The 57,671-nt window shown below is 38.4% G+C and carries 49 protein-coding genes and 1 riboswitch; of the genes, 30 read left to right on the top strand and 19 right to left on the bottom strand.

Going from position 1 to position 57,671, the window contains the following annotated elements:
* The first annotated feature begins 3 nt into the window (after window positions 1-3).
* Window positions 4-972, top strand: a complete 969-nt coding sequence (locus QZ738_RS11990) for a YafY family protein (RefSeq protein WP_293787813.1) — start codon at window positions 4-6, stop codon at window positions 970-972.
* Between the two features lie 787 nt (window positions 973-1,759).
* Here the strand turns inward: QZ738_RS11990 and QZ738_RS11985 are convergent.
* The 3 genes from QZ738_RS11985 to QZ738_RS11975 form a co-directional block, all read right to left on the bottom strand.
* A complete protein-coding gene (locus QZ738_RS11985) occupies window positions 1,760-2,713 on the bottom strand; it encodes an MlaD family protein (RefSeq protein ID WP_293787811.1) in 954 nt (317 codons plus the stop codon).
* A gap of 166 nt (window positions 2,714-2,879) precedes the next feature.
* Window positions 2,880-3,656: an N-acetylmuramoyl-L-alanine amidase gene (locus QZ738_RS11980; RefSeq protein ID WP_293787809.1), complete on the bottom strand. Its 777-nt coding sequence runs from the start codon at window positions 3,654-3,656 to the stop codon at window positions 2,880-2,882.
* A gap of 12 nt (window positions 3,657-3,668) precedes the next feature.
* Window positions 3,669-4,532: an N-acetylmuramoyl-L-alanine amidase gene (locus QZ738_RS11975; protein ID WP_293787825.1), complete on the bottom strand. Its 864-nt coding sequence runs from the start codon at window positions 4,530-4,532 to the stop codon at window positions 3,669-3,671.
* Window positions 4,533-4,606: 74 nt separating this feature from the next.
* Here QZ738_RS11975 and QZ738_RS11970 point away from each other — a divergent pair, with 74 nt between their 5' ends.
* The 5 genes from QZ738_RS11970 (at window position 4,607) to trxA (ending at window position 11,078) form a co-directional block, all read left to right on the top strand.
* A complete protein-coding gene (locus tag QZ738_RS11970; protein ID WP_293787808.1) occupies window positions 4,607-7,267 on the top strand; it encodes a putative LPS assembly protein LptD in 2,661 nt (886 codons plus the stop codon).
* A 4-nt stretch (window positions 7,268-7,271) separates the two neighbouring features.
* Window positions 7,272-8,516 carry a competence/damage-inducible protein A gene (locus QZ738_RS11965; protein ID WP_293787806.1) on the top strand — a complete coding sequence of 415 codons (1,245 nt, stop codon included), beginning with the start codon at window positions 7,272-7,274 and terminating at the stop codon, window positions 8,514-8,516.
* Window positions 8,517-8,572: 56 nt separating this feature from the next.
* Window positions 8,573-9,931, top strand: coding sequence for a dihydrolipoamide acetyltransferase family protein (locus QZ738_RS11960; protein ID WP_293787804.1), 1,359 nt, complete (start codon window positions 8,573-8,575; stop codon window positions 9,929-9,931).
* Window positions 9,932-10,012: 81 nt separating this feature from the next.
* Entirely contained in the window at window positions 10,013-10,627 is a 615-nt protein-coding gene (locus QZ738_RS11955; RefSeq protein ID WP_293787802.1) for a hypothetical protein, read from the top strand.
* A gap of 154 nt (window positions 10,628-10,781) precedes the next feature.
* A complete protein-coding gene (trxA, locus tag QZ738_RS11950) occupies window positions 10,782-11,078 on the top strand; it encodes a thioredoxin (RefSeq protein WP_293787800.1) in 297 nt (98 codons plus the stop codon).
* Here trxA and pdeM read toward each other — a convergent pair.
* The 4 genes from pdeM to QZ738_RS11930 all read right to left on the bottom strand — a co-directional run bounded on the left by pdeM (window position 11,075) and on the right by QZ738_RS11930 (window position 17,127).
* Window positions 11,075-11,713 (bottom strand): ligase-associated DNA damage response endonuclease PdeM, encoded by a 639-nt coding sequence (gene pdeM / locus QZ738_RS11945; protein WP_293787798.1) that lies wholly within the window; start codon window positions 11,711-11,713, stop codon window positions 11,075-11,077. The two genes, trxA and pdeM, sit on opposite strands and share 4 nt — an antisense overlap.
* 71 nt (window positions 11,714-11,784) lie before the next feature.
* Entirely contained in the window at window positions 11,785-14,262 is a 2,478-nt protein-coding gene (locus tag QZ738_RS11940; RefSeq protein WP_293787796.1) for a ligase-associated DNA damage response DEXH box helicase, read from the bottom strand.
* A 244-nt stretch (window positions 14,263-14,506) separates the two neighbouring features.
* The gene (locus tag QZ738_RS11935) at window positions 14,507-16,096 is read right to left on the bottom strand and encodes an ATP-dependent DNA ligase (RefSeq protein WP_293787795.1); all 1,590 of its coding nucleotides are present in this window, start codon (window positions 16,094-16,096) and stop codon (window positions 14,507-14,509) included.
* Between the two features lie 2 nt (window positions 16,097-16,098).
* Window positions 16,099-17,127 carry a ligase-associated DNA damage response exonuclease gene (locus QZ738_RS11930; protein ID WP_293787794.1) on the bottom strand — a complete coding sequence of 343 codons (1,029 nt, stop codon included), beginning with the start codon at window positions 17,125-17,127 and terminating at the stop codon, window positions 16,099-16,101.
* A 154-nt stretch (window positions 17,128-17,281) separates the two neighbouring features.
* Between QZ738_RS11930 and QZ738_RS11925 the strand changes: the two genes are divergently transcribed.
* Window positions 17,282-17,893, top strand: coding sequence for a SatD family protein (locus tag QZ738_RS11925; protein ID WP_293787793.1), 612 nt, complete (start codon window positions 17,282-17,284; stop codon window positions 17,891-17,893).
* Window positions 17,893-18,603, top strand: a complete 711-nt coding sequence (locus tag QZ738_RS11920) for a DUF3307 domain-containing protein (RefSeq protein ID WP_293787792.1) — start codon at window positions 17,893-17,895, stop codon at window positions 18,601-18,603. Before QZ738_RS11925 ends, QZ738_RS11920 begins: the two co-directional genes overlap by 1 nt.
* Before the next feature lie 33 nt (window positions 18,604-18,636).
* Here QZ738_RS11920 and QZ738_RS11915 read toward each other — a convergent pair whose 3' ends face one another.
* From QZ738_RS11915 to QZ738_RS11890, 6 genes are all read right to left on the bottom strand, one after another.
* Entirely contained in the window at window positions 18,637-20,805 is a 2,169-nt protein-coding gene (locus tag QZ738_RS11915) for a S9 family peptidase (RefSeq protein WP_293787790.1), read from the bottom strand.
* A gap of 97 nt (window positions 20,806-20,902) precedes the next feature.
* The gene (locus QZ738_RS11910) at window positions 20,903-21,550 is read right to left on the bottom strand and encodes a DUF4412 domain-containing protein (RefSeq protein ID WP_293787788.1); all 648 of its coding nucleotides are present in this window, start codon (window positions 21,548-21,550) and stop codon (window positions 20,903-20,905) included.
* Between the two features lie 22 nt (window positions 21,551-21,572).
* Window positions 21,573-22,349: an enoyl-CoA hydratase/isomerase family protein gene (locus tag QZ738_RS11905; RefSeq protein ID WP_293787786.1), complete on the bottom strand. Its 777-nt coding sequence runs from the start codon at window positions 22,347-22,349 to the stop codon at window positions 21,573-21,575.
* Window position 22,350: 1 nt separating this feature from the next.
* Window positions 22,351-24,438: a ComEC/Rec2 family competence protein gene (locus QZ738_RS11900; protein WP_293787784.1), complete on the bottom strand. Its 2,088-nt coding sequence runs from the start codon at window positions 24,436-24,438 to the stop codon at window positions 22,351-22,353.
* A gap of 3 nt (window positions 24,439-24,441) precedes the next feature.
* Window positions 24,442-26,673 carry a helix-hairpin-helix domain-containing protein gene (locus QZ738_RS11895; RefSeq protein WP_293787782.1) on the bottom strand — a complete coding sequence of 744 codons (2,232 nt, stop codon included), beginning with the start codon at window positions 26,671-26,673 and terminating at the stop codon, window positions 24,442-24,444.
* Window positions 26,674-26,821: 148 nt separating this feature from the next.
* Complete coding sequence (locus QZ738_RS11890; RefSeq protein WP_293787781.1) at window positions 26,822-27,157, bottom strand: MerR family transcriptional regulator; 336 nt, start codon at window positions 27,155-27,157, stop codon at window positions 26,822-26,824.
* A gap of 116 nt (window positions 27,158-27,273) precedes the next feature.
* Between QZ738_RS11890 and alaS the strand changes: the two genes are divergently transcribed.
* Window positions 27,274-29,988 (top strand): alanine--tRNA ligase, encoded by a 2,715-nt coding sequence (gene alaS / locus QZ738_RS11885; protein WP_293787780.1) that lies wholly within the window; start codon window positions 27,274-27,276, stop codon window positions 29,986-29,988.
* A gap of 77 nt (window positions 29,989-30,065) precedes the next feature.
* On the opposite strand, the gene QZ738_RS11880 is transcribed toward alaS, so the two are convergent.
* Window positions 30,066-30,572, bottom strand: coding sequence for a hypothetical protein (locus QZ738_RS11880; protein ID WP_293787779.1), 507 nt, complete (start codon window positions 30,570-30,572; stop codon window positions 30,066-30,068).
* A gap of 438 nt (window positions 30,573-31,010) precedes the next feature.
* Here QZ738_RS11880 and QZ738_RS11875 point away from each other — a divergent pair, with 438 nt between their 5' ends.
* The 6 genes from QZ738_RS11875 to QZ738_RS11850 all read left to right on the top strand — a co-directional run bounded on the left by QZ738_RS11875 (window position 31,011) and on the right by QZ738_RS11850 (window position 38,461).
* The gene (locus tag QZ738_RS11875) at window positions 31,011-32,159 is read left to right on the top strand and encodes an ATP-binding protein (RefSeq protein ID WP_293787778.1); all 1,149 of its coding nucleotides are present in this window, start codon (window positions 31,011-31,013) and stop codon (window positions 32,157-32,159) included.
* A 110-nt stretch (window positions 32,160-32,269) separates the two neighbouring features.
* Entirely contained in the window at window positions 32,270-33,733 is a 1,464-nt protein-coding gene (gene gatB, locus QZ738_RS11870; protein ID WP_293787777.1) for an Asp-tRNA(Asn)/Glu-tRNA(Gln) amidotransferase subunit GatB, read from the top strand.
* A complete protein-coding gene (locus tag QZ738_RS11865) occupies window positions 33,733-34,845 on the top strand; it encodes a TlpA disulfide reductase family protein (protein WP_293787776.1) in 1,113 nt (370 codons plus the stop codon). Before gatB ends, QZ738_RS11865 begins: the two co-directional genes overlap by 1 nt.
* 104 nt (window positions 34,846-34,949) lie before the next feature.
* Window positions 34,950-35,639, top strand: a complete 690-nt coding sequence (locus tag QZ738_RS11860) for a response regulator transcription factor (protein WP_293787775.1) — start codon at window positions 34,950-34,952, stop codon at window positions 35,637-35,639.
* A gap of 233 nt (window positions 35,640-35,872) precedes the next feature.
* Window positions 35,873-36,595, top strand: a complete 723-nt coding sequence (locus tag QZ738_RS11855) for an RluA family pseudouridine synthase (protein WP_293787774.1) — start codon at window positions 35,873-35,875, stop codon at window positions 36,593-36,595.
* 75 nt (window positions 36,596-36,670) lie between these two features.
* Entirely contained in the window at window positions 36,671-38,461 is a 1,791-nt protein-coding gene (locus QZ738_RS11850) for a chloride channel protein (protein WP_293787773.1), read from the top strand.
* A 191-nt stretch (window positions 38,462-38,652) separates the two neighbouring features.
* Here the strand turns inward: QZ738_RS11850 and QZ738_RS11845 are convergent, their stop codons facing one another.
* Both QZ738_RS11845 and QZ738_RS11840 read right to left on the bottom strand, forming a co-directional pair.
* Window positions 38,653-40,056, bottom strand: a complete 1,404-nt coding sequence (locus tag QZ738_RS11845; protein ID WP_293787772.1) for a sigma-54 dependent transcriptional regulator — start codon at window positions 40,054-40,056, stop codon at window positions 38,653-38,655.
* A gap of 105 nt (window positions 40,057-40,161) precedes the next feature.
* A complete protein-coding gene (locus tag QZ738_RS11840) occupies window positions 40,162-41,319 on the bottom strand; it encodes a serine hydrolase (RefSeq protein WP_293787770.1) in 1,158 nt (385 codons plus the stop codon).
* 170 nt (window positions 41,320-41,489) lie between these two features.
* Window positions 41,490-41,686: riboswitch (cobalamin riboswitch) on the top strand.
* A 97-nt stretch (window positions 41,687-41,783) separates the two neighbouring features.
* On the opposite strand from QZ738_RS11840, the gene QZ738_RS11835 reads away from it, so the two are divergent.
* From QZ738_RS11835 to QZ738_RS11805, 7 genes are all read left to right on the top strand, one after another.
* Window positions 41,784-43,652: a TonB-dependent siderophore receptor gene (locus QZ738_RS11835; protein WP_293787768.1), complete on the top strand. Its 1,869-nt coding sequence runs from the start codon at window positions 41,784-41,786 to the stop codon at window positions 43,650-43,652.
* A 40-nt stretch (window positions 43,653-43,692) separates the two neighbouring features.
* The gene (locus tag QZ738_RS11830) at window positions 43,693-44,286 is read left to right on the top strand and encodes a DUF6580 family putative transport protein (RefSeq protein WP_293787766.1); all 594 of its coding nucleotides are present in this window, start codon (window positions 43,693-43,695) and stop codon (window positions 44,284-44,286) included.
* 123 nt (window positions 44,287-44,409) lie between these two features.
* Entirely contained in the window at window positions 44,410-45,351 is a 942-nt protein-coding gene (locus QZ738_RS11825) for an ABC transporter substrate-binding protein (RefSeq protein ID WP_293787764.1), read from the top strand.
* Window positions 45,352-45,373: 22 nt separating this feature from the next.
* Window positions 45,374-46,057, top strand: a complete 684-nt coding sequence (locus QZ738_RS11820) for a Sir2 family NAD-dependent protein deacetylase (RefSeq protein WP_293787762.1) — start codon at window positions 45,374-45,376, stop codon at window positions 46,055-46,057.
* Entirely contained in the window at window positions 46,050-46,772 is a 723-nt protein-coding gene (locus QZ738_RS11815; protein ID WP_293787760.1) for a diphthine--ammonia ligase, read from the top strand. Before QZ738_RS11820 ends, QZ738_RS11815 begins: the two co-directional genes overlap by 8 nt.
* 133 nt (window positions 46,773-46,905) lie before the next feature.
* Complete coding sequence (locus QZ738_RS11810; protein ID WP_293787758.1) at window positions 46,906-47,397, top strand: YMGG-like glycine zipper-containing protein; 492 nt, start codon at window positions 46,906-46,908, stop codon at window positions 47,395-47,397.
* Between the two features lie 98 nt (window positions 47,398-47,495).
* Window positions 47,496-47,834 carry a Dabb family protein gene (locus QZ738_RS11805; protein ID WP_293787756.1) on the top strand — a complete coding sequence of 113 codons (339 nt, stop codon included), beginning with the start codon at window positions 47,496-47,498 and terminating at the stop codon, window positions 47,832-47,834.
* Window positions 47,835-48,283: 449 nt separating this feature from the next.
* On the opposite strand, the gene QZ738_RS11800 is transcribed toward QZ738_RS11805, so the two are convergent.
* Together QZ738_RS11800 and QZ738_RS11795 are read right to left on the bottom strand one after the other, a co-directional pair.
* Complete coding sequence (locus QZ738_RS11800) at window positions 48,284-48,535, bottom strand: hypothetical protein (RefSeq protein ID WP_293787754.1); 252 nt, start codon at window positions 48,533-48,535, stop codon at window positions 48,284-48,286.
* A 12-nt stretch (window positions 48,536-48,547) separates the two neighbouring features.
* A complete protein-coding gene (locus QZ738_RS11795; protein ID WP_293787752.1) occupies window positions 48,548-49,237 on the bottom strand; it encodes a DUF3291 domain-containing protein in 690 nt (229 codons plus the stop codon).
* A gap of 128 nt (window positions 49,238-49,365) precedes the next feature.
* Here QZ738_RS11795 and QZ738_RS11790 point away from each other — a divergent pair, with 128 nt between their 5' ends.
* From QZ738_RS11790 to QZ738_RS11755, 8 genes are all read left to right on the top strand, one after another.
* Complete coding sequence (locus tag QZ738_RS11790) at window positions 49,366-49,845, top strand: GAF domain-containing protein (protein ID WP_293787750.1); 480 nt, start codon at window positions 49,366-49,368, stop codon at window positions 49,843-49,845.
* Between the two features lie 12 nt (window positions 49,846-49,857).
* Window positions 49,858-50,463: a DNA-3-methyladenine glycosylase gene (locus QZ738_RS11785; RefSeq protein WP_293787748.1), complete on the top strand. Its 606-nt coding sequence runs from the start codon at window positions 49,858-49,860 to the stop codon at window positions 50,461-50,463.
* Between the two features lie 53 nt (window positions 50,464-50,516).
* Window positions 50,517-51,005 carry a pyridoxamine 5'-phosphate oxidase family protein gene (locus tag QZ738_RS11780; RefSeq protein WP_293787746.1) on the top strand — a complete coding sequence of 163 codons (489 nt, stop codon included), beginning with the start codon at window positions 50,517-50,519 and terminating at the stop codon, window positions 51,003-51,005.
* 65 nt (window positions 51,006-51,070) lie between these two features.
* Window positions 51,071-52,360, top strand: coding sequence for a kynureninase (gene kynU, locus QZ738_RS11775; protein ID WP_293787744.1), 1,290 nt, complete (start codon window positions 51,071-51,073; stop codon window positions 52,358-52,360).
* Window positions 52,361-52,395: 35 nt separating this feature from the next.
* Complete coding sequence (locus QZ738_RS11770) at window positions 52,396-53,256, top strand: bestrophin family protein (protein WP_293787742.1); 861 nt, start codon at window positions 52,396-52,398, stop codon at window positions 53,254-53,256.
* Window positions 53,256-54,158 (top strand): histone deacetylase, encoded by a 903-nt coding sequence (locus QZ738_RS11765; RefSeq protein WP_293787740.1) that lies wholly within the window; start codon window positions 53,256-53,258, stop codon window positions 54,156-54,158. The genes QZ738_RS11770 and QZ738_RS11765 overlap by 1 nt, the downstream gene beginning before the upstream one ends.
* 41 nt (window positions 54,159-54,199) lie before the next feature.
* On the top strand, window positions 54,200-54,883 hold the full coding sequence (locus QZ738_RS11760) for a pseudouridine synthase (RefSeq protein WP_293787738.1): 684 nt from the start codon (window positions 54,200-54,202) through the stop codon (window positions 54,881-54,883).
* A gap of 38 nt (window positions 54,884-54,921) precedes the next feature.
* Window positions 54,922-55,656: a hypothetical protein gene (locus QZ738_RS11755; RefSeq protein ID WP_293787736.1), complete on the top strand. Its 735-nt coding sequence runs from the start codon at window positions 54,922-54,924 to the stop codon at window positions 55,654-55,656.
* 199 nt (window positions 55,657-55,855) lie between these two features.
* Here QZ738_RS11755 and QZ738_RS11750 read toward each other — a convergent pair whose 3' ends face one another.
* Window positions 55,856-57,208 carry an MATE family efflux transporter gene (locus QZ738_RS11750; RefSeq protein WP_293787734.1) on the bottom strand — a complete coding sequence of 451 codons (1,353 nt, stop codon included), beginning with the start codon at window positions 57,206-57,208 and terminating at the stop codon, window positions 55,856-55,858.
* Window positions 57,209-57,671 lie beyond the last annotated feature (463 nt).

The raw sequence follows: 57,671 nt of genomic DNA, 5'->3' as shown, positions 1-57,671 counted from the left end.
TGAATGGACATTACCAAAAGATTTGACCGGATATTACAGATTTTTTTTCTTTTGCAGTCTAAATCTGTTGTCACTGCCGAAGAACTGCAAAAGCGTTTCGAAATTAGTTTAAGGACAATTTACCGGGATTTAAAAGCCCTCGACATGGCGGGTATTCCGATCGTAAATGAAGCTGGTACCGGTTATTCCATTATGGAAGGTTTCAGGTTACAGCCTTCCAGGTTCAGTCAGGAAGAAATTCTGAGTTTGATGGTTGCCGAAAAAGTGATGCAGAAACATGAAACCGAATTTGTTAAGAAACATTTTGATGCCGCACTGATTAAAATAAAAAGTTCGTTTCAGGTACATCAAAAAAGAGATTTCCTGTATTTGGAAGATGCTCTACATCTTAAAAATGATTTAAAATCCAATGATTACCTGCCCAACATTATCGATGTATTGCTCAATAGCACTTTAAAGAAAAAGATAACTCACATCAGTTACCTTAAAAGTGGCGATATTAACACAGTTGGCAGATCTGTAGAACCCATAGGTATATTTTACGAACATGGTTTCTGGTATCTTTTAGCCTATTGCCATTTAAGGAAAGATTACCGGAATTTTAGGTTGGACAGGATTAAAAAAGTTTCGGTACTTGAAAAAAATTTTACCATTTCACACCCGCCAATTCATGAGTTCCGTGATAAAGGATTATCTGAAAACAAAACGAAAATCGAACTCAGGGTGGATCGGAAATACGCCCACTACTTATACTGGGACCGCCAGATTTTCGGATTCAGGGAAGAGGAAATTTCGGATGATTTTGTGCTGATGTATTTCGATTGTTCCCTCCCTGTTGTTTCTTTTGTACGCTGGTTCATTAAATTTGTTGATATAGCTGAAATTATAGAACCAGCCCATTTAAATGATGAGCTGGTAGAGATCATGGAAGCCGGTTTAAAAAGGATAAAAAACAAAGAGGCTATCTCATAAATTATAATTCGCTTAGAATTTGTCACGTTGAGCCGGTCGAAACGCTTTCTTAGACATCTAAAAGAAGTCCTTCGACAAGCTACCATTGACGTTAATTTTTAATTATTTGATAATTAGTCACTTATGAAATATGCATTTCCATCCAACAAGGCCTTCGCACTGTGTCTCCGTTCTACTTAAGTCCGGCCTAACAAATTTTTCGGATTCTACTGACCAAGCCCTATTACTTGCTTTAAAAGAAAAATTTTCAGCCGGCATTTTTTGTTACTTTTTGATGCCAAAAAGTAAGAGCCCTTCGGCGGCGGCGAGCCGAGGCAAGACTGGGCTGTATGGCATAAATAATTAGTTACGTTATTTATATTGATTTTTATCCAATAAATTATCTCTCAGGAAGACAACTTAACAGTCCAAATCAATATTTCTTCTTTGTTTATTCTTTTGCATGCTGTGGTAAAAAAAAAATTGCAGATAGATTGATAAAATTTTTCGGTTTAATTACCGATAGAACAGTAAAATAAACCAGTTTCACGAAGATAGGAGGGAATTACCTCCATTTATACGGTCTACTCATTTGAAACTTAGCAATCTCTGCCGACTTTTCTTACGCGCTTTGCGGTTAAAAATTATTCTACCAGCAATTTTATTTTCCTCTGTTTTATTCTTGGTGGCCTCTGTGGTCAAAAAGAGTGAATATTCATTTTCTGTGCATATTTGCGTCTGGCATATACCAGCATAAAAAAAGCCTTACTATTTACACAGTAAGGCTTTATGAATTATAAAAATTAAATTACTTATCTTTTTTATTGCCACCGCCAAATACAGAGAAGTGTACATAACGCTTAGGGTTAGCTTTTAAATCAATCATGAGTTCATCCAGGTTTTTTGAAGCATTATTTAAATTCTGATACATTTTATCGTCGTTTAATAATAATCCTAAACTGCCTTTTCCACTTTTAATTCCAGAAATTACACTTTGTAAATCAGCAATAGCATTGTTAGCATTATCCAAAGTCTGTTTAAAGTTAGCTGCAGCAAACTTATCGGTAACGGTATTAATATTGGTTAAAATATCACTGATTTTTTGATTGTTATTATTTAAGTTAGCCGTAATTCCTTCTACATTTTTAAAGATGGCTTCGATGCGTGCGCTTTCTGAACCGACTAAACCATCCACTTTTTTCGAGGTTGTCTCTAATGAGGCTAGTGTACCTGCGATACTGTTAAAGCTTTTATCAACATTTTTCTGAAAGTTGGGATTCAGGATAGAATTTACACTGCTTAAAATAGAATCCATTTTTCCGATAATCAATTCGGCTTTCTTTTGAACCGGTTGCACTTGTTCCAGTAAACCCTTTTCAACATTGGCATTTAAGGTGTATCCATCTTCGGCCATTTTTTTTGAATTACCTAACGACATGACAATGGCCTTGCTGCCCAACAGGTCTGTACCTTCTAAACGGGCAATACTATTTTCCGGGATTTCATATTTACTGTTTATGCTCAGGGTTGCAATAATACTACCATCTCCCTGCAAATCCAGTTTGGCCACCCGGCCTATCTGATAGCCATTAATAAGCACTGGTTTTGATACTGTTAAACCATCAACTCTTGTGTATTTTGCATATAATGTAGTTTCATTTGAAAAAATTGAATTTCCTTTCAGAAAATTATATCCAATTATTAATAAAGCAATGGCAAATGCAGCTAAAATACCTACTTTGGTTTCGTTCTTAATCTTCATGAGTGTTTTATTTAATGGTTACAAGTATTGAAGTGTTTTTCTCCACTTGTAAGAGCGTAAATATTTCTTGGTGCTAAACCTTATAAATACATCAAGGCAGCACTATTTGTTTGGTATCTGTTTTATATTTTTCCAAAGTTAAAATAACTATCATTTATAATGCCAGTTATTTTACCTCAATATTTTTTTTATACGTTTTTATTGCATCTAATATAGAATTGGCAATCTCATTCTGTCCATTTTGTGAGTTAATGTATTTTTCTTCTTCTGTATTTGAGATAAATCCTACCTCTGTTAAAACTGCTGGCATACCACAGCGCTGCAATACCAAAACCCCCTGTTCTTTAACACCCCGGCTCAGCCGTTCATCCCGTTTGATATAACTGTTCTGTATTAATTTGGCAAATTTAATGCTTTTGTCCCGAAAGGTATTTTTTAAAAGCGATAAAAGAATAAAACTGCTTGGATTGCCTGGATCATAACCATCATATTTACTTTTGTAGTTTTTCTCCAATTTAATATCGGCATTTTCCCTAATGGCCGCATCCTGTTCCTTTAACCGATGAGATCCTGCAACCAATGTTTCCACTCCTTTGATATGCTTATTACCTGGCGGCATAGAATTACAATGGATGGATATAAAAAGATCTGCATTAGCGTCATTAGCTATTTCTGCACGTTTGTATAAATCAACATCTATATCTGTTTTACGCGTAAAAATTACTTTAATTTCCGGCATTTCCTCATTCAGTAAAACACCTAATTTTAGTGCAACTTTTAACGCAATATCTTTCTCTTTCGAAAAACTGCCTGATGCTCCGGGTTTTCTACCGCCATGTCCCGGATCAATAACAATTGTTTTGATTTTATATCCCTGAGCAGGAACTTTTTCAACAGCCAGTAACGAAAATAAGATGATGGTAATGAGAAGTTTGATCTTCATGCATGCAGGATGTTAAAATGACGTTTCAGCTATGCGTTTATAATTTTTGATTGCTCTGACAATTCCACTTACAATTTCATTCTGTCCTTCAGGAGAGTTCATATAGTCTTCTTCTTCAGGATTACTGACGAAACCTATTTCTGTTAATACAGCAGGCATTGCTGCACGTGCCAGTACTGCAAGGCTTTTCTCCTGTACTCCTCTGTTAATACGGCCGGCATTAACATATTCTTGTTGAAGCAATGAAGCAAACTTTAAACTCCTCTCTCTATTGGTTTGTTTCATTAAGGATAACATAATGTCACTTTCAGGAGTGTTGGCAATAAATCCCTCGTAGTTTTTCTGGTAATTTTCTTCCAGAAACATGGAGGCATTTTCCCTTTTGATCACATCATCCTGCTCTCCCAAACGTCCGGTTCCCGACACAAAAGTTTCTGTTCCTCTGGTTGAGGTACTTTTGGAAGTAATAGTTCGGTAAACAGGAACTTTTCTGCCCTTTACTTTTTTATAATAATCTACCACTCTCGATACTCTGACAGGCATATCATTCAAGTGAATGGAAATAAATAAATCGGCTTTTGCATTGTTTGCAATATTGATCCGCTCGTACAAAGGAATAAATACATCCGTTTCTCGGGTATAAATAACTTTGATATCCTTCAAGCTATCCTGAAGTGCGCGGCCAAGGTTTAATGCGGTTTTAAGTGCCACATCTTTTTCCTTCGAGTATACACCGTGGGTTGCACCGTCTTTACCACCGTGACCAGCATCAATTACAATTGTTTTGATTTTGTATCCCTGTGCAAATACCTGATTATCAATTAAATTTGATAGCGCTAAATAAATAATAATGGTTAAAATGGATTTAAGATACATCAATGGTATATTTTTCACTAATTTTGAACGTTTTTGATTAAACATTTGTGCAAAAATAACATTCAAATACGAATTTGAAACCCCTCAAGACTTCTATTTTACTAATATCTGTCATTTTATTAACACATGCTGTTGGTAAAGCTAACGCATTTTCTCATTTTTCATTGCAACAGATCATTCAACAAGATACCACTAAAAAGGATTCTATTAAAAAGACAGGGAAAAATAACAGCAGTATAGACCAGAAAGTGGAATACAAAGCAGAAGATTCGGTTAAAATGAGTGCCGATAAAAGCATTGTTTATTTATACGGGAATGCCAGAGTGGTATATGGTGATTTTGAGCTGGATGCGGCCTATATCAAATATGATAAAAAGCAAAATTCTATTTATGCCCGTGGGGTTAAAGATCCGAAAACCGGAAGATATACCGGGAGACCGATCTTTAAATCGGGTGCCGAAGGTACGGCCATAGCAGATTCTATTTTTTACAATTCGGAAACAACCCGGGCCAAAGTATATGGCGTTTTTTCTGAACAGGAAGGCGGCTTTTTCTCTGGTGGGCAAAGTAAAAAGCAAATAGATGATGAATTACACGTCAAAAACGTAATGTATAGTACCTGTAACCTACCTCATCCTCATTTTGGACTAATGATTTCAAAAGGGGTGGTAACTGAGAAGCAGATTATTACCGGTCCGGTTTACATGATAATTGAAGATGTTCCTACTTTTCTGGGGCTACCATTTGCATTTTTTCCAAAACCGAATAAACGAACATCAGGTGTGATTCTGCCTACACCAGGTGAAGATGCGACAAGGGGTTTTTTCTTGCAAAACGGTGGTTATTATCTCGGATTGAACGATTATTGGGATGCCAAACTTCTGGGTTCGATTTACACCAATGGTTCTTATGAAACCAGTTTATTAAGTAATTATACCAAAAGATATAAGTTTAACGGAAATATAAATCTGGCATACGCTAGTTTTAAAGATGGTTTGGAAGGCACCGAGGCTTTTAACAATCCGACTAAAAACTTCAGCATTAACTGGAGCCACAGCCAAAATGCCAACGCCAATCCCGGTACAACATTTAGCGCTAGTGTAAGATTGGTATCAACAGGAAGAAAGGGATATTATAGAAATACTGCGGCCGGTACTACTTATGATATCAATACCATAGCTACCAACTCAACAAGTAGCAGTATCAGTTATGCGAAGGCTTATACAAACGGTATGAATTTCTCTTTGGCGGCATCAAGTGACCAAACACTAAGTACCAGGGCAATATCGCTTAGGTTGCCCGAAATGACATTTAACGTACCTACATTTAACCCATTTAGTTCTAAAAATGCTGTTGGGGAACAAAAATGGTATCAGAAAATTACAGTGGGCTACAGTTTACAGGGCACAAACCGTATCGATACTTTTGATAGTTTACTGTTCCAAAATGATGGTTTGAAGCGTTTGAGAAGTGGTTTTGCGCACAGTATCCCTTTAAACATGTCTTTTACGGCATTGAAATACTTAAACTTTAGTTTGGGAGGTACTTATAACGAAGTTTGGAATTTTCAGAGTGTTAACAGAAGATACACCAGTTATGCGGATAATACCTTTTCTTTTAGGGAAGATACTGTTAGTGGTTTTAAACGAGCTGGTAGTTATAGCCTGTCAACCAGTATGTCGACTAAAATTTATGGTAGAAGAGATTTTAATCCGGCTGGCAAAATCCAGGCGTTGCGGCATGTAATGACTCCGAATGTTTCTTTCTCTTATTCTCCTGATTTTACCAAAGCTGGCGCCGGACCTTTCAGACCAGCAAGAGATCAGAATGGAAATCAGATTTATACCAGTGGACAACCCTTAAAATATTCCATTTTTGACGGTATGGCTCAGCCAGGTTCGTTTGGTGGGCCCAACGCCTCTATTGGCTTCGGTTTAGATAATACCGTTGAGCTGAAAGTGCGCAATAAAAACGATACAACCGGAACCGGCTCGAAAAAAATTCCGATTATCCAGGGTTTGAGTTTTAGCGGCTCCTATAATTTCCTGGCCCCATCTTATAAATTATCTACCATTGGTTTTAGTGGCCGATCGCAGTTTACGGATAAATTGGGTATCAATTACAACGGAACCTTGGATCCATATGCTTTAAAAGATACTACTGTAAATGGCCAAACGATTAAAATCAGAGAGGACCGTTTATTTTTTCAAAGAAATCAATTCCTGCCACGTTTAACCAGTTTTGGTTTCTCATTCGATTACAGCTTAAATCCGGAGGCGTTAAAACGTAAAAATGAGGCTAATGACAAATTAGGTGCGGCAGCTAACAAAAAAGGATTGACTGATATACAATCTGAACAATTGGCGGCAATCAGCCGTGACCCGAATGCCTTTGTTGATTTTAACATTCCCTGGAATTTTTCATTCTCTTACAGTTTTCAATATTCGAATGATGGAAACACTAATACAGTTTCGAATACTTTAAACTTTAATGGTGACGTTAACTTAACACCAAAATGGAAAATTACCTTTAATTCAGGTTACGATTTTAAGAACAATGGTTTAACCCCTATGAATTTGGCCATTTACCGCGATTTACATTGCTGGGATATGAGCGTAAACTGGGTTCCATACGGTGCTTATAAAAGTTATTCCGTTACCATAAAGGTAAAGGCATCAATATTGCAGGATTTAAAATTGAGCAAAAGACAGGGTTTTTACAACACATACCGATAAATTTATGCTAGCCGAAATTATTACCATTGGTGATGAGATACTCATTGGCCAGATCGTTGATACCAATTCTGCGTGGATGGCTAAACAGTTAAATTTAATTGGGGTTTCCGTAAAGCAGATTACCTCGGTTTCTGATGATGAACAGCATATTTTAGAGGCACTCGAACTTGCTGAAAAACGTGCAGATCTGGTTTTAATTACTGGGGGCCTCGGACCGACTAAAGATGATATTACCAAAAAAACTTTGGCAAAGTATTTTGATATGGGTTTCCGTAACGATGCCGCTGCATTGGAAATGGTGCGTCAGATTTTCGAAAAATACAAGCGTCCGCTATTGGATATCAATATACAGCAAGCCGATGTTCCTGATGGTTGTGAGGTAATTGTCAATAAAAACGGTACGGCACCTTGTATGTGGTTTGAGCAAAACAATACCATTTTTGTATCCATGCCGGGTGTACCTTATGAAATGATGTACCTGATGGATGACGAGATCCTTCCCAGAATTAAAAAGCGATTTAAGCTGCCTTTTATCGTACACAAAACTATCCTTACAGCAAATATTGGTGAATCCTTTCTCGCCAAGGAGATTGAGGAAATTGAAGCTCACTTGCCATCACATATCAAATTGGCTTATTTGCCAAAATTAGGGCAGGTCCGCTTGCGTTTATCAGCCAAAGGTAATCACGAATTGGAATTAGACAGAGAGGTTAAGACCTATGCCAGACAGATCATTTCAAAAGTGAGCAGGTTTGTGGTAACGGATGAGGATATTCCAATGGAAAAGGCCATTCTGGACCTAATGAAAAGTAAAGGAATGACCTTATCTACCGCAGAAAGTTGTACCGGCGGTTATATTGCACATTTAATTACACAACATCCCGGCTCTTCATCTGTTTATTGGGGCGGGGCAGTAGCATACGCCTACGAACTCAAAGAATCTATTCTGGGCGTAAAAGAAAGTACCTTAGCCACTTTTGGAGCCGTAAGCGAGCAGACAGTAACGGAAATGGCAGAAGGGGCAGTTAAACACTTCAAAACGGATTATGCAATTGCAGTTAGTGGTATTGCAGGCCCGGATGGTGGTACAGTTGAAAAACCGGTTGGTACAGTATGGATTGCAGTTTCTTCAAAACACAAAACGGTAGCTAAGGTGTTTAATTTCAGTAATAAACGGATTCAGAACATAGAACGTTCTGCTGCCTCAGCCTTAGCTATGCTATTAAATGTCCTTAAAGAAACCGTTTAGAAAGAATAAAAACTGTATTTTTGTAGCGTTACCAATATAAAATACTGTAATTTAATATGGCTCAATACGAACTATTGTTACCAAAAATGGGTGAAAGTGTTGCAGAAGCAACGGTAATTAAATGGGTAAAACAACCAGGAGATGTTATTGATCTGGACGATACCATTTTGGAAATCGCGACAGATAAGGTAGATTCTGAGGTTCCATCTCCTGTTGCGGGTAAATTGGTAAAACAATTATTTGCTGCAGATGAAGTTGCCCAGGTAGGTGATGTAATCGCCATTATTGAAACTGAAGACGGCGATGCACCCGCGACTGAATCACCGGTTACCGAAACGCCGGTGGCAAAAGAAAATACAGCCTCTATTCCCGGAATTGAACAACTACCTGATCATAATAATCCTGTAACAACCACTGATTTCAGCTCATCTGATCGTTTTTACTCTCCTTTGGTGAAGAGTATTGCAGCCCAGGAAAATATTTCATTAGCTGAGTTGGATGCCATTAAAGGTTCTGGCGTGGATGGACGTTTAAATAAAGATGATTTATTGGATTATATCGCCAGAAAAAACGGCGGTGCTGTAAAAATGGCTACCATGGTATTAACTCCTCCTCCTCCGCAAGTTGAAGAAGTTGTAGCACATCAAACTGAGCCCTCAACACAAGCTCCGGTTACCAGTAAACCTTCTACAACAAGTATTAATGGTGCAGATGAAGTTATTGAGATGGATAGAATGCGCAAGCTGATTGCCGACCATATGGTAATGAGCAAAAGTACTTCGCCACACGTAACTTCGTTTGTAGAAGCCGATGTGACCAATATGGTTTTATGGCGCAATAAGGTAAAAAACAGTTTTGAGAAGCGTGAAAATGAAAAAATAACGTTTACCCCAATATTTGTAGAGGCAGTTGCCAAAGCGATCAAAGATTTCCCGATGATCAACGTTTCTGTTAACGGCACGCAGATCATTAAAAAAGGAAATATCAATATAGGTATGGCCGCTGCCTTACCAAGTGGTAATTTAATCGTTCCGGTAATTAAAAATGCGGATCAGTTAAATTTAGTCGGCTTAACCAAAGCTGTTAATGATTTAGCTTCAAGAGCAAGAAATTCTAAATTAAAGCCCGACGAAACGCAGGGGGGGACTTTTACACTGACCAACGTTGGTAGTTTCGGAAACGTAATGGGTACGCCGATTATTAACCAGCCACAGGTGGCTATTTTGGCGGTAGGTGCCATCAAAAAGAAACCCGCTGTTTTGGAAACCGAACATGGCGACGTGATTGCGATCAGGCATATGATGTTCTTGTCATTATCCTATGATCATAGGGTTGTAGATGGTTCATTAGGAGGAATGTTTGTAAGAAGGGTTGCTGATTATTTAGAGAGCTGGGATTTGAACAGGGAAATCTAATTAGTTCGCAATTTTCAGTTAACGGTTTTCAGCTAGTATAATGACAATAATTTAAACAATTCAACAGTTTAACAATCAATAATGTTAGCGTCAAATTTAAAATCAATAGTTTCAGATAAGGTGTTGCATGCCAAATGGTTAAATACTTTATCATATATGGAAAATGCAGGTGCGAAGAAGATTTCCGCTTCAGAGCATAAAGAAAATGTAAATCTTATTGTTCTTAAACACGCTGCAGAAGAACACCGTCATGCCTACTACTTAAAAAAGCAGATTTCGAAAGTTGACGAGGCGCTTTGCAAAACTTACACCAATGCCGAGTTGCTATCACCAAATCATACCAAATATTATTTACATGCTTTGGATATTGCAGTTTGTCGTTATTTAAAAGCTGTGTTTAATCTATCTGGTTATGATTTAAAATTTGCGGCTTATTTATTTGTTACTTATGCTATTGAGGTTCGTGCAGATGAATTATATCCAATTTATCAGGCAGTTTTAGATGAAGCAAAGAGCAAGGTAAATGTGAAATCGATTATCCTGGAAGAAGAAGGCCATTTAGAGGAAATGATGAACCAGCTGGTTAGTTTTTCTGACGATTGGGAAAACCATGCGGCTGAGGTAATTAAAATCGAAAAGGCTTTATTTGAAGATTGGGTTGCTGCTTTAGCTGCAGAACTACCAGTAGGCGCCTAACCATACATCATATTATTGCATATTAGGGTTTTAAGGCATTAGTCTTTTAAACAGAAAAGAAATCAAGTTTGCCTAGCACATAAGCTATTAAACTTGACTTCTTTCATTTAAAACCAATCCAGCTTCTCCTTGTTTCTAAATAAAGATAAATATCATGGCTAAATTCTCAGAGTTAATTAATGGAGATAAACCTGTGCTGGTTGATTTTTTTGCTGAATGGTGTGGTCCATGCAAAATGATGAAGCCTATTTTAGAACAATTAAAATCACAGGTTGGCGATTCGGTGTCCATAATTAAGGTTGATATCGACAAAAATCAACCTGCCGCTTCTTCATTCAATGTTCAAAGCGTTCCAACCCTAATTCTGTTCAAAAAAGGAAAGCAGGTATGGAGGCAAAGTGGCGTTTTGCAGGCTTCGCAATTGAAGCAGGTAATTGATGCCCATGCTTAAACTTGCAATACGCTTTTTGGCGTAACTGCAAATATGCGCTCATTTGTTTTGGGGTAGATATTGTAAAGTCCTGTAAACAAGCTGAAAGCAGGCAGAACGGCGTATTCCCGTCCAAAATAAAAACAAGGGAATTTTAACCTTTGCTTTGCCTTTCCAACAATCGTAACACCGGGATGGATATGTCCGCTGATGGGATATAATTCATCTTCGGTACATTTTGGTGCATCATGAATAAAACAAAACGGGCCCAAACAAAAGCTGGGTTCATGTATTTCGATATTCATTGCTGCATAATTGGCGTTCGAAAGCCGGTCGTGATTTCCTTTTACCAATAAAAAGTTAAGTTCCTGATATTGCTTTCTCCATTCGGCGAACTCATCAATATCTGTATTTAAACCATGGTGAAACATATCACCGTTGATTAGTAATGTTTTAGGACGATATTGCTGAATCAATAAGTTCAAACGTTGTAAATCGGTTTGGGCAATGGTTGATGGCACTTGCAAACCTGCCTGTCGAAAATGAGCAGACTTACCCAAATGTAAATCGCTTATGGCTAAAAGCTGATGTCTGGGTAAAAACAAAGCCCTTTCTCTATCTAAAATCAGTTCTTCACCCTGGCTTGTAATGGTCATTTATTTACGCTATTATCATCCTGAGCCTGTCGAAGAATCTTTTAATTTTAGACAGGTTACAAGAAATGTTTTTATTTAATTTTCTCTGCTTCGGCTTTCATTCTGGCAATCCGGTGTTCTAATTCTTCTGAACTCATATTTTCACGCAAACTGTCTACTTTAATAGGAAAAGACAGTGGGGTAAAACTCTTTGGATTGGTGATAATAATTGCTCCATCCTGGATTCTTTCTAAGGCGGCTGCCAATCTGGGTTCCTCCAGTTGTTGATAAAAAACCTCATCGTATGCCTGTCGCAAAAGTAAATTATGTTTGTCGTAATCACTAAAAACATTAAAAAACAGACCAGCAGATGACTGGAGATGTTTATTAGCTACATATTTTCCCGGATATCCCTGAAAAACGAGTCCGGAGATGCAGGCAATATCCCTAAACTTTCGTCTTGCCATTTCAGTTGAATTGATGCTATGTGTTATATCTTCGGTTAAATTCTTAGGTGAAAAAACTTCGTAGGCAATCGATTCGTCCATAGGGATTTCCGTTTCACTCAAGAGTTCAAAACCGTAATCGTTCATGGCAATAGAAAAACTGATGGGCAATAATTTACTTAAACGATAGGCAACAAGGGCTGCCAAAACCTCATGTACCAAACGGCCTTCAAAAGGGTATGCAAAGAGGTGAAAACCCTCTTTATTATTGATGAGTTCTATCAATAATTCGTCGTTTTGTGGTACATGAGAACGTTTTTCTTGTAGTAAGAACAATGGGTAGACCGAGTCTAATTCTTCATCCTGATGGTTTTTATCCAGTGCTTCATTATATTTTTTTCTTAAAACCGATCCCAAATTGGATGATAGGGGGAGGCGGCCACCATTCCAGCTCGGAGAGATGGCATTTTTCTGTTTACTCACCCGCACTACAACCGTCATATCTTTCACCTGTACAAACTCCAAAACCCTTCCGGCCAGGCGGAAATTATCTCCAGCCTTCAGGCGGGTAACAAAGTATTCTTCTACCATGCCAATGTAACCACCGGAAATGAATTTTACTTTCAACATCGCGTCACTCACAATGGTACCGATATGTAACCTGTGCCTCATGGCCAGTTGCCTGCTCTTCACCTTCCAAAGCCCATCTTCATCCCTTATTACCTTTTTAAATTCGGTATAGGCACTCAAACTATCTCCTCCGGAGGTAATGAATTGCATTACCCAGGTCCATTCTTCGGGTAGCATAAGTTTAAAGGCATGGGTATTTTTAATTTCTTCATAAATGATCTTATCGTTAAACCCATCGCCTATGGCCAGGGTAACCAAATACTGAATCAAAGTATCAAATACCATGATAAAGGGCTCACGGCTTTCTATATTGTTTGTTTTTGCTGCCTCCTTAATCGCTGCCGCCTCCACCAGTTCTAAAGCATGCGTCGGTAAAAAATATATTTTAGAAATTTCGTGAGGAGAGTGGCCGGAGCGTCCTGCTCTTTGTAAAAACCTGGCCACACCTTTTGGCGATCCGACCTGGACTACTGTATCAACGGGTTTGAAATCTACACCCAGATCTAATGATGAAGTAGCGATAACGGCTTTAAGCTGTCCGGTATGTAAGGCATCCTCAATCCAGTTGCGGAGTTCGAAATCTATCGATCCATGATGTATGGCAATGCGTCCGGCAAGTTCGGGTTCAATGTTCAGTAAATGCTGATACCACATTTCCGATTGTCCGCGGGTATTGATGAAAATCAGGGTAGTTTTACTTTTCTCTATGATGGGTAAAAGCTTATAGGCTAGCTTCAAACCTAAATGCCCCGCCCAGGGCAAGGTATCAATATCATCAGGTAAAATGGATTTGATCTGGATTTTCTTTTCCAGGTCAGCCTTAACAATAATTCTTTTGGCATCTAGATTGGGTTCCAGTACATCTAAAGCTTCCTCAATATTTCCAATGGTTGCAGAAATCCCCCAGATTCTTAAAAACTGTTCTTTTTCGAGTTTTTGTAAACCTTTGATGCGCGAAACTGCTAATTCAACCAATACACCCCGTTTGCTGCCTAAAAGTTCATGCCATTCATCTGCCACAATGCACTTGAGATTTCGGAAGAGTGTTGAAGAACCTTTTTGTGCGAGCAGCAGGTGCAGGCTTTCCGGGGTAATCAGCAGAATTTCGGGCATGGATTTTTTCTGCTGTAATTTCTCTGCCTGCGAGGTATCGCCATTGCGTACGCCAACGTGCCAATCTAATTCCAGTTCCAGCAAGGTTTCCCGCATTGCCCTGGCAATATCTTTAGCCAACGAACGCAAGGGAGTGATCCAGATCAATTGTAACCGGTCTTTAGCTTTTTTATTATGGTTTGCTGAGGCATTTAAAGCTTCAATTACTACCGCTAAAAAAAGTGAAAATGTTTTTCCGAAACCGGTAGGCGCGTTTACCAAACCACTGTAGCCATTAAGATAACACTGCCAGGCCTCTTCCTGAAATTGAAAAGGCCTGCGTTTATTTGCCTTTAACCAGGCTTTTATCTTTTTATAACCTTTGGTTTTGGTTTGGTCCATTCTTTTTGTCTTTTCCTAATTATATTTTATATTGATATGTTTATAGTTTTTTTGAAAAGCAATTACAGTAATGCTTCGGTTACAGCAGCCCCGCCATACGCTTTACCTTTTTTGTGATTTTTTGTTGTAATGTGAATGATATCTAACAAAAAAGGGTGCCGCTTCTGTCGGGTTTAAAAAACGTTGGGCAATTCGTTCAAACTAAATCTTTGCTTCGGTCTGCGGGGACACAGGCCATGGCACTCTATAAGGTAGATTGCAATAGCTGCCTCAAGTCCTCCAAAGTATTAATTTCATCAGCTTTTTTATCTTTTCGCCACCGCAATATACGTGGAAAACGTAAAGCTAAACCTGCCTTGTGGCGTTTGCTTTCTGCAATTCCTTCAAAGGCAATTTCAAAAACCAGTTCAGGTTTTACGGTACGTACCGGACCGAATTTTTCAATCGCATTACGGTTTACAAAAGCATTTACTTCTTTAATTTCCTTATCAGTTAAGCCAGAATAGGCTTTGGCAATCGTGACTAAATTTTCACCATCGCGAACGGCAAAGGTATAATCGGTAAAGAAATTGGCCCTTCTGCCACTTCCTTTTTGGGCGTATATCATTACTGCATCAACCGTATAGGGATTAATTTTCCATTTCCACCAATCACCACGCTTTCTTCCGCTATGATAGTGGGAACTTAGTTTTTTAAGCATAATACCCTCACTGTTAATGGAACGCGAGGTTTGTCTTAAATCTGCCAACTCCTCCCACGAGCTGCAATTGATTATGGGAGATATCATCACCGGACTTTCGTCCAAATCGCCTATCAACTGCTCTAGTGTGTGACGCCTTATACTCAAAGGTTCTTCTCTGAAATCCTGGGCTTCATATTCTAAAATATCGTAAACAAAAAAAACTATGGGTGCATCGTCCAGTTGTTTTTTGCTAATCGTTTTGCGGTTTAAACGTTGTTGCAATGTGCTGAATGACAGAACCTGTTTATCTTGCACCGCCAGTATTTCGCCATCTAAAACCACACCATCAGGCAAAACATCGATCATAAAATGTAATTCGGGAAACTGTTCGGTAACCAGCTCCTCACCACGGCTCCAGATAAAAAGTTCTCCGTTGCGCTTAACAATCTGTCCGCGGATCCCATCCCATTTCCATTCAGCCTGCCATTCAGCAATATCACCCAGTTTTTCTGGCTCTTGCTCTAAAGCATAGGCCAGGCAAAAGGGGTAAGGCCAGGAGTTATCGGTATTGACATGGATGCCATTGATCAGTTCGTGAAAAGTAATTTCATATGGATTCCATTTTCCCATGATACTGTGCATAATCTGGGCACTATCTAAACTGCTTTGTTTGGCCAAAGCATTCACCAGCATTTTGTTGGAAACACCAATCCTGAAATTACCTGAAATCAGCTTGTTAAAGATAAAACGTTCCTGTGTTTCGAGTTTGTTCCAGGCATTTAAAATGAAATCTTTTTTGGTTTCATCGTCTTTACCTTCTAAATCGTGCAAATCTTCAATCCATTTATGCAATTGAAAATCTGATGTATTTTCGGCAGGGGGCAATAGCAAAGCAATGGTTTCACTTAGATCGCCCACATTGGCATAACTTTCGGCGAATAACCATTCTGGTGTTTGGGTAATTTCTATGGCCCAATATTTTAATAAGGCTGATTTAATTGGTCTTTTAGGTTTTTTGCCTGTAAATAACGCAATTACCCATACTTTATCTTTATCGTCGGCATAGTTAAAATAATCAACAAGGGCCGCGATTTTATCGTTGGTTTTATTGCTCAGTTCGAGCTGCTGGATGAGTTTTGCAAAACGTTTCATGGCTATTTATTTTCGTTTTGCTCGGCTAAATCAACTTTGTTTTCTTCGTCATCTTCCTGGCCAAACCTGGTTAAAACTTCTGCAGCCTCTATTCCTTCATCATTTAAAAAGCGGCTAAAGGCAGCTGTAAAACCATGGGTAACATATACTTTTTCGGCACCTGTTGCGGTAATGGCCTCCATTAAACCTGGCCAGTCTGCATGGTCACTCAGGGCAAAACCGGCATCAGCACTTTGCCAGCGGCGATGCGCCCTTACCTGCATCCAGCCAGAGCATATGCCGGTAACCGGATGTGATAAATTTTTGATCCATCGGCTATCTCGCATCGCTGGTGGTACAATTACAATTCCTTTCTGTAACTCATCTTTTGTGGTTTCGGGTGTAATTCTAATGGTTTTCGGAAGATGTACACCAGCCTCTATAATCACCTCATTAAGGTTGGCAATGCTGTTATGTACGTAAATAGGGGTGTCGCCAGCCAGGTTTTTAATCAAACGCTGGGCTTTGCCCAAGCTATAGGCAATTAGTACGCTTGTTTTCTGTTGATTGATGTTATCGTTAACCCAGTTCTTGATTCCTTTGAAAACAATTTCCTGCTTTTGCCATTTGTAAACCGGCAGGCCAAAAGTGCTTTCAGAAACAAAAGAATGGCACTTTACAGGTTCAAATGGTGTGGTGATGCCATCATCTTCAATCTTATAATCACCAGAGATGACGCAAATTTCGCCTTTGTATTCCAAACGTACCTGTGCAGAGCCAATAATATGTCCGGCGGGAAAAAAAGAAATGTTAACGCCATTACGGGTAATGCTTTCTCCATACTCGAGTGTTTCTACATTTAAATCTTCACTGATCCTGCGTTTGATGATGGGTTTGGTTAACGTATGGCAGAGGTAATATTTATTTCCGAAGCGCACATGATCACTGTGCCCGTGTGTAGTTACGGCATAATCTACAGGCCACCAGGGGTCTACATAAAAATTGCCCTGTTTACAGTAGATCCCTCTTTTCGTAAATTCTATTAATGCCATAGCTATTAAACAATAAAATTAATGATTAGTTTTAGATGATTATCGGCTAAATACCCGATAATTTAAAATATCGGCTAAATACCCGATAAATAGAAATATCGGCTAATTAGCCGATATTATTTTAAAATGTAAATAATAAATTCGATATTGTAAGATGATTTGTATTATAACAGGTGATATTATAGGCTCCAGGAAGATTAAAGATAGCTGGTTATCAGACCTAAAGACGGCCTTAAAAGTTGTTTCTGATCATAGTAGTAAATGGGAAATTTATCGCGGGGATAGTTTTCAATTGGAAATAGAACCAGAAAATGCCATCAGAACCGCAGCCTATTTAAAAGCGTGTATTAAGGTAAATAAACCTGCAGACGTAAGGATGGGAATTGGAATCGGGACACTAAAAAATAAGCGTAAAAAACTTTCAGAATCCAGTGGCGACGCTTTTGTGTATTCCGGAGCGGCATTTGACAGTTTAAAACAGGCCAAAGTCAATTTGGCGGTTAAAACAGATTCTATTGATTTTGACGAAGAAATTAACGTTTTAATCAAGTTATCGCTGATTGCGATGGATAGCTGGGGCGTTGTAGCTGCCGAAATGGTAAAACTGGCATTGGAAAATAATGATTTGTTACAGAGTGAACTGGCAGCTATCTCAGGCCGAACACAATCGTCTGTAAGTGAGGCATTAAAAAGGGCGCATTACACCGAAATTATGGAAATGGACAGGATTTACCGTAAAAAACTGAAACAAATGATTTTAAAATAATGGATATCTATTTAATCAAACTTATTCTTGCCCATTTGATCGGAGATTTCTTTTTACAGCCAGATGCCTGGGTAAAAGATAAGGAAAGAAAAAAATTAAAATCAAGCAGGCTCTATTTACATGTGGTGATACATGTAGCTTTGATATTTGTTGTTTTTTTAAGTTTTAATGTTTGGAAAACGGCATTAACGATAGGGGTAATCCATTTGATTATTGATGCATTAAAATCCATCTTTCAAACCCATAAAAATGCCCGGATACTGTTTTTTGTTGATCAGGTTTTGCATTTTAGCTCAATTGTGGCGGTATGGCATCTTTTCTACAAAGGAAGTTTGAATATTGGCTTATTTAATGATCAGCATATCTGGGTACTCCTTTCAGGTGCTTTGTTTTTAACCCTGCCTACATCGATTATCATGAAAGTGATTATTGCCAAATGGATTCCGGATAATCAGCCTGACAGCCCAAAATCATTGGAGAATGCAGGTAAATACATCGGGATATTGGAAAGGACATTGATTTTTCTGTTTATTCTTACCAATCATTTTGAGGCCGTTGGTTTTTTACTTGCAGCGAAATCCATATTCCGGTTCGGTGATTTAAAAGAAAAACACGATCTTAAACTAACCGAATATGTACTGATTGGAACTTTGTTAAGCTTTGGTATCGCCATTTTAACCGCCATGCTGATTCAAAGGTTTATTGCATAAAAAAAGCAGCCCTAAAGCTGCTTTGAAATTTGGTTATCTTGCTCCCGGAGGGCAATTTTCTTTTAAAAACTTAGTATAAGTTAAAGATAAATGTTTACTGGTTCCTTCACCTTCGGAAATGCTATGGGTTCGGTTTGGATAACTCATCAATTGAAAAACCTTTCCGTTTTTAACTAATTCATTAATCAGCATTTCGGCATTTTGGTAATGCACATTATCGTCGCCCGTACCATGGATATATAACAGATTACCTTTTAAATTTTTAGCGTGCGTAACCGGCGAACCTTTAATATAGGCCTCCTTGCTTGGAAAAGGTGTACCCATATATCGTTCCTGATAAACATTATCATAAGTGAGCTGATTACCAACCGCTGCAATAGCAATACCTGTTTTATAAATTTCAGGATATTGGAACATCAGGTTTAAGGTAGAAGAACCGCCTCCGCTCCAGCCCCAAACAGCCACACGGTCTTTATCCATATAAGCATGGGTGGCCAATAATTTTTTAGCGGCCATCGCTTGATCGTGTACATTGATTACCCCAATATTTTTATAAATGCTTTTACGCCAGGTACGTCCTTTAGGAACGGGAGCGCCTCTATTATCCATTGAAATATAAATATAACCATCTTTAGCCATATCGCCATCATATAAATGATTTGTGCCTGCGCCGTCAACATCCAAAGCTGTTGCGCCTGCAGGCTCGCCATAAACATAAAATACCACAGGATATTTCTTATCCGGATTAAAATTATCAGGCTTTTTCATCCAACCATCCATTTCAATCCCATCTTCGGTAGTTACTTTAAAAAACTCAACTTTGTTTTTCTTTGCCGGTTGTTTAGCCAGTTGCGTTGTGATGCTTCCATCCATTGTAAATGGATTCCCGCTGGTAAAGTTCATCCACTCGGTAATATATCTAACAACCGAACTGTTATATGAATGGCGTGCAAAAGCAGCATTAGGTGAAATATCATAATTGTGTGTGCCCGGCAGAACAGATGGCGTAACCTGTTCCAGCTTACCTTTGCCATCTAATTTGGTTTTAAAAAGATACTTCTGAGTTGCATTTGTTGGTGAGGCCATAAAATAAACCAGGTTATTTTTTACATCGATTAATTTTACATCAATTACATCATAGTCGCCTTTTGTAACCAGGGTTTCTTTCTTTCCATCCAAACTAATCCTGTACAGGTGGTTCCAGCCATCTTTATCTGATACAATTGTAAATTCTTTATTGTCATTTAACCATTTCCATTCGTCCTGCGCATCAATCCAGGCTTTGGCTTTTTCGGTATAAACAGCTTTCGCCGATCCTGTGGCTGCATTACAGATAAATACAATGCTCTCATTCTGCTCACGGTTAAGCTGCTGTAAAATGATATTGTTGCTATTCGGTACCCACTGCATACGTGGAATATAATGCTGGATATTATCCCCTGGAACATTCAGCCAATTTGTTTTGGCTGTTGCAATATCAACTACGCCGACTTTGCAGGCGGAAGGATTTTCGCCCACCTTTGGATACTCAACAGGAATGGTAAATGGATAAATAGAATCGGTATTGTTGATCATCAGGAAATTTTTGATCTTCGTGGCATCCAATTGCCAATATGCAATAGATTTACCATCCGGGCTCCATCTAAAACCGTCACGGCAATCAAATTCTTCTTCATAAACCCAATCAAAAGTACCGTTAATCATTCGTTCTGTGCCATCCGTAGTTAAAGCCCTGGTCTCAGTACCATCAATATTTTCTACGTATAAATTGTGTTTGCTCACATAAGCAACCTTACTTCCATCAGGCGATAATTTGGCAAACATTAACGATGAGGCCGGTTTATCTTTTCCGATCTGTGTAATCTTGTTAGCGGTTAAATCAGCAAGCCAATAATCACCACGGGTATCGTAACGCCAAACTTTTTTACTGTTGGTGTAAATCAGTGCTTTTGTACCATCATCAGACAGTTGAAAACTCCTTACAGCAATAGCATTAGCTTGTCCGGCAGGTGTTAACAGCGCCCTGGATATAATTGTTTTTTTATCGTTTTTTGGGAGGGCAACCGAAATAATTTCTCCATTTGCAATCTGATAGTAAGAATTACCGTCTTTTGCCCAGTTGATATTTTGAGCTTTTGCATCAATTAGAGAACAAAATGCTATACAAGCAATTGATAATCTGAATAATAATCTTTTAATCATATATAATTTTTGGACATAAAAAAGCTTTTTAACTTTCGGGCTAATTTAAATAAAAAGCCTGCGGTTAAAAAGCTGTAATTTACCTTGAATTGGCTAATTATTCACCACCACCTTGCATGGCTTTCAAATCTTCCATCGTTACTACTTCGTAACCGGCAGGAACCTCGGTGTTAATAGCACCTACTTTGGCTTCAGAAAGAGATTTTAAAACCAGGTCCGAATTTACACCGTTGATTAATGCCGAATATTTAACCGGAAGTGCACCCAAGCCTTTGAAGAGCCCACCAGTTGTAATTGCTGGAATTTCAACGTCTTTTGTAGCCCATAATTCGTGCGCTCCGCCCTTATCGTCTTTATAGGTATATTTTTCTGCGCTAAATCCTCCGATTGTCTGTTTTTCGCCAGTGGCTTTATAGTCAGAGTATTTTGGCATCAAGGCTTCCTGTGCTTCTGTTTCAGCTTTGCTCACCTTTACTGCAAACTGTTTTTGAGCTACCGGAACATCAATCAATAATAATCCTGTTTTATCCGCAGTATTCGAAATGATATTAACTAGGGCAGGGCCATTTTCAATTTCTATTTTGGTTAAGCTGCCATTAAATTTAGTTTTAACGTCAGTTGTTGTACCATTTGCAGTTACTGCAAACACCAAAGTACCTTCGGCAACTTTTTTTTGTGCATGGGCAATTATAGCTGTACTCACTAAGATTAAAGCTACAATGCTGGTTTTGATTGATTTGAACATGTTTTTATTGTTGTTAAGTTATTTACCAATTAATTTTTTCTTTTTTTAAAAATAAGGAAACTCCTCTCTTAAAATCATCACTTTCTCTTACTCTCGCATTAATATGTACGGCGGTTTCCAAACTCTTTTCTAAATGCAGATTAACAGTTTGGGTGATCAGCTGTTTGGTAATCATTAATGAATTGCCCGAACTCTCCGTGCACAAACTTAGTGCAAATTCTCTTGTTTTTTGATGAATCTCGGATGAATTTGTTACAAAATTTATCAAATTATATTTTAATGCCTGCTCGGCAGAGAAAGTTTTTCCGGTGAGTAAAATTTCTTTAGCAATGGACTCGCTTACCTTCTGCTTTAAAAAACAGGAAACTATGGCAGGTACAAAGCCAATTTTCACTTCTGTATAGCCAAAATTACTTTCAGGGGTAGCAAAAATAATGTCACATATGGTTGCCAAACCACAGCCACCGGCAATAGCATGTCCCTCTACCTGGGCAATCACCACCTTTGGAAGGTAGTAAATAGTTGTAAACAGTTTTTTTAGATGATTGGAATCAGCAACATTTTCTTCAAATGTATTGTGCTGTAATTGCTGAAGATAGGCTAAATCTGCACCCGCACTAAACGCGTCGCCTTTTGCATTTAATATGACCACTTTTACAAGGTCATCTTCTGATGCCCTTATAAATGCCGAGGTTAATTCCGCAACCAGTTGAGGGTTCAGTGCATTTCTTTTTTCAGGCCTGTTGATTGTTATCGTTGCTATTCTTTCAGCAACCTGATATAAAACCAGATTTTCCATGTTATTGGCTTAGTTGCACCAAATATGCTTTATTTTTCTTTAAAATATGAACATCCATATTATTATTCTCCATTTCTTTTTTCAGGATCTGAATTTGATAATCTTTATTTGTGGCATCTATGATTGCCGTTTCATATTTAATATCCGGGTGTATATTAGCTACATTAAATTTTGTATTTCCACTTATCCAGATGCTAGAAAAATTAGCCTTTCCATTTACCTCTTTGTTATTCAGATTTTCATCAGCTAAGAGTATTTTATATTGAAAGAATACAATCTGATTATTATTTAATGCAAAGTTTCCTAAAACAGTATCTTTTTTTAAACTGATCATTCGTATTTTATCTATTTGCAATTGCAATAATGCCGGCTCAACGGAAAACGTGTAATTTTTATCTTCAGTAGTTAAATCTGAAACTAAAACAGCTTCTCTTCCATTAATAAATGCAGTCGCATAATTTTTCCTCAGGGCAAAGAAAATGATTTTCCGCTGCTTGAAAACCTTCAGGTCATCGCTTACAATCAAAAGTTGATAACCGACAAGTAAAAATAACGAAGAAAACAAGAGTTGTTTATTAAGTTTTATCAACGCATAGATAAAAATGCCAAGCGAAAGGCTCAATAATATAAATTCAGGCAGATTAATCCATATTGATGAGAAGCTGGCATAGGGCAAATTGGCAATCCAGTTTAGCCCTGCATTCGTAAAATTGATGATCCATTCAAAAACCGGGGCCAGAAACCTTAGTGATGGGATCAATACAGCAACTCCCAGATACATCATCAATATTAATGGGATAGTAATGAAAAGATTGGCAAGTAAAAAGTAAAGGGGAAATTGATGAAAATAATAAATACTTAATGGAAAAGTGACAATTTGTGCCGCTAAAGACATGGATGTGAAACTCCACAATTTATCTATCCAAAAACGCTCAATGTAGATAAGTTTGTAGATTTTAGGCTGGAGATAAATTAATCCAAATACGGCAAGGTAGGAGAGTTGAAAGCCGACATCCCAGATTAAAAACGGATTGTAAACGAGTTGACAAAATGCTGAAAATGCCCATACATTATAACTGTTGGTTTGCTTCGATAAAACTTTGGCTGTTATTAAAATACTGATCATGATGGCCGAACGGACTACGGAGGGCGATAGTCCGGTCAGCAAGGCATATCCCCAGATCAAAGTGCAGATGAGCAGTAATTTTATCATTCTCAACGCCCGTTTCTTATTTAAAAAGAAAAAAATAAAATCCAAAACCACGTAAATAATTGCAACATGTGCCCCGGATACCGATAAAGCATGAATGGTTCCCGTTCTGGCGTAAGCTGATAAAGTTTCCTTACTTAAATCCGCCCGGTATCCCAAAATAAGGGTAGAGGCCACAGCAAAAGCTTCGTCACTTTTAATTAAAATTCTATATCTTGATACTTGCCTGTCTCTTATGCTTAAAGCTATTTTTATCAATGGATTACCAACATTGTTTTTGGTAGCAGCAATATGATCCTGATCTATAAATGCCTGATGATAGATATTCTGATTAGCGAGCCAGGCCTTAAAGTTAAATTCTGCAGGATTATACGGAGGTTCTATCTCCGTGTATCTAACCGAGATTATCATTTCATCGCCGTACTTTATCCTGATAGGTTTTAGACTGTCCAACTTTACATTAAGCAGCATTTTGCCCGATAACCTCATCAGCTTATTTTTTTGATAACCGGCAGTTACCTCCGCTGTAAAGCGCACGATTTCATGATTTTGCTGAGGTTCACTATTTACCCAAACTTTAAAATAATCGCATTTGGTTTTTGCAAAGTAATGTTGATTTAATCTTTCGTTGTTGAGCAGGCAAAATAAACTGCCAAGATTGAAAAAAAGCAGGTAAATGATAAAGCCAACAGCACCTTTGTAGCGATATATTTTTAATCTTTTATAGGTGAAATTTAAAAATAAAATGCTCAGTAAAATAATAGCTAAAGCGATGGTTAAGCATTTAATATAGGCAAATGTCGGAATATAATAAAAAATGCAAATGCCCAGAATAAAAGGAAACAGGATCCTGACAAAAATATATTCAGTCTTAAACATGGATTAAAATTGATAGCGTATCTGAATTTTAACTTCCGATTTCCTGTTGCCCTTAATCTCGTCCAGATAAGTACCTATTGTTTGTACATCCTGATAAATAAACAAGCCATATCGAAACCACAAATTGAGCTTTTTGATGATATCATATCTTATGTTGAGGTAGGTTCTGAAACCTTTTCCACTGTACATTCCAAAAGCAAAACTGTATAAAACGTCATCTTCATATGCGTAAATCCTACTGTTGTAGCCCGGCGTATTAAAATAGGCAAAACGTACATTTCCACTTAGCTTGGCAAACATTGGCGAATAGTTTACATCCTGATAAATAAGATATCCCAATTCCCTTTTCGCACCTCCTTTCTTATATTGCGAAACCTCGATGCGGTTTTGAAAGTGCCATTTCTTACTCAATTGCCAGTTTGTTTCTGCCCTGTATCCTGCTCTTTTTACATCGTCTAGAAACTTTACAGGTACATCGAGATCAGTGTTCTGTTGCTTTTTTTCTGATTTAAACCGAAGTAAAATTTTAAAGGTTTTGCTGGGCATATAAACGGCTTGCGCTAAAACTTCGTAACCTTTTGAAGGTTCATTAATACGGTATTTTAACCAGGGAAACCTAAACAAATCGCCATAAAAAGAAAATGCCCAATGTTTATTTGGATTAACATTTAAACCCGCATATAATCCTCTTTCGTTTACGGCTTCACTCGATTCGGATACTGCCTGATTGAAGAAACTATGGTAATCTTTGGCATAATTACGATAGGTTAAAGCTGCAGAAACTGCTGATGACAAACTCATCAATACCCCGTTAATATAAGCAAAGCCTCCACCTAAACCTTTAGCTCCTTCGCCATAGAGGTACATGTTTTTATAGGTATAATTATAAAATAATCCCAGATTGGTTAAAGATTTCCCCGTAAAACTATATCGGTCGTAAGCTGCCGTCTGTGTAATAAAACGACTCCTAAAATAGGTATGGTAGGCAATTGCGCCGATAGTGAGATCTTCGTTACTGTACTGAACGGTAGTACCCAATACAGTCTGTGCCAAAGCACCTTTATTCTTCAGTTCTGTAGGCGTTCTGTGCAAACCAGTTTGATTGATGGTAGACTGAACTAAATTTCCATCGGCATCTAACTTCTGACTTGCGTCAAGATTGCGGAACGAAACAAATGGCGTTATATCAACATTTTTGAATAAATTAATGGTTGCGGCGGCACCTCTGAAAAATGAATATTCGTTGGTAGAGTTATAAGGCCTTAAGCCCAAATCTTTTTTGGCTACGCTGGTCACATCAGGCCCTTTGCCAAAAGAAAAACCCGACCATAAAGTTAATCCCTGGCCAAATTGTTGTGTATAATCGCCAACTACCAATTTTTTTAACCTGCCCAGTTTAAATAGCGCGATGTTACCAGAATAAAAATCGAAAGGTTTGCCAAGAAATTTTTCTCCTGCATCTTTATCTAAAGTGAACGCTGCTGATAGAATTGAACTATATTGATACCGATACCGCATCTGAAATTTTTCCGGTGGACCTAAGTAACGGTTTCCAGGTAAATCGGTGAAGCCTTTTTGTTTTTGTAAGGTTTGTGCTAAACGCATCATCAGATCATTTTCACCAGCTTGGATCAGGTTTTTTAAATTGATTTGCTGATAATCAGTGGTATTGGTTAATGTCACAAATGGAAGTAGATTTTGAATTGTTTTAACATCAAAGCCAGGAATGCTCTGTAATTCAAGCACATCTACAAGCGGACCATTTTCTTTGATGTGGGTAAAGAAATTGGCAATCTGCAAGGGTGATAAAAAGACCAAAGTATTTAATTCTTCAACTGAAGTTTTATTCAGGTTAATCGGGTGTTTACGATATCTTTCCAGCAGATCGACCAACTCGGTCATGTCATAATCATCGGGCAGGTTCTCTGCCATACTTTCCAAAATATCACGAATATCTGTTTCCTGGGTATTGGTTTGGGCGTTTGCCATAAATCCAATCATTACAAATGCAACAGTTAAAGTCTTTAATGCATGCCTGCCTCCATTCAGGAAAGTATGATACAGATAGGCAAACCACCTGATTACCGTGGCATGGCTACATAATAATAAATTTTTTAAGATATTTACTTGACGTAACCGGTTACCGGATAATGTAGATATACCAAAAAACAAATGGTTTTTGGAAAGTAAATAATAGGGAGAAAGAGCCGTCAACAATACGCACCAAATTTTCATAAGCAGTTATTTAAGCTGGTTAATAAAAAATTAGGGTGATTTTTTGTTGGTGATTCTAATATAGGAAAATATTTAAAAAATACAAAAATGTAATTTTAAATTACGCAGATCAATGTGAAAAGAAATACAGGCTGGGGGAACTGGTTAATTAGAGTTCTTGTGCCAGGTTGACTAAGAATCCTTTAAGTTTTTCTAACGAATCAATAATCTTTTGGTTTTCTCTTACACCCGTTTTATTGTTCTTTAGATAGTCTTTGGCACCTTTTAAGGTAAAACCTTTTTCATCAACCAGGTTGAAAATAATTTTAAGATTTTCGATATCTTCCGGTGTAAAAAGACGGTTGCCTTTCTTGTTTTTTTTAGGCTGGAGGATGTCAAATTCCTTCTCGTAAAAGCGGATCTGTGAGGCGTTGACATTAAACATTTCAGTCACTTCGCCCATGGTATAATACATTTTGTTAATGTCTCTTTCTTTATACGGCATATTTTGTGATTGATTATGAGTGTTTTATGTCAATTAATTAAAGTATTCAAATGTAGCTTGATTTTTCCTTATTAACGTAATAAAATTTTAATTTTGTTCCCTCCAATAATATTGAAATGACAGCAAAAGAGATTAGACAGGCATTCCTTAGTTTTTTTGAATCGAAGCAGCATCATGTAGTTCCTTCGGCACCAATTGTGGTTAAAAACGACCCTACTTTAATGTTCACCAACGCCGGTATGAACCAGTTTAAAGATCTGTTTTTAGGGGAAGCCGCCATAAAATATTCTCGGGTTGCAGATACGCAACGCTGTTTGCGTGTTTCGGGTAAACATAACGACTTGGAAGAAGTTGGCATTGATACCTATCACCATACGATGTTCGAAATGTTGGGCAACTGGAGCTTTGGCGATCCCGACCGTCCGGCAGGCGGGTATTTCAAAAAGGAGGCGATTGCCTGGAGTTGGGAATTATTGACGGAGATTTATAAAATTCCTAAGGACAAATTATATGTTACTTATTTCGAAGGCGATGAAAAAGAAGGGCTGGAGAAAGACCAGGAAGCCTACGATCTATGGAAACAATATGTGGATGAAAGTCATATTTTACCTGGAAATAAAAAAGACAATTTTTGGGAAATGGGCGATACCGGGCCATGCGGACCATGTTCCGAAATTCATGTAGATTGTCGTACCGATGAAGAAAAAGCTTTGGTTGATGGTGCTACCCTCGTTAATGCAGATCACCCCCAGGTAATCGAAATCTGGAATAATGTATTTATGCAGTTTAACCGTTTAAAAAATGGTTCATTGCAGACCTTACCAGCCAAACATGTTGATACCGGAATGGGCTTTGAGCGTTTGGTACGTGTTTTACAGGAAAAAACCTCAAACTATGATACCGACGTTTTTCAACCGATGATTCAGTTTATTGCTGAAAAATCAGGTATTAAATATGGCGCCGACGAGAAAACCGACATTGCCATGCGTGTAATGGCCGATCACATCCGTGCCATTTCCTTTGTTATTGCCGATGGCCAACTACCTTCTAATAATAAAGCTGGTTATGTTATCCGCAGGATTTTACGCAGGGCTGTACGTTATGCCTATACCTTTTTAAACTTTAAAGAACCATTTTTAAATCAATTGGTGCCGTTATTGGCCGATCAGTTTAAAGGTGTTTTTGATGAACTGATTTCGCAGCAGGATTTTGTACAAAAAGTGGTCTTGGAAGAAGAGGTTTCTTTCTTGAGAACGCTTCAGAATGGTATACAAAGATTTGAACAGGTTATTAATTCAAATATTCCATTTACACATGGTAAAGACTTAGAGGAGTTAGGTGAGAAGTGGGATAGAATGGAAGCATCATTTAGATCAAAACAAATAACAGGAGAGTTTGCCTTCGAGTTATCAGATACCTTTGGATTTCCATTAGATTTAACCCAATTAATGGCATCAGAAAAGGGTTGGACTGTTGATGTTGATGGATTTGAAAAAGAATTACAAGGACAAAAAAATCGTTCCCGTGCCGCAACCGCCATTGATACTGGTGACTGGATTATCGTAAATGCTGATGATCAAAGTGAGTTTGTGGGGTATGATGATTTGGAAATTGAAACCGAGATCTTAAAATACCGTAAAGTAAAAACCAAAGGCAAAGAACAATACCAGATTGTATTGCGCCAGACGCCTTTTTATGCTGAAAGTGGTGGTCAGGTAGGAGATACGGGGCGTTTAGAAGACCATAGCCGCCAGTTTTGGGTAGACATTACTGATACAAAAAAAGAAAACGGTCTGACTGTTCATTTTACCGATATATTGCCCGATAATCTCGAAGGTAAATTCTGGGCGGTTGTGGATGAAGATAAACGTATTTTAACTGAAGATAACCATTCGGCAACGCACTTGTTGCATGCTGCATTAAAACAGGTTTTAGGGAAACATGTGAACCAGAAAGGTTCGTTAGTGAATGCAGATTATCTCCGTTTTGATTTTTCTCACTTCGCCAAGGTAACTGAAGAAGAACTGGCACAGATTGAGGTGATCGTGAACCAGAAAATCAGACAGAACATTAAATTAAAGGAGCAACGTAATGTTCCCTACCAAGATGCTATAGAAAGTGGTGTAACGGCTTTGTTTGGTGAGAAATATGGTGATTTTGTCCGTATGATCACTTTTGATGATCACTTCTCTAAAGAGCTTTGTGGCGGTACGCATGTAAAAGCTACCGGACAGATCGGCTCGTTTAAAATTGTATCAGAAAGTGCCGTTGCAGCCGGGGTTCGCCGGATTGAAGCGATTACTGCCGATAAAGCTGAGCAATATTTTCTGGACCAAAGAAAAGAATTGGGGCATTTAAAAGCGTTGTTAAACGGAAGCAAAGACTTATCTGCAGCTGTTCAGGCTTTGCTGGATGAAAATGCAAAACTCAAAAAGGAAATTGAAAAATCGACGATTGAACGTGTGAATACTTTAAAACATGATATTGTACATCATGTAAGAGGAATCAATGGCGTTAACCTGATTGCTAAACACATTGATCTGCCGAGTGCTGAGGCGGTTAAAAACCTGGCTTTTTCTTTAAAGGATATGGTTGATAACCTGTTCCTGGTTTTTACAACAGAAATTGATGGTAAACCCGGAATAACAGTTATGCTGTCTGATCAGCTGGTGAAAAAGGGATTAAATGCTTCAAATATCGTTCGTGAACTGGGTAAGGAAATCCAGGGCGGTGGTGGTGGACAGCCGTTTTATGCCACGGCAGGAGGTAAAAATCCGGCAGGTTTAAGGGTTGTTTTGGAGAAAGCAGAAAGTTTTATACCGCATCAATAATAAATCGGAATAACACCTGGAGCTATTCCAGGGTAAAGTTTGATAAATAAAAAAGAGGCCTAAGCCTCTTTTTTATTTTAATGTCTACCGTGACCATGTTTTTCTCGGTGTCCTCTGGAGAATAAACCAGGATTTATTCTTCCGCCGTGATGACCGCGATCTACATGGTGAGGTTTGAAATGATTTTTTGGCCCACGGTATTTGATTTTACCTCCACCGTATGATGAACGGTAGTAATCTTTATGGCTAACATAGGTTACCCGGTGTGTATGAAAATCCCGGTAAGGCGTGTTTCCATGCATTACAATTTTTCTTCCATGATGCAAATCATAATCTCTATACCGTGCCGGTAAATATCTGGATCTTGTCCACCTGTTCCCATTTAAATAAACAAACTGCCTTTGAGGGACATAATAATAAGATTGTACTTCTGGAAGATAGTAATAATTAATGTTTTGGTACCCTGTAGGAACCCATGTTGGTTGATGACCGACATTTACATTAATGTTTACCTGAGCATTAGATTGATTAGATGTTAAAGCCACGATACCTAAAATCGCAGAGATGATGAATAACTTTTTCATAATAATCTATTTTATTTGTGTGTAGTTCAAATATTTCAAACGCTGTGCCAAAACATCTATTGTAACAGATATATAAAAAAGGCACTCAAAGGGATTTCTATTTAATAAATTATGGTTAATATGCTATGCCTTGGAATATTCAAAATGGTCAATAAATTGCATATAATAGATAATTACGAATTGTACATAACGTTGAGTAATTTTACTCATTACATTGAGTAAATTGTATATATGGTGTTAAAATTCTTATTTTCAATTGATTGCGCTTGTATCTTTCAATTAATATTATAAGGAAAAAGCTAATTATAGCTTACATATTTAGCAAAGTTTTTATAAGAAATTTTGATTTACTAAGCATATTGAGTAATTTTACTCATGTTATTGAGTAAATTGTTTAATATGTTTCAAAGATCTTATTTACAGGACCTTATAAAGGTGATGAATGAACCAAAAAGGTTTATTCAAGTTCTCGTAGGGCCCAGACAAATAGGCAAAACAACTTTGATCAGTCAATTGGTTAAAGAAATTAATACGCCTTACATATTTGAATCTGCAGATGCGGTTGCTGCTTCGGATAGGACTTGGTTGGAGCTGATCTGGTTCAATACCCGAGAATTGTTAAAAGAACCAGCGGTAACTGAATATCTTCTCGTGATTGATGAAATTCAGAAAATTGATAACTGGAGTGAAATTGTAAAGCGCTTATGGGATGAAGACATACGTAACGGAGTAAACCTAAAAATAATTCTATTGGGATCTTCGAGACTGCTCATTCAACAAGGACTTACCGAATCGCTTGCCGGTCGTTTCGAATTAACTTATTTAGGCCATTGGAGCTTTGCAGAAATGGAAAGTGCTTTTGGTTTTACTGCCGAAGAATATGTCTGGTTTGGAGGTTATCCTGGTTCGGCAGGATTAATTAAAGAAGAAGAACGCTGGAAAAACTATGTTTCGAATGCTTTAATAGAAACCAGTATCTCGAAAGATATTTTGATGCTTACGCGCGTTGATAAACCTGCATTGATGAAACGTTTGTTCGAATTGGGCTGTTTATATTCGAGTCAGATCCTTTCTTTTACCAAAATAATAGGTCAACTCTCTGATGCTGGTAATACCACAACCTTATCGCATTATTTGCGAATGCTAGATACCGCGGGCTTGTTGGGCGGTATTGAGAAATTTGCAGCTGATGTAATTCGTAAACGTTCATCGAGCCCTAAATTTCAGGTGCATAACAACGCATTGCTGAGCGCACAACGTAATGAGTTTTTTGATGAAATAAGGAAAAAGCCCTCAGAATGGGGCAGGATGGTGGAATCTTCAATCGGAGCGCATCTTTTAAACTGTTCTTTTATAGAAGGCTATAAGGTATTCTACTGGCGACATAGAAACGATGAGGTAGATTTTGTTCTGGAGAAACGTGGAAAAACAATTGGTTTGGAGGTTAAAAGCACCGGCCTGGTTAGCGGTACATCCGGTATGGATGCTTTCAGGAAAATGTACAAACCTGATAAGATGCTTTTGGTTGGTAGTGGTGGATTGCCCTGGCAGGAATTTCTAAAAATTTCTCCGTCCAGCCTTTTTTAACGAAAGACTAAATAATAACTATATTTGACACATCAATATTTAACCATAGCTAAAACTGTATCCGCTGTGTAACCTTTGGTTAATAAACTTATAATATTAAGAAGCTTTAAATGCCTTTACAAGAAATAAGCCCCCAAACTGCTTTCGAACTCGTTTCTGGATTAGAGATCCATGTTCAGTTGAATACAAATACCAAAATATTTTCTGCTGATAGTGCATCTTTTGGGGCTTTGCCTAATCAAAATATATCTACGGTTTCGCTGGCATTGCCCGGGGCCTTGCCCAAGTTAAATAAAGAAGTAGTGGCAAAAGCTATCCGTATTGGTTTAGCTTTAAATTGTACCATCAACCAGATCAATCATTTCGACCGGAAAAACTATTTCTATGCCGATTTGCCTAAAGGATATCAGATTACCCAGGATAATCAACCTATCTGTGTAAATGGCTTTTTAGAAATTGAATTGGCTGATGGTTCTACCAAAAAGATCGGCATTAACCGTATCCACCTGGAGGAAGATGCAGGTAAAAGTATTCATGATCAGGATGAAAACTACTCTTTGGTTGATTTAAACCGGGCAGGTGTGCCGCTGATTGAAATCGTGACTGAACCCGATATCCGGAGTTCGGAAGAAGCTTCCGTTTTGTTAAGTGAAATCAGGAAATTGGTAAGACATTTAAATGTAAGTGACGGGAATATGGAGGAAGGTAGTTTACGCTGTGATGCCAACATCTCTATACGTCCACAAGGCGATAACGGGTTTGGAACGCGCTGCGAAGTGAAAAACCTAAACTCGATGCGCCATGTGCGCAGGGCAATGGATTTTGAATTTGGGCGTCAGGTAGAAGCGATCAGCAATGGCGAAAGAATTATCCAGAGCACCTTGAATTTTGATGCCGATAAAGGGACGACTTCTCCAATGCGTACCAAAGAAGAAGCCAATGATTACCGTTATTTTTCTGATCCTGATTTACAACCTATTTATATTTCGGATGATTGGTTGGCAGAAATTAAATCTTTGATGCCGCCTTTGCCAAATGAAATTTCTAAACAGATGGTTGCCGATTTCGGGATCAGTAAAGCTGATGCAGTACTTTTTGCTGAAGATCTAGATCTGTTGAATTACTTCAACCAGGCTCAATCAGCTGTTCAAAACAAAAAAAGTTTAATAAACTGGTTAATCGGCCCAATTAGAGCTGTTTTAAATGAAAAAGGAATCACAATAACTGATTTCAAGTTAAAACCTTCACAATTGGCAGAAGCGATTAACCTCGTTGATGAGAAGAAAATCACACAACAAATCGCTATACAGCAATTACTACCCGCTGTTGAATCGACAAATGATGCTAATGTTACTGATCTGGCGCAATCATTAAATTTGCTGATTTCCGAAAACGGAGACGAACTCAATAGTTTTATTAATGAAGTGTTAAATAAATATCCGCAACAGGTAGAAGCGTACAGGAAAGGGAAAAAGGGCGTTTTAGGTTTGTTTGTCGGTGATGTAATGAAACTGGCCAAAGGAAAAGCAGACGCTAAAAAAATAAATGAATTAATACTAGAAAAACTGAAATAATGAGAATAAAACAATTGAGCCTGATCATGCTGATCGCGGTTGCTTTCACCGCATGCAAATCTAAAGATAGCTTTACAATTGACGGTAAATTCCAAAATCCTGGGGCGGAAAAGAAAGTGTTTTTGTACGGTATGCAAAATAGTAATATGGTTGCAATCGATTCAACCAATTTATCAGAGAAAGGTGAATTTAAATTCATTCGCAAAACGCCGTCGGTTGATTTCTTCAGGGTGTCAATAGGAAACCATGAGTTTATGTTGATCGCAAAAAATGGCGATGAAATTAAATTGGAAGCTGATTTGGCCGATAAAAACATGGCATATAAAATTTCAGGAGCGAATGAGGTGGAAAAATTATCAGAACTAAATGCCATCAGAAATAATTTTGCTAAACAGGTGGAAAAGTTACAGGCAGATTTTGAAGCAAAAGTGGCAACACAACCTCAAAATAGAGCAGCGGTGTTAGAATCGATGAAACCTCAATACGAATCGTACATTAATCAATTAAATGCACAGATTATAAAATTTGCGAAAGACAACAAAGGTACGCTGGCTAGTTTTTATGCCATGAACACGTTAAGCCCGCAGGAATTTGAAGCTGAACTGGTACAATTTGCCGATGAGGTTAAAGAAGAAATTAAAGGTAATGCCACGGTAGATGCTTTTGTAAAACAGATGGCGCTTTTAAAAGCCGTTCAGGTGGGACAGGTTGCTCCGGCATTTACGATTAACACAGCAGATAATAAGGCCGTAAGTTTGTCGGATTATAAAGGAAAGTACGTATTGATCGACTTTTGGGCATCATGGTGTCAGCCTTGCCGCCAGGAAAACCCGAATGTGGTTAAGGTGTATAATAAATATAAAAATAAGAACTTTGATATTATTGGCATCTCACTGGATACCGATAAAGCTGCCTGGTTAGGTGCGGTGAAGGCAGACGGATTAACCTGGACACATGTTTCGGAATTAAAAGATTTTAATGGCGAAACAGTAAAAAAATATCAGGTACAGGCCATCCCAACCTCATACCTGGTTGATCCTGCCGGAAAAATAGTAGCCAAAAACCTTCGTGGTGATGAATTGGATGCTTTTTTAGCCAAAACGTTACGTTAAAACAAACTCCATGTTAAACTAATTTAAGTAATTAACAATTTCTTAACTTAGGCTTAACTAAATATTGCAACACAGATACTACTTTCGTAACAAATATTTAACTAATGAACAACGCAGGTCAGAAAATATTAATTGTTGATGATGAACCAGATATTCTGGAGCTTATTGAATACAATCTAAAGAAAGAAGGTTATCAGGTTTTCACAGCTACCAATGGCCAGGAAGGAATTACCGTTGCGAAAAAGGTACATCCGGATTTAATTATTCTGGATATTATGATGCCTAAAATGGATGGAATTGAGGCTTGCCGTTTAATGCGTGCCATACCGGAATTTAAAAATACATTTATGGTTTTCCTGACCGCCAGAAGTGAGGAATATTCAGAAATAGCGGGTTTTAATGTGGGGGCTGATGATTACATCGCAAAACCCATCAAACCACGTGCTTTAGTTAGCCGTATTAACGCGATTTTAAGACGGAATACCGGCACGGAAGAAGTATCTGAAAACAAATTGGAAATTGGCGATCTGGTAATCGATCGCGAAGCTTATCTGGTTTTCCAAGCTGGTAACAAAGTGGTATTGGCAAAAAAAGAGTTCGAACTTTTATATTTACTGGCATCAAAACCGGGAAAAGTGTATACCCGCGAATCAATCTTAAAAAATATCTGGGAGGATTCTGTTGTAGTAACCAATAGAACCATTGATGTGCATATCCGCAAATTGAGAGAAAAGTTAGGCGAAAATTATGTCTCAACCGTAAAAGGAGTGGGCTATAAATTCGAGTTAGTCTAAATACTTAACGTTAAAAGAAATAGGCCGTCCAGATCCAGCATCTGGACGGCTTTTTTGTACCTGAAATTTCGAGTCAGGTACTGCACACGTTCAGAGAGACGAAGATCGTAAAGCATTCTTCATGCAGAATTCATTTCAGCAACTTTGTTAATAACGACCCTGAAATAAATTCAGGTTGACGAGTGCCTTAAAAAATAAATCGTATTTTTGCACTTCATTAATTACTGCACGATTTGAAGTTTCCAAATTTTAAAGACCTTATTCTTTTCGAAGACAACGATTTTATTGTGATCAATAAACCTCCTTTTTTAGCCTCGTTAGATGAAAGAGGCGGTTCCGGAGAGACCAATGTGTTGCGTTTGGCCAAGCAATATAGCGATGATGCACAGGTTTGTCACCGTTTGGATAAAGAAACTTCCGGTGCTTTAATTATTGCCAAAAACCCGGAAGGTTATCGCCACGCTTCGATCCAATTTGAAAAACGAAAGGTAAATAAAACCTATCATGCGGTCGTAGATGGACACGTTATTTTTGATCAATTGATGGTCGATCTCCCGATCCTGAACGATGGCAATAAAAATGTAACCATTGACAGGACGGAAGGTAAAAGAGCAGAAACCATTTTCGATTCCTTAAAATACTACAAACACTACACTTTGGTGGAATGCAAGCCCATTACGGGGCGTATGCACCAAATCCGTATTCACCTGGCCACACAAAGAGCAGCCATTGTAGGTGATGAGATGTATAAAGGAAAACCTGTTTTTCTGTCTTCGATCAAAAGAGGTTATAAATTAACCAAAGGCGAAGAGGAGCAGCCGATTATGAAACGTTTTGCTTTACATGCCAGACATTTGGTTTTTAAAGGATTGGACGATAAAGAAATCGTGATTGATGCTCCTTATCCAAAAGACTTTGCGACCTTAATTAAATTGTTGGATAAATTTGATGCGTAAAGGCGGTCTTTAAATTGACTTCTGTCTTTGTTTTTCTTACTTTTGGGCATCCGTCCGCTATCAAAAAACAATAGAATGTACATCAGATTTGTAAATTACCTTGATAAGATTAACCAGTACCGGAAATCTAAAATATCAAACCGTAATTTCTTGGTTATCCTCGCCGTAATTGTTGGTATTTTAGCCGGATTGGCTGCCGCTGTTCTGAAAAGTTTAACCCACCATATCGAAGAATTTCTTCAATCAGATTGGCACTGGAAATATAAATATTACCTGTACTTTATATTTCCTATGATCGGTATTTTCTTAACCGTTTTATACATCAAATACTTTATTCGGAAATCTAAATTCGAAACAGGCTTAACGCCTTTGCTTTATTCTATTTCCAAAAGATCGAGTAAGGTAGAGGCGCATAACATTTATTCGCAGATTATTACCGCAGCCGTTACCGTTGGTTTTGGCGGTTCAACTGGGTTAGAAGCACCTATTGTAACCAGTGGATCGGCAATAGGCTCAAATATTGGCCGTTTATTGGGCTTATCTTATCGCGAAATTACGATGTTAGTGGCTTGTGGTGCGGCAGCGGGCATTGCGGGTGCATTTAATAGTCCTGTAGCAGGTATTGTTTTCGCTATCGAAATTTTACTACCCGAGTTTACCATTCCTGCATTTATCCCGCTTTTATTATCAGCGGCAACAGCAGCGGTAGTGGCCAGATTGTTTTATACACAACAACTTTTCTTTTTGGTTACCGAAGGCTGGAAGGTTGATGCCTTATTCTACTATGTCATATTGGCCTGCTTTATCGGTTTGTTCTCCATTTATTTTACAAAAGCAAACTATGCCGTAAAGGGGCTATTTTATAAAATAAAACATCCTTATACGAAAGTAATTGCGGGTGGTTTAATATTAGGTGCTCTGGTGTTTCTATTTCCAACCTTATATGGTGAAGGGTATATCACTATAAAAGGATTGTTAAAAGGTGATTATCACACCGTAATCAACAATAGTATTTTTGCGGATTATAGCTCGGTATCAGCCGTGGTTGTATTGTTTACGGTCGTAACCATTTTCATGAAATCGATCGCTACACTGGTTACCCTGGGTGCTGGCGGTAACGGTGGTACATTTGCACCCAGTTTAATTATGGGTGGTTTAATCGGGTTTATCTTTGCCTACTTGGTTAATCTTTTAGGGATAGCTCAGCTAAACGTCCCCAATTTTATCGTGGCCGGTATGGCTGCTGCCTTGGGTTCCATTATGCATGCTCCTTTAACCGGTATATTTTTAATTGCAGAAATTACGGGAGGATATATCCTGATGGTTCCATTGATGATTACCACTGCCATCTCTTATGCCATAAACCGCAGCTCACAAAAACATTCAATTTACACCAAAGCACTTGCTGATAAAGGCGAGTTACTGTCACATGAAGATAAAGATACTACGGTTCTGAATCAGATGAAGCTGAAATACCTGATCGAAAAAAGTTATCCCCGGTTGCAGATGAACGATTTAATTTCTTCGAAGATGACTGAAATCATGCAATCGCACAAAAATGTAATCGCTGTTACTGATGAGAACGGAGATTTTAAAGGCATAATTTATATAGAGGAACTATTTAACGAAATGGTTAATCATCCGGAAAAGGAAAATCTTCAAGCTTCTCATCTGGTACAAACTGCACCAGGCCTCATTATCGAAAATGATGATCTGAAAACGGTGTTGGAAAAAATGGAACAGGAAAATGTTTGGATTTTGCCTGTGTTAACCCTGCAGAACCAATATTTGGGGTTTGTTTCTAAAACCGCAATTTTCAATAAATACAGGGCTTTGCTGATGAGACAGAATGATTATATGGGCTAAACTTTGTGGTGATGTTGAAAGGTTGAAATGTTGTAAAGTTCAGCAGTTCTGATCACTGCAATTGCATTTTGTATCGAATCTATTTCGATTAGTTTTTTAAAGGTCTTTAAAAATCTGAAACTAAAAAAATTGGAATGTCGCCAGCATAACCTTCAACATTCCAACATTAAAACTTTTCAACCTAATTAGTACTATTCAGCTCTTTTCAAACCGAACTTTTCAATTTTACTATACAAGTGACTTCTTTGGATATCAATTTCATCAGCTGTTTTTGATACATTCCAATTGTTTTTCTCAAGCTTGAACTTGATGAACTCGCGTTCAGCATAATCTTTATAATCCTGGAAATTATTGAACGAATCAAAAGAAGAGGCCAGACCAGCACCGCCGGTACCCGCAATCTGTGTACTGGTCGCGGCACCAATGTTAGTACCACCTCCCGGGTTAGCAAAAGCACGTACATCATTTTCGGTAATCACCTTATCGCTTAATATAATCAAGCGTTCAATCATGTTGTGCAGCTCACGTACGTTACCCGTCCATGGTAAAGCTTGCAAAGCCAACATACCGGCGTCATTTATTTTTTTAACAGGCATTCCATAATCGCTGCAGATATCCTCTAAAAAATTCTGCGCAATAACCGGAATATCATCTATGCGTTCAGTTAAATGTGGAACATGGATATTAATTACATTCAGGCGGTGGTATAAGTCCATACGGAAGTTACCGTCTTCAATTTCCTTCAATAAATCTTTATTGGTTGCCGCTAAAACGCGAACATTCACATCAATTTCTTTCTCGCCACCTACACGTGTAATCTTATGCTCCTGTAAAGCACGTAAAACCTTTGCCTGGGCTGAGAGGCTCATATCTCCAATCTCATCTAAAAATAAAGTTCCACCGTTGGCCAGTTCAAATTTACCGATGCGTTGCTTAACAGCAGAAGTAAAAGAACCTTTCTCATGTCCGAATAATTCACTTTCAATGAGTTCAGACGGGATGGCTGCACAGTTTACCTCGATTAAAGGACTATCTGCACGATTGGATTTTTCGTGTAACCAACGGGCTACCAACTCTTTACCACTACCGTTTGCACCGGTAATCAATACACGGGCTTCTGTTGGTGCAACACGCTCTATGGTCTCTTTTATTTTGGAAATACTTTCCGATTCACCCAGAATTTCGCGGGTTTTACTGGCTTTGCGTTTTAAAACCTTAGTTTCGGTAACTAAGGTTCCGCGGTCTAAACCGTTCCGTACAGTAATTAACAAGCGATTTAAATCAGGTGGTTTCGAGATAAAATCGAAAGCCCCTTTTTTGCTGGCCTCAATAGCAGTTTCAACGGTGCCATGGCCGGATATCATAATGAATGGCAGGTCTGGTTTAATAATCTGTGCTTGTTCCAGCACTTCCATACCATCCATTTTATTCATCTTGATATCGCAAAGAACCAGATCGAAATTTCCCTTTTTGATCATTTCGAGGCCGTCAATACCGTTGTCGATATCTTCAACATCATAATTTTCATATTCCAGAATCTCGCGTAAGGTACTCCTTATCGCGCGTTCATCGTCAATTATTAATAATTTAGCCATTACAGATGTAAACTTCTATTTCAAATACGAATATATTGTTTTTTAATTAATGTATAGTTTTTTATACAATTTATAGGCTATAAACCCAAAAGGGTGAAAAAGGTTTTAATGATAATCCATTTTAAATTTGCTGAGGTCGGGCCGATGTTTTTTAACTCTCTTTAATTCCAGATCGTAAATGGTCCTGCCCAGGTTTCTCATAAAAGGGAAGCAAACCGTATCATATTCGTATTTATTGTCGTTAAAAATTCCATCTTCATTGCTCTGCACTACTGCGGTAAGGAAATATTCAATTCCGTTTTTAAAATCAACGAAATAAGCATTCTCGATAATGAAACCGTAGCTGTCCCCATATTTATTAAAAATTCTGATGTCAGGTTCAGGGATTATCCGCTCACGTCCGTAATAAAGCATCTTGGCATAGGTTGCCCAAAATTCTTGCTGATCATACCTGGGATAGTCGCTCTCTGTTGGATATTTACTCATATAGGTGTAAATCAACCTGTAATCATCGGCCGTCAGATTAAATCGCTCTTTCATCGGGAAAGCTTCAGGAAAGATTAATTTTTGCATCAGCTGATGTTGATCGTTAATGGCAAAGGCATTTTTTCCCGCTAAACTGAAAGGTTTATTTACTAATCTGTCGGCACTGTCCAGGTAACCTTTACCCATTAACAGGTTATTTAGTTGCAGCTCATACTCTTTTGAATCGTACTGAGCCGGTTGATCGTATACTAATTGATTACCATTGTAAAACCTGACGGGGTTGGTATGTTTAGCTGACTCTCCCGCATCACCAATAGCCAAACGATTTAAAATCCGGCTGCTATTCAATCCATTTTTTTTCAGTTTTTCATTAATTTCTGCGCGGCCTATAAATTCAAATAAGCGATTAAAAGCATCATTATCACTGGTAAGCAGAATCTTTTTAATGTAATGTTCAATGGAAGGCATACCGCTTTTTGCGCTGGTATCTTTCAGCACTTTAGTTTGTCCTTGATATGAACTATCGGTAATCATAGTGCTTTTTGCACTTAATCCGGTATTTTTTAAGCGGTTTATCTTTTCGAGTGCAAAAATAACTGCAGCTAGCTTTACTGTACTGGCAGGATAAAAATAATGATGTGGATCTACATGATAACTGTAAGTTTTAAAAGTGGGTTTATTCTTCATACTACGGTTAACTTGTGTATAAAGGATTTGTATCTGATTGTGATCGGGATGGTTAAGCACGCCAGAAAAGAGTTCAGGTTTACTTTCCATTAATTTTTTTAGGAAGACGGTATCCGTTTTTTGCGCCATAACAGATAAGCTTTTGAGCAAAAATGCAATTATTAAAACCCTTTTCATGAGTGAAATTTGATTTCTAATTTAGCTTTTTTTGCCAAAATCACCATTTTCCATCATGTATTTTACATCTTGTTTAATTTTCTTACTTTTGCAGCGCTTTTGGTTTCCGGTTTTACACCCGGAATTAAAAGGGAATACAGTGTAACTCTGTAACTGTCCCGCAGCTGTAAGCTCTGTAACGTTTTTTCAATCCACTAGTCACTGCCCAATTCACTATTGAGCGGGAAGACAGAAAAAACGGGAGTAAGTCAGAAGACCTGCCTTTAGCGTTTAATTTCATAGCTTTCGGGGATTGAAGCTAGGATTGAGATATTAACGTGGTTCATATTTTCATTTCCTTTTCTAATCTGTTGGCTGTGGGCAAAACTCACAATCAAATGAACAAAAAAAGTATGCTAACTGTAGCAGGGCTGGGGCTCGCGCAGTTAATGATTGGCCGGGTGGCCAATGCTCAAACGCCAGATAGTTTGCAGCTCAAAGACGTTGTAATTTCTGCAACCAAAAACGATCAGAAACAATCACAAACTGGTAAAGTAGTTACCATCATCAGCCGCGAAGTATTGGAACGCAGTAATGGTAAATCGTTGCCTGAGCTGATTAGCGAGCAGGCCGGGATTGTTGTGGCCGGGGCAAGCAGTAATCCAGGTTTAAACAAATCGGTTTTTTTTAGAGGTGCAGGAAGTGCTTATTCAGTAGTTTTAATTGATGGTATCGTGCAGAATGATCCTTCTGGAAACGGAGGAGCATTCGATTTAAGATTGATTGCTATTGATCAGATTGATCACATTGAAATTTTAAGGGGCGGACAGTCTACCATCTATGGCTCTGATGCGGTTGCAGGTGTAATCAATATCATCACTAAAAAAGGTGGCCCGAAAGGAAATACCATTTATGGTGTGGCTAGTGCAGGTAGCTACGAAACCTATAAAGGAACCATTGGTTTAAATGGTGGCGTTGACGGTTTTTCTTATAATATCAATTATACCCATCACAAAACCGATGGAATTTCTGAGGCCGCTAACCCGGTAGGAAATACATCCATATTTGATAAAGATGGCTTCAAAACCGATGCTTTAAATGCAAACTTCGGAATCAAACTGGATAATCATTTTTCGGTAAACCCATTTGTACGTTATTATTATGGTAACTACCAATTCGATGGTGGTGCCTTTACTGATGCAAACAATTATTCTATCTTGAAAAACTTTGCTGCAGGTACTAATGCCAAATATGAATTCAATACCGGGAAAGTAACGTTAAACTACAGTTTTGAGAGCACCCGGAATGATGCGCACAGCCAGTATCCAAGCCTTAACGAAGGTCGCGTGTCGGTATTGGATTTGTTCTACAATCAGAAATTAGGCAGTAAGCTAGATTTATTGGTAGGTATAGATAACAGGGTAATGAAGTTACCATCAGCTACAAATAAACCTGAAACCAACATTTTTGCTGCTTATAGTTCATTATTCTTACATGATTTAAGCGTATTTAACCTGGAAGTTGGCGGACGTTATAATAAGCACGAACAATATGGCGAGAACTATACTTATTCGGTTACCCCAAGTATCAACATCATCAAGGAAATAAAACTTTTCGGAACGGTTTCCACAGCATTTAAAGTACCTACCTTAAACATGCTTTTTGGTCAGTTTGGCGCTAACCTGGATTTAAAACCGGAGAAATCACAAAACTACGAAGCTGGTGTTAATTTTAGCTTTGCAGACGATCAGTTCAGCTTGCGTTTAGCAGGTTATAAACGCGATTTAACCGATGCCATCATTTATGCTTACCCTAATGGATATGTAAACCAGGTAAGTCAGAAAACCAAAGGCTTTGAGATTGAACCGTCCGCTAAATTCAGTGTGTTTAATATCAGCGGTTATTATGCATATGTAGAAGGCAACGAGTTCAACTTTGTGGATAATGCCATTGCCGACTATCTTTTCCGCAGGCCAAAGCATACCTTCGGCATCACGGCAGGCGCACAGGCTACCCACAATTTATATGTGAGCGCTAATTTCCGCTATTTTGGCAAACGTACCGATGGTAATTTTACTACATACACCGTTGATCAACTACCTGCTTATCAATTGTTAAATGCCTATGCAGAATATGCATTGGCTAAAAAACGCGTAAAACTGTTCTTCGATACGAAAAACATCCTGAATAAAAAATACAATGAGATTATTGGCTACAATAGTTTAGGTTTCAATTTTAATACAGGGGTAATTTTTAATATACACTAATAAAATTTACCTTTGCACCTTAAATAATAACCAAAATAAAATGGCTCATTTAAAATTTAACCCCCGCACTTTTATATTGCTGTTGATGATTCTTGCCATAACGGCATTCCGTTTGCTGGTCACATTCAACGCTGATGAATTACAGTTTGCCAACTTTTCATCAATTGGTGCGGTGGCTTTGTTCGGAGGTGCCTATTTTAAAGATCACCTGAAAGCTTTCGCATTTCCTATACTAAGCTTGTTTTTAAGCGATTTTATTTTGTCAATCACTATTTTTAGTAAATACAGTAACGGCTTTCTTTACGAAGGCTGGTATTGGACATACATTGCATTTGCTTTAATGGTATTGATAGGTCAAATGCTGCTTAAGAACATAAATTTGGTAAATTTATTGGCTTCAATATTGAGCATTGTGCTAATTCACTGGTTGGTTACCGACTTAGGTGTTTGGATAAACAATCCGGCATATACTCAGGATTTAGCTGGTTATTGGAGCTGTCTGGTAAAAGCCATTCCGTTCGAAATCAGGTTTTTAGAAGGAACGGTCATTTATGGAGCTTTACTTTTCGGTGCTTTCGAAATTTTAAAAGCAAAATATCCGGTATTAAAATTGCAAATGCAAAAGTCATATTAACTGATTTGCTAGCTCAGCAGCCAATCGAAAAATAAATAGAAATCCTCTTTTGATTTAATTCAGAAGGGGATTTTTTTTATCTTAGATAGCTAATTACATTTTATCTTTTACATCTTACATCAAATGAAAGTCGTTTCCTTTTTACCCGCTGCCACGAAAATGATTTATGATATGGGCCTTCAGGATAACCTGTACGGGGTAACGTTTGAGTGTCCTAAAGAAGCAGCTGATCAACCCAAAATTGTGCGGTGTATCCTCGAAGGTAAAAACTACTCCAGTATAGAAATCGACCGGATTTTTTCGGCTTCAAAGGCACAGGGTAAAAGCCTTTATTGGGTAGACGATGCGTTATTAGAAAGCATCGCGCCTGATATTGTTTTCACACAGGACATCTGCGAAGTTTGCAACATTGATACCGTTTGTACCGAAACAGCTGTAATGAAATTAAGTAAGCAGCCAATGCTGGTTCCGCTTTCGCCTAATAGTCTGCAGGACGTTTTCGAATGTGCAGTGACCATTGCTCGGGCTTTGGGAAAGGAAGAAGTAGCTTTTAAATACCTGGCAGGCTTACAGCAGAAAACCGATCAGATTCTGGATAAGCTTCGTGAAAATAAATCACCATTGAAACGGGTGATGCTGATGGAATGGATAGAACCGGTTTACAATTGTGGTCATTGGATTCCTTTTCAGATCGCGGCTGCCGGTGGGGTAGATATGCTTTCGAACCCTGCAGGCGATTCAATCTTTACACCATGGGAAAAGATATTAAAATATAATCCAGAGATTTTAGTGATTGCTCCATGTGGTTTCGATCAGAAAAGAAGTTTGGAAGAAATGGAACTGCTTACTTCAAAAACAGGTTGGGATAATCTGGATGCAGTAGAAAATAATCAGGTTTATATTGCAGATTTTGACATGTTCACTCAGCCAAGTATTGGTACTTTGGTAGAAGGTATTGAGGCTTTAGCTTGCATGTTTCATCCTGAAATATTTAAAGCTGATAACAATATTGCCAAGAAGTTTATCACTTACGCTGAATCTGTTCAATCACTGCAATCAGTGTAACCTTTAATAAGTGTAGTGTGATATGAAATTAGTTGTACTAACAGGAGCGGGAATCAGTGCCGAAAGCGGATTAAAAACTTTTAGGGATTCGGACGGTTTATGGGAAGGTTATAATATACATGACGTAGCAACCCCCGAAGCCTGGGAAAGAAATCCAGAGTTGGTGCAGGCCTTTTATAATGAAAGAAGAAAGCAGGTTTTAGCGGCAAATCCCAACCGCGCGCACCAGTTACTGGCCGAACTCGAAAATGATTTTGATGTTGAAATCATTACCCAGAATATCGACGATCTGCACGAAAGAGCTGGTTCTAGCAAGGTTACTCACCTTCATGGTATAATTACCCGGTCACAGTCTGACCTAAGGCCTAACCTAACTTACCCGATTGCAGGTTCAGAAATAAAAATGGGCGAATTGTGCGAATTAGGGTCACAACTGCGGCCCCACGTGGTGTGGTTTGGCGAAGCAGTACCGATGATAGAAGTTGCGGCCAAAATTTGTGGGAAAGCTGATTTGTTTGTGCTGATCGGCACATCGCTGGCTGTTTATCCGGCAGCCGGACTTATCGATTTTGTACCGCGTGATGTTACAAAATATATCATTGATCCTAAAACCCCGGATGTGAAGCGCTACAAAAACGTAGTTACCATTGAGGAAAATGCCGTAAATGGGGTGGAAAAATTGAAAAACATCTTATTAAATGCATAAAAAAGCCTGCATCTTCAACTGGAGCGGTGGGAAAGATAGTACGCTTGCCTTACATTACGCCCTTCAGGATCCAATGCTTGATATACGTTACCTGGTTACTACCGTTACTGAACAGTATAATCGTGTTTCGATGCATGGCGTACGGGAAACTTTGCTGATTACACAGGCTGAAAGTATTGGTCTCCCTTTGTATCAGATCCGTTTGGGTGAAATGCCCGATATGGAAACTTACGACAACATCATGTGTATGCACCTGGAGAAATTTAAAGCTGAAGGCATTACGCATTCGATTTTCGGTGATATCTTTCTGGAGGATTTACGTAATTATCGTGAAAGTAAACTTTCTGAAATCGGTTTGAAAGCCATATTTCCACTATGGGGAAAGCATACCAGAGAATTGATCACCGAGTTTATCAACCTGAACTATAAAACCATCATTGTTTGTGCACAGGAGAATCTGAAAGACATTTGTGGAAAAATAATCAGCGAGGACCTGATTGATCAGCTCCCGCCAGAAATTGATCCATGTGGTGAAAACGGTGAGTTTCATACCTTTGCCTTTGAGGGGCCGATTTTCAATAAAAAGATTGATTTTTCCATTGGTGAACAGGTTTTCAGGACATATAGTTCACCTTCAAAAAATACTTCTGCCAATAACGATACTTGCGACAAACCTGCACTTTCAGGCTTTTGGTATGTCGATTTAGTTGATTAAATTTTCATTTTAAAAAACATTTTGGCATCATTTTTTCTTTAGTAGTGATAATTAACTAAATCATATATCACAAATGAAACTTGTTTTGGTGAGGTTAGGTAGCTAAACGGGTGTCATACTAAAATCAAAAATTATGAAAAGGATATTGGTAGTAATCGCATTAAGTTCTGTGATGTTTGCTTGTAATAACAAAGCAAAAGAAGAGGCTGCATTGAAACAGCAGGAAGCAGAAAAACAATTAGCCATTAAAGCCGTAAAAGATAGTTTACGCCTTGACAGTTTTAAAAAAGCTGAAGTGGCCAGAGTAGAAAAAGAGAAAGAAGCAAAACACCAGGCAGAATTAGCAGCTGCGAGAAGATCTAGCACCAGCGCAAGGAGATCTTATGCCAGTTCTGGCGGAAGCTCAAGCAGTGCTTATGGCGGTACGCAACCAACTGCAAGGAAAAAAGGTTGGAGCGATGCTGCTAAAGGGGCCGTAATCGGCGGTGCCGCCGGTGCAGTTGGTGGTGCTTTAATCGATAAGAAAAAAGGAAGAGGAGCTATTATTGGTGGTTTGGTTGGTGCCGGTGGTGGTTATCTAATCGGTAGAGGTGAAGACCGTAAATCAGGCCGCGTACAAAACTAATATCAGCCTTTTAATATTTGAAAAAGCGTTGCGGTCTAAAATCGCAACGCTTTTTTTGTACAGAAATCATTTCTATATTGCGTAAAATAAAATTCGTTATGACAGAACAGATAGCCGCAGATAAAGGTCAGATTCAACATTTTGTAATGTTCTGGTTGAAACCACAATTAACCAAAAACGAAATAGCCGATTTTGCCAACTTTTTTGAAAGCCTGAAGCCAATTAAATATATTAAAACGTTAAGTTATGGATTGGCTGCCAATACGCCGGTACGTCCCGTTACGGATAATTCTTTTACTTATTCCCTTACGATTACCTTTGCAAATATTGCGGATCATAATGCTTATCAGGAAGATAAAATACATTTAGATGCTGTAGAAAAATTTTCGAAAAACTGGTATAGGGTAGTGGTACATGATACGGTGGTTTCTGTTTAAAGCCCATCAAGTGCAGCTTTATCGTTTCTAACGCTTCAACCATATTTAAAACGAAGGAGTTGTGGGGTGAAAACTGGTGCACCGTGATTTCGACTGAGCGAAGTCCCGAACCTTCGGGAGAGAAATCTGTAAACTTTGGTAAAAGATTTATACAATGCAGTCGAAATGACGACCTTCTCATGAAATTTTATTGAAAAATATCTTTTTACAGCGTAATCTTTATTTCGTCCAAAAATCACTAAACTTCCTATATATTTGGCATAACATGGCGCAAAATTATATTTTCTTAATGAATTTAAAACTCATTATATCAAAAGATTAACCATATTTAGTTAAATTAATATAACAGATAGAAGACGGTTTTAATTATAAAGAAATCAAAAATTCAGAATATAATCCTGAATTAAATTGTAAGTGTTTATTTATCAACTTATTAACGGTGTTCATGTTTAATATTGATGCCTGTTGTAAGCTAACGTAAAGTCGGAACGCATCACTTTAAAACGTGCAATAACGGTCTGGATAAATTCTTCATCGATAATTTCAAATACATCATTTACTCCTCCGCCACTGAGGTCCAGTTCAGCAAGTTTATAACTTTGTTCAAAAGTACCTTGTTCAAACTTTACGATGTATTTTTGGTTCATCGAAAAAATGGTGATCTTACATTCCGGATGCGGAAGTTCTGCTACTACTCTCATTTATATTTTTATTTACAATTCTATAGATACACCGTTCAATGTTCCCCAGCTATCGATAATTGAAAAACGTGCAAAAAGCTCTTCTTTATACCATTTTCTATCTCTGGTGAGTTTAATCACATCAGCATGGTCGAAAGTTTTGTAGGCATAGTTTTTTACGCTCTCCGCATTTTCCCATATCGAAAATGTGGCTTGGTCAAAAAAAGGGTTTTCTCCCATACCGGCAGACAGAATAAATCCAGGGGCAATACGCATCGCATCAGCTGCCCGTTTGATATTCTGCCTAAATTCTTTCAATCTATTGAATTTAATTGCCGCACGGGTTATTACTGCGATTTTACCTGAAACGCTTTTATTTGTTTGGTCAAATTTAAATGGCTGCTGCTTTGACCATAAACCGTGACTAGTTAAAGGATTTAATAAAATCGTAAAACTTTCAACTCCAAAAAAATTAAACCATTTCATCACTACAGAATTATGTTGAAAATGATCATAGTCATTCCGATTATCCCAGGTAGTTAAAACAGCCCAATGTTTGTAATCTGGAGATAAATCAACCCGTGCATCTTTGCCACTTCCCATAAATTTCCAAAATCCACATTTTTTATCTAGCCATAAAGGTACTCTTAAGACCGCCATTCCTATAAAGGCAAAAGGGACAGTAAGGCCACGAAATTTAGTAATGGTTAAGGCTACAATCATAAACACCCGGTTAAGAGGCAAAACTAAGCATTTTCAGGATAGGTTCTCATTCAAATTTTTGTCATTAAAAAGCAGTTAGGCTCGCATCTCACATTTCATTATTAAATTTGAATCTATAAACATAAGAAATGGCTGAAGATTTAGTTATTACGAGAGATGCCTCTAAAGAAGCACAGTATCAATCCATCATCCCACAAATTGAAGCATTATTGTATGGTGAGAGTGATTTTGTTGCCAATATGGCAAATGTTACTGCCGCGCTTAAAGAACAGTTTGGTTGGTTTTGGGTCGGTTTTTACCTGGTAAAGCAGGATGAACTTGTGCTCGGTCCTTTCCAGGGCCCTGTAGCTTGTACAAGAATTAAAAAAGGAAAAGGTGTCTGTGGTACTTCATGGGCTGAAGCCAAAATCATCATTGTGCCGGATGTTGATGAATTTCCTGGTCACATTGCGTGTGCGTCAGCCTCCAGGTCTGAAATTGTTCTGCCTTTAATCGTTAACAATGAGGTTATCGGCGTGCTGGATGTTGATAGTGAGGTTTTAAATAAATTTGATGGAACAGATCAGCTTTATTTAGAGCATATTATAGCTGTTTTATTAAACAGATAATTTAGATAAATATTGAAATTAGAACCCGAATATTACCAGAATGAAGATGTGGTAAGCCTGGCAAAAGATTTACTAGGTAAGGTGCTGTATACTAAAATTGGTAATGAAATTACTGCTGGTATTATTGTTGAAACAGAAGCTTATTTTGGTGTAAAAGATAAGGCATCTCATGCTTATGGCGGGCGCCGGACCAACCGGACCGAAACTATGTATGGCGCAGGCGGCATTGCTTATGTATATCTGTGTTACGGTATGCATCATCTTTTTAATGTGGTAACCTCAGTCGAAGATGATCCCCATGCCGTTTTGATCAGGGGGGTAGAACCGCTTGTTGGAATAGACATTATAGAGCAGCGGAGGAATATGTCGCATGCAAGAGGCGCTATCTCAGCTGGACCTGGTTCAGCAGCAAAGGCATTTGGGATTGATAAGACTTTTAATGCCAAAAGTCTTTCCGGTGATGAGATCTGGATCGAGGATCAGGGGATCAGGTATGCGGAGGAATATATTGCATCAACGCCGCGTGTTGGCATCGCTTATGCTCAGGAGCATGCATTATTGCCCTGGCGGTTCTTTGTAAAAGGAAATAAATATGTGAGTAAACCAAATAAGGTTTAATTTATAGAAACCTTTTAGGGGGCTTGCTGTTTTTCTCTATAAATATTCAAAATATGAAAAACGAGAAAAATATAGCCATCTTAAAAGAAATGGCAGAAAGTGTGAGGACTTGTATGTTTACTACATTTTCTTCAGGTGATGAGTTTGGAAGCAGGCCAATGGGAACTGCGAAAATTGAAGACGATGGAAGTTTATGGTTTTACACCAACGAGTACTCCTTAAAATCAAAAGAAATTTCAAAAGAAAACAATGTATTGCTGGCTTATAGCGATCCGTCTAAAAACACCTATTTAACGGTTAAAGGCAAGGCAGAGCTGGTAGATGATAAAGTGCGTAAAGAGGCTTATTTCTCTCCATTTATAAAGGCCTGGTTCCCTGACGGAGTGGAAGATCCGAGATTAATTCTGATAAAGGTTACGCCTGACGAGGCTGAGTACTGGGATTCATCTGCGTCAAAAATTGTTGTACTGTTCAGTATATTAAAGGCAGTGGTTACCGGAGATACGCCTGATCTTGGTAAACATGATACGATGAAATTCTAATAAATTTAAAAGAATTGAAAAGCAGGATTGGAAACAATACCTGCTTTTTTTGTAATATTGGCCTGATGAATTTCGAAAATACCCTATCATTTGCTCAACTACAGGATGAGGCTGATCAGCTCCGTCACTTCAGGTCTCAGTTTTTATTTCCAAACCGTAATGGAAAAGATTTTATCTACTTGTGTGGCAATTCATTAGGGCTTCAGCCTAAAGTAGCGGCAGAAGTTTTAAAGGGTCAGCTGGAGAACTGGGCCAATTATGCTGTTGAGGGTTGGTTTGATGGAGAGGAACCCTGGATGTTCTATCATAAAGCACTCAAAAAGTTGATGGCTCCCATTGTTGGTGCATTACCTTCGGAGGTTTGTCCTATGAATACCTTGACGGTAAACCTCCATTTGTTAATGGTTAGCTTTTACCAGCCCAAAGGCAAGCGCTTTAAAATCATTATGGAGGGCGGTGCTTTTCCATCCGATCAATATGCGATAGAAAGTCAGGTGAGGTTTCATGGTTTCGATCCTAAAGAAGCCATTATAGAGGTTTTTCCAAAGGAAGGTGAAGAAATACTTCAAACGGAAGAGGTCTTGGCTAAAATCAAAGAAAATGCTGATGAAATCGCTTTGGTTTTATTTGGTGGAATAAATTATTACACCGGACAATGGTATGATATGGAGGCCATTACCAAAGCGGGACATGAAATCGGTGCAGTGGTAGGCTGGGATCTGGCTCATGCTGCTGGTAATGTTCCAATGGAACTTCACGATTGGGAGGTTGACTTCGCCTGCTGGTGCTCGTACAAATACCAGAATTCAGGTCCTGGAGGAATAAGTGGAATCTTTGTTCATGAAAAACATTTTAATAACGCTAAGCTGAACCGCTTTGCGGGATGGTGGGGCTATCAGGAAAGTAAACGTTTTAAAATGGAGAAAGGTTTTATTCCTGAAGCCGGGGCTGATGGCTGGCAGGTAAGTTGTACGCAGGTGATGCCAATGGCACTATACCATGCTTCGCTTCAGATTTTTGAACAAGCGGGTTTTATTGCGCCGCTGAGATCGAAAAGTATTGCTTTAACTGCGTATTTAGAATTCATTGTAAATGAAGTGAATAAAATTTTAGGGGAAGAACAATACAAGATTATCACGCCAAAGCTGGCAAAAGATAGAGGTGCGCAGTTATCCATCATTGCATCGCGTAATGGTAAACAGATTTTTGATGGCTTGGTAGCCAATCATATTCTTGGCGATTGGCGTGAACCTGATGTAATCCGCCTCAGTGCTGTGCCGCTTTACAACTCTTTTGAAGATATTTATCTGGCAGGGCAAGCACTTTTAAAATTAAGTAAGGCACTTTTACTATAAAGTAGACAAGATTCATTTGATAAAAAAATCGCTAAATGATTAATTATAATCCCAAAGATTGGAGTACCTTCATTTTTCATATTCACAAAAGTGATACCTTTAGAAAATTATGGCCATTAATGCTCGCAGTTGCTGTTTTTTCGGGACTGGTTGCCTATGCCGAATTAACTTTCTTTCAGCTTTCAAAGAGTAGTTATGTAACCAATGTAGGCATGATGCACAGTTTACTGGGTTTTGTTTTATCCTTGCTTTTAGTTTTCAGGACCAACACAGCGTACGACAGGTGGTGGGAAGGCAGAAAGTTGCTCGGATCGTTAACCAACGTAAGCCGTAACCTGGCCATGAAGATTAAGGCACTTAAACTGCCGGAGGAAGATGTGCGTTTTTTTGAATATGGCATACCCAAATATGCTTTTGGACTAAAGGAGCATCTGCGCGAAAAACTATATTTTGGCAAAAACAGCTTTTTGATAGAAGTAGAAGAGGGCAAACATATCCCGAACCAGATTGCAGGTAGTTTAGTGAACAGGCTTTACGGTTTGCTGGAAAAAGGTTTAATTTCCCAGGAACAATTTATTGTACTATCAGCTGATTTTAATCAATTCACCGATATATGTGGCGCCTGTGAAAGGATTAAAAATACACCGATCCCATTTTCATACAGTGCCTTTATTAAAAAATTCATCTTTATTTACGTGATTACCCTGCCTTTTGGATGGGTATTCAGTCTAGGTTATTTTGTTGTTCCGATTGTTCCTTTTATCCTCTATGTACTAGCAAGTTTGGAATTGGTAGCTGAAGAAATAGAAAATCCTTTTGGTTACGATGCAAATGATCTGCCGGTAGATCAGATCTGTAGCAATATTGAAAAACATGTAGGGGAAATCTTAGGCTGATGATTAAAATTGCCTGGCACCCGCTTTATGCGCATCCTTTACCCGAAGGACATCGTTTTCCGATGCTGAAATATGAATTGATACCGGAACAGCTTTTGCACGAAGGTACAATAACACTGCAGAATTTATTCCGTCCTGAGCCTGTTTCTGAAGATATTATTCTCCTTTCTCATGAAAAAGCATATTGGGAACAACTGAGAGATTTAACACTTTCTGCGAAGGATCAGAGACGGATCGGCTTCCCGTTAAATGCACAACTTGTAGAACGTGAATTGAGGATTACGCAGGGCACAATTGATGGCACCCATTTCGCAATAGATAACGGCATTGCTTTTAATGTTGCCGGGGGTACGCACCATGCAGGTAGCAATTGGGGTGAAGGTTTTTGTTTGTTAAACGATCAGGCTATTTCTGCTAATTATCTGTTAAATAAAAATTTAGCTGATCGTATCTTAATTATCGATTTAGATGTTCACCAGGGAAATGGCACAGCTGAAATTTTTCAACATGAGCCAAGGGTATTTACTTTTTCGATGCACGGAGAAAAGAATTTTCCCTTTAAAAAAGAAGTCTCAAGCTTGGATGTTCCTTTACATGATGGGATGGGGGATGATGAATATCTGTCGGCATTACATGTAAATCTGGACAAAGCTTTTGAAGTTGCCAAGCCCGATTTTATTTTTTATTTATCAGGAGTGGATGTACTCTCGACCGATAAGCTGGGCAAACTGGCCTTGAGCAGAGCGGCATGCAAGGAGCGGGATAAAATCGTGCTGCAGGCTTGTAAAGATAAAAATCTACCCCTGCAGATCAGTATGGGGGGAGGCTACTCGTCGGATATCAGTGATATTGTGGATGCGCATTGCAATACTTACCGGCTCGCTTTTGATTTATTTGGATAAGCGCTTTTGCAAAGCCATAATATCCTTATCTTCGCCGCTGTATGTTGGAGATCATTTATCAGGACGACAATCTAATTGCCATTAACAAGCCTCATGGACTATTGGTTCACCAGTCTTCTATTGCAAGAGATGCAACAGAGTTTGCCCTTCAATTGTTACGAGATCAGGTAGGCAAGCATGTTAGTCCGGTACATCGCTTAGACAGAAAGACAAGCGGAATATTATTGTTCGCCTTTGATAAGGAGTCTGAAATTGCTATGCACCAGCAATTTATGAATACAGAAACGGAAAAGAAATATTTGGCGATTTTACGTGGTTTCACTCCCGGTCAAATGGATATCAACTATCCTTTAGCTAAAGAAAACGGGACTATGCAAGATGCCTTTACGTCATTCATCACGCTTCAGAGAGCGGAGGTAGCCGTAGCTTTTGGAAAACATCCAACTTCCCGGTATTCGCTGGTAGAAGCTACTCCCAAAACAGGGCGGATGCATCAGTTGAGAAGGCATTTTAGCCACATCCTTCATCCAATTATTGGCGACAGGACACATGGCTGTAATAAACAGAACAAATTTTTTAAAGAACAATGGAACATGACGACCATGTTGTTGCATGCTTCGGAGTTAGCCTTTGTCCATCCCGTTACAAAAGAAAAAATCCACTTACAAGCCGGTTTACACGATGAGTTTAAAAGGGTAATGGATTTCCTGAAAATGGAAATGTAGCACAATTTTTAAAGCCAAAATCTGTTTATATAACATCTATGATTAAATACTTACTTTTTACACTCCCGGTTTTGGCACTTTTTGCAGCCAGTTGTTCTTCAGTTTATATGCCTAACGTGCCAAATACACCGATGTTAAGTAAACAAGGTGAATTTAGTGGAGGTGCACATATTTCTTTAAAAGGCAATACCAGCGTAAACGGTGCTTATGCCATTTCTGATCATATAGGTGTACTTTTTAGCGGTTCGAGAATGAACAGTGAAAGAAAAAGCAAAGATTTCGGACACAAACTGATTGAAATTGGCGGAGGTTATTTTGATACCTTTGGTGCGGACGATAACCGGATTATTGAAATTTATGCAGGCGTGGGAAAGGGCTGGAGCGATATTACTTTCCGTGATTATAAAAACGATATTCTCATCAGTTCAGAACTACAGGAAGTAGATTACCGAAAAACATTCTTACAGGTAAACTACAGTTCAAAAAAGAAAAATAATTTGCATTTGTTCGGAACCGATTTTCCCATTAATTATGGCACCGCTTTAAGAATCAGTCATATTAAAATGGACCGGTTTTTTTTGAATGGTGTAGTGCAGCCTAAGGAAGATAATATTTTTTTTGAGCCTGTTTTCTTTACCCGTATGGCACTCAGCAAAACTTTTCAGCTTCAATACACTACAAGTAGTAATATCGGCTTAAAGAACCGTAAGTACATGTCTGCCGGTAATTCTATTTTTACGATAGGCGTTGTGGTGAATGTTGGCGGAAAATAATTTAGTTATTCTTATTTGCTAAGACATTGATGCGACATCAATAAAATATCGTCATTTCACGCCACAATTACCGTCCTTTCGGGCGGAATGCAAAGAAGTCGAGAACCCTAAGGCTCAGCTAAATCTATCTCCAGGGTATTTTTGATACTAGATCTCTCCCGAACATTCGGGACTGCGCTTCAGTCGAGATGAAGATCGTTTAATTCAAACTCCTCGTCTTGTTCTGAAATCTTAAAAACAACAGGACAGAGGCCGTTAATAAGCCCAATGTTAATCCATACCAGATTCCGTTGACGCCCAGGTTAAAATGAAATCCCAATACATAGCCAATCGGAATTCCGACTACCCAATAGGCTAAAAAGGTAATTAAGGTTGGTATATTTACATCGCCCATACCTCTTAAAACACCTAATCCCACCACCTGCGTGCCGTCAAACAATTGAAAGAATCCGGCAATGATCAATAACTGTGCAGCGATAGGGATTACCGTAGCATCTTCCGTATAAATAAAAGGCATGAGATTGTTCGCTAACACAAAAATAACTGCTGTACACGACATGAACAGCAATATTACATGGTAGCTGGCAATGGCCGATTTACGGAGGTCGTTAAAACTATTTTTACCAAAGTTATTTCCGGTTTTAATCGTTGCTGCAGATGCCACGCCACTGGCAATCATATACGTCATTGCCGCTAAACTGATTGCAATCTGGTGTGCGGCCTGTTGTACTGCTCCTATGGTGCCAATTAATACGGCAGCACCGCTAAAAGCACTAATTTCAAAAGAATATTGCATGGCCACTGGCATCCCGATTTTGGCAATTTTAATCGCCCTCATTTTATCAAAAAAAGTCGCTTTAAAACTGGTGAGATATTTTTTGAAATGCTGCGAGCGCAACACGTAAAAACACATTACAGTGGCCATCAGAATCCTGTCTATCAAAGTGCTTAAGCCAACACCGCTCACGCCCATAGATTTGAGGCCAAACATGCCTTTCACGAAGATAATTCCTAAAATAATGTTAATGGCATTTCCCCAAATGGAAACAAACATAGCTTGTTTGGTAAAACCTAAGCCTTCTGCAAATTGCTTAAACGTCTGAAAAATCAATAGTGGAATAATCGAAACAGATAAAAGATTGAGATAGGGTTTCGCGTAGCGGACCACCTCGGGAGTTTGGTCCAGGTGATCGATAACAAAAAATATCCCCAATTGCACCAGTACATATAACAATATACCGATGCAGATATTGATCATTAAACTGTTCGATAAAAGCTTTCCGCATTCATCATAATGCTGGCGACCGTTTTCTTGTGCAATAAGTGGTGTTAAACCATAAGAAATGCCTAAGCCGATAACCAGAATAAGCATAAATATGCTGTTTACCAACGATACAGCTGCCAATTGAATGGTATCGGTAAAATGGCCTACAATAATACTATCGGCCATGTGTACCAAAGTGTGGCCCACCTGCGAACCTACAATTGGAAGTGCTAAATGAAGATTTTCTTTATAGTAGGGCTTATATTTGGTGTAAATTCTAGAAAACATAGGTTTGCAAAGATCGGGTTTTTGAACCTCAAAAAATAGAGATGTAGAAAAGTTAATGTCAAAAGCCTAAACAATAGACCAGGAAACAAGTTCAGGGTTGACCAAATTTTGGTAGCCAGTTCTCCTGACAATTGCGCTCTCATTCGTTATGCTGAACTTATTTCAGCATCGTTCCCTTTAGCTTCTGTATCGGCATAATACGATTAAAAAATATCCTCAAACACCCGTCCGACTGGCCGGGCGGAAGCTACCATTGACGTTAATTTTTAATTATTTGATAATTAGTCACTTATGAAATATGCATTTTCATCCAACAAGGCCTTCGCACTGAGTCTCCGTTCTACTTAAGTCCGGCCTAACAAATTTTTCGGACTCCACCGACCAAGCCCTATTACTGGCTTTGAAAGAAAAATTCTCAGCCGGCATTTTTTGTTACTTTTTGATGCCAAAAAGTAAGAGCCCT

Origin of the sequence: uncultured Pedobacter sp., assembly GCF_913776295.1 — a bacterium.
In the GTDB taxonomy this organism is placed as follows: domain Bacteria; phylum Bacteroidota; class Bacteroidia; order Sphingobacteriales; family Sphingobacteriaceae; genus Pedobacter.
Note: the sequence above shows the minus strand (reverse complement) of the source record. Positions and strands in the feature narration are given on the sequence as shown.

Excerpts from the sequence above, each read along its gene's own strand:
- QZ738_RS11990 (WP_293787813.1), top strand. The coding sequence starts at position 4 with ATGGACATTACCAAAAGATTTGACCGGATATTACAGATTTTTTTTCTT.
- QZ738_RS11985 (WP_293787811.1), bottom strand. The coding sequence starts at position 2,713 with ATGAAGATTAAGAACGAAACCAAAGTAGGTATTTTAGCTGCATTTGCC.
- QZ738_RS11980 (WP_293787809.1), bottom strand. The coding sequence starts at position 3,656 with ATGAAGATCAAACTTCTCATTACCATCATCTTATTTTCGTTACTGGCT.
- QZ738_RS11975 (WP_293787825.1), bottom strand. The coding sequence starts at position 4,532 with ATGTATCTTAAATCCATTTTAACCATTATTATTTATTTAGCGCTATCA.
- QZ738_RS11965 (WP_293787806.1), top strand. The coding sequence starts at position 7,272 with ATGCTAGCCGAAATTATTACCATTGGTGATGAGATACTCATTGGCCAG.
- QZ738_RS11960 (WP_293787804.1), top strand. The coding sequence starts at position 8,573 with ATGGCTCAATACGAACTATTGTTACCAAAAATGGGTGAAAGTGTTGCA.
- QZ738_RS11955 (WP_293787802.1), top strand. The coding sequence starts at position 10,013 with ATGTTAGCGTCAAATTTAAAATCAATAGTTTCAGATAAGGTGTTGCAT.
- trxA (WP_293787800.1), top strand. The coding sequence starts at position 10,782 with ATGGCTAAATTCTCAGAGTTAATTAATGGAGATAAACCTGTGCTGGTT.
- pdeM (WP_293787798.1), bottom strand. The coding sequence starts at position 11,713 with ATGACCATTACAAGCCAGGGTGAAGAACTGATTTTAGATAGAGAAAGG.
- QZ738_RS11940 (WP_293787796.1), bottom strand. The coding sequence starts at position 14,262 with ATGGACCAAACCAAAACCAAAGGTTATAAAAAGATAAAAGCCTGGTTA.
- QZ738_RS11935 (WP_293787795.1), bottom strand. The coding sequence starts at position 16,096 with ATGAAACGTTTTGCAAAACTCATCCAGCAGCTCGAACTGAGCAATAAA.
- QZ738_RS11930 (WP_293787794.1), bottom strand. The coding sequence starts at position 17,127 with ATGGCATTAATAGAATTTACGAAAAGAGGGATCTACTGTAAACAGGGC.
- QZ738_RS11925 (WP_293787793.1), top strand. The coding sequence starts at position 17,282 with ATGATTTGTATTATAACAGGTGATATTATAGGCTCCAGGAAGATTAAA.
- QZ738_RS11920 (WP_293787792.1), top strand. The coding sequence starts at position 17,893 with ATGGATATCTATTTAATCAAACTTATTCTTGCCCATTTGATCGGAGAT.
- QZ738_RS11915 (WP_293787790.1), bottom strand. The coding sequence starts at position 20,805 with ATGATTAAAAGATTATTATTCAGATTATCAATTGCTTGTATAGCATTT.
- QZ738_RS11910 (WP_293787788.1), bottom strand. The coding sequence starts at position 21,550 with ATGTTCAAATCAATCAAAACCAGCATTGTAGCTTTAATCTTAGTGAGT.
- QZ738_RS11905 (WP_293787786.1), bottom strand. The coding sequence starts at position 22,349 with ATGGAAAATCTGGTTTTATATCAGGTTGCTGAAAGAATAGCAACGATA.
- QZ738_RS11900 (WP_293787784.1), bottom strand. The coding sequence starts at position 24,438 with ATGTTTAAGACTGAATATATTTTTGTCAGGATCCTGTTTCCTTTTATT.
- QZ738_RS11895 (WP_293787782.1), bottom strand. The coding sequence starts at position 26,673 with ATGAAAATTTGGTGCGTATTGTTGACGGCTCTTTCTCCCTATTATTTA.
- QZ738_RS11890 (WP_293787781.1), bottom strand. The coding sequence starts at position 27,157 with ATGCCGTATAAAGAAAGAGACATTAACAAAATGTATTATACCATGGGC.
- alaS (WP_293787780.1), top strand. The coding sequence starts at position 27,274 with ATGACAGCAAAAGAGATTAGACAGGCATTCCTTAGTTTTTTTGAATCG.
- QZ738_RS11880 (WP_293787779.1), bottom strand. The coding sequence starts at position 30,572 with ATGAAAAAGTTATTCATCATCTCTGCGATTTTAGGTATCGTGGCTTTA.
- QZ738_RS11875 (WP_293787778.1), top strand. The coding sequence starts at position 31,011 with ATGAATGAACCAAAAAGGTTTATTCAAGTTCTCGTAGGGCCCAGACAA.
- gatB (WP_293787777.1), top strand. The coding sequence starts at position 32,270 with ATGCCTTTACAAGAAATAAGCCCCCAAACTGCTTTCGAACTCGTTTCT.
- QZ738_RS11865 (WP_293787776.1), top strand. The coding sequence starts at position 33,733 with ATGAGAATAAAACAATTGAGCCTGATCATGCTGATCGCGGTTGCTTTC.
- QZ738_RS11860 (WP_293787775.1), top strand. The coding sequence starts at position 34,950 with ATGAACAACGCAGGTCAGAAAATATTAATTGTTGATGATGAACCAGAT.
- QZ738_RS11850 (WP_293787773.1), top strand. The coding sequence starts at position 36,671 with ATGTACATCAGATTTGTAAATTACCTTGATAAGATTAACCAGTACCGG.
- QZ738_RS11845 (WP_293787772.1), bottom strand. The coding sequence starts at position 40,056 with ATGGCTAAATTATTAATAATTGACGATGAACGCGCGATAAGGAGTACC.
- QZ738_RS11840 (WP_293787770.1), bottom strand. The coding sequence starts at position 41,319 with ATGGAAAGTAAACCTGAACTCTTTTCTGGCGTGCTTAACCATCCCGAT.
- QZ738_RS11835 (WP_293787768.1), top strand. The coding sequence starts at position 41,784 with ATGAACAAAAAAAGTATGCTAACTGTAGCAGGGCTGGGGCTCGCGCAG.
- QZ738_RS11830 (WP_293787766.1), top strand. The coding sequence starts at position 43,693 with ATGGCTCATTTAAAATTTAACCCCCGCACTTTTATATTGCTGTTGATG.
- QZ738_RS11825 (WP_293787764.1), top strand. The coding sequence starts at position 44,410 with ATGAAAGTCGTTTCCTTTTTACCCGCTGCCACGAAAATGATTTATGAT.
- QZ738_RS11820 (WP_293787762.1), top strand. The coding sequence starts at position 45,374 with ATGAAATTAGTTGTACTAACAGGAGCGGGAATCAGTGCCGAAAGCGGA.
- QZ738_RS11815 (WP_293787760.1), top strand. The coding sequence starts at position 46,050 with ATGCATAAAAAAGCCTGCATCTTCAACTGGAGCGGTGGGAAAGATAGT.
- QZ738_RS11810 (WP_293787758.1), top strand. The coding sequence starts at position 46,906 with ATGAAAAGGATATTGGTAGTAATCGCATTAAGTTCTGTGATGTTTGCT.
- QZ738_RS11805 (WP_293787756.1), top strand. The coding sequence starts at position 47,496 with ATGACAGAACAGATAGCCGCAGATAAAGGTCAGATTCAACATTTTGTA.
- QZ738_RS11800 (WP_293787754.1), bottom strand. The coding sequence starts at position 48,535 with ATGAGAGTAGTAGCAGAACTTCCGCATCCGGAATGTAAGATCACCATT.
- QZ738_RS11795 (WP_293787752.1), bottom strand. The coding sequence starts at position 49,237 with ATGATTGTAGCCTTAACCATTACTAAATTTCGTGGCCTTACTGTCCCT.
- QZ738_RS11790 (WP_293787750.1), top strand. The coding sequence starts at position 49,366 with ATGGCTGAAGATTTAGTTATTACGAGAGATGCCTCTAAAGAAGCACAG.
- QZ738_RS11780 (WP_293787746.1), top strand. The coding sequence starts at position 50,517 with ATGAAAAACGAGAAAAATATAGCCATCTTAAAAGAAATGGCAGAAAGT.
- kynU (WP_293787744.1), top strand. The coding sequence starts at position 51,071 with ATGAATTTCGAAAATACCCTATCATTTGCTCAACTACAGGATGAGGCT.
- QZ738_RS11770 (WP_293787742.1), top strand. The coding sequence starts at position 52,396 with ATGATTAATTATAATCCCAAAGATTGGAGTACCTTCATTTTTCATATT.
- QZ738_RS11765 (WP_293787740.1), top strand. The coding sequence starts at position 53,256 with ATGATTAAAATTGCCTGGCACCCGCTTTATGCGCATCCTTTACCCGAA.
- QZ738_RS11760 (WP_293787738.1), top strand. The coding sequence starts at position 54,200 with ATGTTGGAGATCATTTATCAGGACGACAATCTAATTGCCATTAACAAG.
- QZ738_RS11755 (WP_293787736.1), top strand. The coding sequence starts at position 54,922 with ATGATTAAATACTTACTTTTTACACTCCCGGTTTTGGCACTTTTTGCA.
- QZ738_RS11750 (WP_293787734.1), bottom strand. The coding sequence starts at position 57,208 with ATGTTTTCTAGAATTTACACCAAATATAAGCCCTACTATAAAGAAAAT.